At 63.2% G+C, this 43,128-nt stretch carries 46 protein-coding genes; 22 read left to right on the forward strand and 24 right to left on the reverse strand.

Features of this window, described 5'->3' with window-relative positions:
- Together CN311_RS03270 and CN311_RS03275 are read right to left on the reverse strand one after the other, a co-directional pair.
- Positions 1-1,820: helicase-related protein (locus tag CN311_RS03270; RefSeq protein ID WP_280954022.1), on the reverse strand; the 1,820-nt coding region annotated here is incomplete at its 3' end.
- 686 nt (positions 1,821-2,506) lie between these two features.
- Positions 2,507-3,091, reverse strand: coding sequence for a TetR/AcrR family transcriptional regulator (locus CN311_RS03275; protein WP_097571972.1), 585 nt, complete (start codon positions 3,089-3,091; stop codon positions 2,507-2,509).
- A 23-nt stretch (positions 3,092-3,114) separates the two neighbouring features.
- Between CN311_RS03275 and CN311_RS03280 the strand changes: the two genes are divergently transcribed.
- The gene (locus CN311_RS03280; protein WP_115504230.1) at positions 3,115-4,425 is read left to right on the forward strand and encodes an FAD-dependent monooxygenase; all 1,311 of its coding nucleotides are present in this window, start codon (positions 3,115-3,117) and stop codon (positions 4,423-4,425) included.
- A 51-nt stretch (positions 4,426-4,476) separates the two neighbouring features.
- On the opposite strand, the gene phbB is transcribed toward CN311_RS03280, so the two are convergent.
- A complete protein-coding gene (gene phbB / locus CN311_RS03285; protein ID WP_097571974.1) occupies positions 4,477-5,199 on the reverse strand; it encodes an acetoacetyl-CoA reductase in 723 nt (240 codons plus the stop codon).
- A 90-nt stretch (positions 5,200-5,289) separates the two neighbouring features.
- Positions 5,290-6,474 (reverse strand): acetyl-CoA C-acetyltransferase, encoded by a 1,185-nt coding sequence (locus tag CN311_RS03290; protein ID WP_097571975.1) that lies wholly within the window; start codon positions 6,472-6,474, stop codon positions 5,290-5,292.
- A 299-nt stretch (positions 6,475-6,773) separates the two neighbouring features.
- Here CN311_RS03290 and phaR point away from each other — a divergent pair, with 299 nt between their 5' ends.
- Entirely contained in the window at positions 6,774-7,385 is a 612-nt protein-coding gene (gene phaR, locus CN311_RS03295; RefSeq protein ID WP_097572005.1) for a polyhydroxyalkanoate synthesis repressor PhaR, read from the forward strand.
- Positions 7,386-7,405: 20 nt separating this feature from the next.
- On the opposite strand, the gene CN311_RS03300 is transcribed toward phaR, so the two are convergent.
- Complete coding sequence (locus CN311_RS03300) at positions 7,406-8,545, reverse strand: citrate synthase (RefSeq protein ID WP_097572006.1); 1,140 nt, start codon at positions 8,543-8,545, stop codon at positions 7,406-7,408.
- 91 nt (positions 8,546-8,636) lie between these two features.
- Between CN311_RS03300 and CN311_RS03305 the strand changes: the two genes are divergently transcribed.
- From CN311_RS03305 to CN311_RS03335, 7 genes are all read left to right on the forward strand, one after another.
- Entirely contained in the window at positions 8,637-9,725 is a 1,089-nt protein-coding gene (locus tag CN311_RS03305; protein ID WP_097572007.1) for a citrate synthase/methylcitrate synthase, read from the forward strand.
- Between the two features lie 154 nt (positions 9,726-9,879).
- Positions 9,880-10,662, forward strand: coding sequence for a 3-hydroxybutyrate dehydrogenase (locus CN311_RS03310; protein WP_097571976.1), 783 nt, complete (start codon positions 9,880-9,882; stop codon positions 10,660-10,662).
- Positions 10,663-10,709: 47 nt separating this feature from the next.
- The gene (locus CN311_RS03315) at positions 10,710-11,840 is read left to right on the forward strand and encodes a patatin-like phospholipase family protein (protein WP_097572008.1); all 1,131 of its coding nucleotides are present in this window, start codon (positions 10,710-10,712) and stop codon (positions 11,838-11,840) included.
- 91 nt (positions 11,841-11,931) lie between these two features.
- Positions 11,932-13,353, forward strand: coding sequence for a coniferyl aldehyde dehydrogenase (locus tag CN311_RS03320; RefSeq protein WP_097571977.1), 1,422 nt, complete (start codon positions 11,932-11,934; stop codon positions 13,351-13,353).
- A 302-nt stretch (positions 13,354-13,655) separates the two neighbouring features.
- Positions 13,656-14,843 (forward strand): efflux RND transporter periplasmic adaptor subunit, encoded by a 1,188-nt coding sequence (locus CN311_RS03325; RefSeq protein ID WP_097571978.1) that lies wholly within the window; start codon positions 13,656-13,658, stop codon positions 14,841-14,843.
- Positions 14,844-14,845: 2 nt separating this feature from the next.
- Positions 14,846-18,025, forward strand: coding sequence for an efflux RND transporter permease subunit (locus CN311_RS03330; protein WP_097571979.1), 3,180 nt, complete (start codon positions 14,846-14,848; stop codon positions 18,023-18,025).
- Positions 18,026-18,123: 98 nt separating this feature from the next.
- Positions 18,124-18,282 (forward strand): DUF3309 family protein, encoded by a 159-nt coding sequence (locus tag CN311_RS03335; RefSeq protein WP_097571980.1) that lies wholly within the window; start codon positions 18,124-18,126, stop codon positions 18,280-18,282.
- 66 nt (positions 18,283-18,348) lie between these two features.
- Here the strand turns inward: CN311_RS03335 and CN311_RS03340 are convergent, their stop codons facing one another.
- Positions 18,349-19,314, reverse strand: coding sequence for an NAD-dependent epimerase/dehydratase family protein (locus CN311_RS03340; protein ID WP_097571981.1), 966 nt, complete (start codon positions 19,312-19,314; stop codon positions 18,349-18,351).
- A gap of 96 nt (positions 19,315-19,410) precedes the next feature.
- Here CN311_RS03340 and CN311_RS03345 point away from each other — a divergent pair, with 96 nt between their 5' ends.
- Positions 19,411-20,316 (forward strand): LysR family transcriptional regulator, encoded by a 906-nt coding sequence (locus tag CN311_RS03345; RefSeq protein ID WP_097571982.1) that lies wholly within the window; start codon positions 19,411-19,413, stop codon positions 20,314-20,316.
- On the opposite strand, the gene CN311_RS03350 is transcribed toward CN311_RS03345, so the two are convergent.
- Positions 20,280-21,455: an MFS transporter gene (locus tag CN311_RS03350; RefSeq protein WP_097571983.1), complete on the reverse strand. Its 1,176-nt coding sequence runs from the start codon at positions 21,453-21,455 to the stop codon at positions 20,280-20,282. The genes CN311_RS03345 and CN311_RS03350 overlap by 37 nt on opposite strands.
- A 314-nt stretch (positions 21,456-21,769) precedes the next feature.
- On the opposite strand from CN311_RS03350, the gene CN311_RS03360 reads away from it, so the two are divergent.
- Complete coding sequence (locus CN311_RS03360) at positions 21,770-22,618, forward strand: dienelactone hydrolase family protein (RefSeq protein ID WP_245440711.1); 849 nt, start codon at positions 21,770-21,772, stop codon at positions 22,616-22,618.
- A gap of 21 nt (positions 22,619-22,639) precedes the next feature.
- On the opposite strand, the gene CN311_RS03365 is transcribed toward CN311_RS03360, so the two are convergent.
- Together CN311_RS03365 and CN311_RS03370 are read right to left on the reverse strand one after the other, a co-directional pair.
- A complete protein-coding gene (locus CN311_RS03365) occupies positions 22,640-22,948 on the reverse strand; it encodes a DUF1244 domain-containing protein (protein WP_097571985.1) in 309 nt (102 codons plus the stop codon).
- Between the two features lie 26 nt (positions 22,949-22,974).
- Complete coding sequence (locus CN311_RS03370; RefSeq protein WP_097571986.1) at positions 22,975-23,772, reverse strand: N-formylglutamate amidohydrolase; 798 nt, start codon at positions 23,770-23,772, stop codon at positions 22,975-22,977.
- A gap of 287 nt (positions 23,773-24,059) precedes the next feature.
- Between CN311_RS03370 and CN311_RS03375 the strand changes: the two genes are divergently transcribed.
- Both CN311_RS03375 and pyk read left to right on the forward strand, forming a co-directional pair.
- The gene (locus CN311_RS03375; RefSeq protein WP_245440713.1) at positions 24,060-24,506 is read left to right on the forward strand and encodes a DUF1036 domain-containing protein; all 447 of its coding nucleotides are present in this window, start codon (positions 24,060-24,062) and stop codon (positions 24,504-24,506) included.
- Complete coding sequence (pyk, locus tag CN311_RS03380; protein ID WP_097571988.1) at positions 24,503-25,939, forward strand: pyruvate kinase; 1,437 nt, start codon at positions 24,503-24,505, stop codon at positions 25,937-25,939. The genes CN311_RS03375 and pyk overlap by 4 nt, the downstream gene beginning before the upstream one ends.
- A gap of 215 nt (positions 25,940-26,154) precedes the next feature.
- Here pyk and CN311_RS03385 read toward each other — a convergent pair whose 3' ends face one another.
- The 11 genes from CN311_RS03385 to CN311_RS03435 form a co-directional block, all read right to left on the reverse strand.
- On the reverse strand, positions 26,155-26,358 hold the full coding sequence (locus tag CN311_RS03385) for a hypothetical protein (RefSeq protein WP_097571989.1): 204 nt from the start codon (positions 26,356-26,358) through the stop codon (positions 26,155-26,157).
- Positions 26,359-26,455: 97 nt separating this feature from the next.
- Positions 26,456-27,040 (reverse strand): tetratricopeptide repeat protein, encoded by a 585-nt coding sequence (locus CN311_RS03390; protein ID WP_097571990.1) that lies wholly within the window; start codon positions 27,038-27,040, stop codon positions 26,456-26,458.
- Between the two features lie 214 nt (positions 27,041-27,254).
- Positions 27,255-27,380 carry a type B 50S ribosomal protein L36 gene (gene ykgO / locus CN311_RS03395; RefSeq protein ID WP_006203764.1) on the reverse strand — a complete coding sequence of 42 codons (126 nt, stop codon included), beginning with the start codon at positions 27,378-27,380 and terminating at the stop codon, positions 27,255-27,257.
- Between the two features lie 177 nt (positions 27,381-27,557).
- Entirely contained in the window at positions 27,558-28,634 is a 1,077-nt protein-coding gene (locus CN311_RS03400; protein ID WP_097571991.1) for a 5-(carboxyamino)imidazole ribonucleotide synthase, read from the reverse strand.
- The gene (gene purE, locus CN311_RS03405; RefSeq protein ID WP_097571992.1) at positions 28,631-29,128 is read right to left on the reverse strand and encodes a 5-(carboxyamino)imidazole ribonucleotide mutase; all 498 of its coding nucleotides are present in this window, start codon (positions 29,126-29,128) and stop codon (positions 28,631-28,633) included. Before purE ends, CN311_RS03400 begins: the two co-directional genes overlap by 4 nt.
- A gap of 103 nt (positions 29,129-29,231) precedes the next feature.
- Complete coding sequence (locus CN311_RS03410; RefSeq protein WP_097572010.1) at positions 29,232-30,434, reverse strand: aminotransferase class V-fold PLP-dependent enzyme; 1,203 nt, start codon at positions 30,432-30,434, stop codon at positions 29,232-29,234.
- Positions 30,435-30,459: 25 nt separating this feature from the next.
- Positions 30,460-30,921 carry a RidA family protein gene (locus CN311_RS03415; protein WP_097571993.1) on the reverse strand — a complete coding sequence of 154 codons (462 nt, stop codon included), beginning with the start codon at positions 30,919-30,921 and terminating at the stop codon, positions 30,460-30,462.
- 35 nt (positions 30,922-30,956) lie between these two features.
- Positions 30,957-31,745 carry an amino acid ABC transporter ATP-binding protein gene (locus CN311_RS03420; protein ID WP_097571994.1) on the reverse strand — a complete coding sequence of 263 codons (789 nt, stop codon included), beginning with the start codon at positions 31,743-31,745 and terminating at the stop codon, positions 30,957-30,959.
- 4 nt (positions 31,746-31,749) lie between these two features.
- Positions 31,750-32,400 (reverse strand): amino acid ABC transporter permease, encoded by a 651-nt coding sequence (locus CN311_RS03425; protein WP_097571995.1) that lies wholly within the window; start codon positions 32,398-32,400, stop codon positions 31,750-31,752.
- The gene (locus CN311_RS03430) at positions 32,401-33,066 is read right to left on the reverse strand and encodes an amino acid ABC transporter permease (RefSeq protein WP_097571996.1); all 666 of its coding nucleotides are present in this window, start codon (positions 33,064-33,066) and stop codon (positions 32,401-32,403) included. It abuts the gene before it with no gap.
- A gap of 77 nt (positions 33,067-33,143) precedes the next feature.
- Positions 33,144-33,983, reverse strand: coding sequence for a transporter substrate-binding protein (locus CN311_RS03435; protein ID WP_208866422.1), 840 nt, complete (start codon positions 33,981-33,983; stop codon positions 33,144-33,146).
- A gap of 162 nt (positions 33,984-34,145) precedes the next feature.
- Here CN311_RS03435 and CN311_RS03440 point away from each other — a divergent pair, with 162 nt between their 5' ends.
- Positions 34,146-34,946, forward strand: a complete 801-nt coding sequence (locus CN311_RS03440) for an IclR family transcriptional regulator (RefSeq protein ID WP_097571998.1) — start codon at positions 34,146-34,148, stop codon at positions 34,944-34,946.
- A gap of 35 nt (positions 34,947-34,981) precedes the next feature.
- Here CN311_RS03440 and CN311_RS03445 read toward each other — a convergent pair whose 3' ends face one another.
- On the reverse strand, positions 34,982-35,185 hold the full coding sequence (locus tag CN311_RS03445) for a YdcH family protein (protein WP_006327868.1): 204 nt from the start codon (positions 35,183-35,185) through the stop codon (positions 34,982-34,984).
- A 239-nt stretch (positions 35,186-35,424) separates the two neighbouring features.
- Between CN311_RS03445 and CN311_RS03450 the strand changes: the two genes are divergently transcribed.
- The 5 genes from CN311_RS03450 (at position 35,425) to CN311_RS03470 (ending at position 39,426) form a co-directional block, all read left to right on the forward strand.
- On the forward strand, positions 35,425-35,604 hold the full coding sequence (locus CN311_RS03450; protein WP_097571999.1) for a YdcH family protein: 180 nt from the start codon (positions 35,425-35,427) through the stop codon (positions 35,602-35,604).
- A 346-nt stretch (positions 35,605-35,950) separates the two neighbouring features.
- Positions 35,951-37,204, forward strand: a complete 1,254-nt coding sequence (ispG, locus tag CN311_RS03455; protein ID WP_097572000.1) for a flavodoxin-dependent (E)-4-hydroxy-3-methylbut-2-enyl-diphosphate synthase — start codon at positions 35,951-35,953, stop codon at positions 37,202-37,204.
- Between the two features lie 4 nt (positions 37,205-37,208).
- Complete coding sequence (locus tag CN311_RS03460) at positions 37,209-38,060, forward strand: lytic transglycosylase domain-containing protein (RefSeq protein ID WP_097572001.1); 852 nt, start codon at positions 37,209-37,211, stop codon at positions 38,058-38,060.
- 43 nt (positions 38,061-38,103) lie between these two features.
- Entirely contained in the window at positions 38,104-38,637 is a 534-nt protein-coding gene (locus CN311_RS03465) for a chloramphenicol phosphotransferase CPT family protein (RefSeq protein ID WP_245440712.1), read from the forward strand.
- A 12-nt stretch (positions 38,638-38,649) separates the two neighbouring features.
- A complete protein-coding gene (locus tag CN311_RS03470) occupies positions 38,650-39,426 on the forward strand; it encodes a class I SAM-dependent methyltransferase (RefSeq protein ID WP_097572002.1) in 777 nt (258 codons plus the stop codon).
- 270 nt (positions 39,427-39,696) lie between these two features.
- Here CN311_RS03470 and CN311_RS03475 read toward each other — a convergent pair whose 3' ends face one another.
- A complete protein-coding gene (locus CN311_RS03475; RefSeq protein WP_097572003.1) occupies positions 39,697-40,614 on the reverse strand; it encodes a polyprenyl synthetase family protein in 918 nt (305 codons plus the stop codon).
- A 78-nt stretch (positions 40,615-40,692) separates the two neighbouring features.
- Between CN311_RS03475 and CN311_RS03480 the strand changes: the two genes are divergently transcribed.
- The 3 genes from CN311_RS03480 to CN311_RS03490 all read left to right on the forward strand — a co-directional run bounded on the left by CN311_RS03480 (position 40,693) and on the right by CN311_RS03490 (position 42,442).
- The gene (locus tag CN311_RS03480) at positions 40,693-41,454 is read left to right on the forward strand and encodes a biosynthetic peptidoglycan transglycosylase (protein WP_097572004.1); all 762 of its coding nucleotides are present in this window, start codon (positions 40,693-40,695) and stop codon (positions 41,452-41,454) included.
- A gap of 140 nt (positions 41,455-41,594) precedes the next feature.
- Complete coding sequence (rpmF, locus tag CN311_RS03485) at positions 41,595-41,777, forward strand: 50S ribosomal protein L32 (RefSeq protein ID WP_008834724.1); 183 nt, start codon at positions 41,595-41,597, stop codon at positions 41,775-41,777.
- A gap of 263 nt (positions 41,778-42,040) precedes the next feature.
- Positions 42,041-42,442 carry a hypothetical protein gene (locus tag CN311_RS03490; RefSeq protein ID WP_097572012.1) on the forward strand — a complete coding sequence of 134 codons (402 nt, stop codon included), beginning with the start codon at positions 42,041-42,043 and terminating at the stop codon, positions 42,440-42,442.
- Between the two features lie 2 nt (positions 42,443-42,444).
- Here CN311_RS03490 and CN311_RS03495 read toward each other — a convergent pair whose 3' ends face one another.
- Entirely contained in the window at positions 42,445-42,876 is a 432-nt protein-coding gene (locus CN311_RS03495; protein ID WP_097572013.1) for a GlcG/HbpS family heme-binding protein, read from the reverse strand.
- 26 nt (positions 42,877-42,902) lie between these two features.
- Positions 42,903-43,128: hypothetical protein (locus CN311_RS32865; RefSeq protein ID WP_208866420.1), on the reverse strand; the 226-nt coding region annotated here is incomplete at its 5' end.

The raw sequence follows: 43,128 nt of genomic DNA on the forward strand, positions 1-43,128 counted from the left end.
GCGACCTTGTCGCGGGCGGGACCGGTGAGCTGCTCGTCGGCCAGCAGCACCAGCCGCGGTTTCAATGCCTCGTCGCCTGCCACCAACGTGCCGATCGGCGCACCGATCCAGCGCAGCGTGCCGTCGGAGCCGAGCGCGATATCGCCGTTGGCGCAGGCGCCGAACCGTTCGGCCCGTGCCTCGAATTCGGCTGCAAGCGCCTTCTGCGCTGCCGTGCGCACCGCCTTTGCATCCTCGCCGCCGGCGCTCTGGTCGGCGGTGAAGCGGAACCCCTGCAATTCGCCGACATGATGGCCTTCGACGAGGACGGTTCCGGTTGGGCTGATTTCGGCTTCAGGCATGGTATTTTCTCTAAGGCGCCGCATGAGGACGGAAGTCCTGCGGTCTACGAAGCGTTTCGTCAACCGCTCATGCAGCGCATCCGACAATCTGTCTTCGATTTCGCGCGTCTTTTCCTGCCAGTGTGCCTGATCGGCCAGCCAGCCGGGCCGGTTGGAAACGAAAGTCCAGGTGCGGATCTGGGCAATGCGGTGCGACAGCGTGTCGATGTCGCCCTCTGTCGTGTCGGCCCGGCGCACTTGCTCGGCCATGTAATTCTCATCGACATGGCCATGCCTGGCAAGGTCCATGTAGATCGAGGCGATCAGGTCGGCATGCTGGGCCGGGGCGATCTTCCTGTAGTCGGGAAGCGCGCAGGCTTCCCACAGCAGCGCCACGCGCTTGGGATCGGTGGCGAGCGTCCTTATTTCCTCGTCGCGCGAGAGGTGCTCCAGCGCCTGCGCGTCCACCGCCGGCAACGCGCGCGTCAGGCCCTCGACCGGCGCGTTGGTCTCGATCGAGCGTTTGAGCGCATCAATGCTGGCGAAATCGAAATGCGCGGTGCGCCATTGCAGCACCTTCACCGGGTCGAACTCATGCCCTTCGATCTTCTTGATCAGATCTTCGTCCAGCGGATCGACCTGGCCGGTGACGCCGAAGGTGCCGTCGCGCAGGTGCCGGCCGGCGCGGCCGGCAATCTGGCCAAGTTCGGCCGCGGTCAGGTTGCGGTACTGGTAGCCATCGAATTTGCGGTTCTGGGCGAAGGCGACATGGTCGAGATCGAGGTTGAGCCCCATGCCAATGGCGTCGGTGGCGACGAGGTAGTCGACATCGCCCGCCTGGAACAGCGCCACCTGGGCGTTGCGGGTGCGGGGCGACAGCGCGCCAAGCACGACGGCGGCCCCGCCCTGCTGGCGGCGGATCAGTTCGGCGATGGCATAGACCTCGTCGGCGGAGAAGGCGACGATCGCCGTGCGCCTGGGCAGACGGGTCAGCTTCTTCGACCCGGCATAGGCCAGATGCGACAGCCGTGGCCGGGTCACCACCGAGACGCCTTTCAGCAGGCGCTGGAGGATGCCGTGCATGGTGGCCGCCCCCAGCAGCAGCGTCTCCTGGCGGCCGCGCAGATGCAGGATGCGGTCGGTGAAGATGTGGCCGCGTTCGAGATCGCCGGCAAGCTGGACCTCGTCGATGGCGACGAAGGCGGCGTCGGTCTCGCGCGGCATGGCTTCCACCGTGCAGACCGAGTATTTCGCGCCCGCCGGCTGGATCTTCTCCTCGCCGGTGATGAGCGCCACCTTGTGGGCGCCGACCTTCTCGCAGACGCGTGTATAGACCTCGCGGGCGAGCAGCCTGAGCGGCAGGCCGATGATGCCGCTGTCATGGGCCACCATGCGCTCGATGGCGAGATGGGTCTTGCCGGTGTTGGTCGGGCCGAGCACGGCGGTCACGTCGCGGCCCGACAGGATCAGCGGCTCAGTGTGTTTCGGCTGGATGTTCATCGGCTCGGAAATAACGCTTCTGCCGCTCATTGCCGGGGAGCACGCCAGTGGTGGCGCGTGTGACAGGGCACACATAGGGATTTCACGCACGAAGCGAAAGCGGAATGTTCCAACGGCGGGCCGAACGCTCCATTCGGACGCGCCATTCTGTTCCCGAATTAACAGGTGGAACGAGTCTGGAACGAATCGGCGACGAATCACTGACTCACGCCGATTCAGGGTTTGTTCACGGCTACATCTGGATTTCTTGGCGACGTTACGCACCACATGCTGAATCGGTGGATTGGCCCGATTCATGCAGGGAGAACGCGCTCGTTAACCTTTGCCGAGGAACGATCCTGGCGGGGCGATCCGGTTCTTCCAAGCTTATGAAATTATTGATGTTTCTTAATGCGCCTTAACTTTTCCGGCTGTGGTTTCGGGCTTCGTCGTTAACGTTCCGGTCAAAGCCGGAACGAAACGGCGACGAATCGGAGATAGGCCTAGATTCCTGTTTTGTTCGCCCCAACATGTTGTGTTGTGAACAGGTTTTCCACCGAGAATCCACAGGTTGTGAAACCGGTTTTGCACACGCGGCCGAGCCGCCCTTAACCTTTGCGTGTCGCTTCGGCACATATAGGCGTGCGCCCATCGCAGGGCGCAGTGGCGGTATGGCGACCAGAACCCGGCCAGCAATGCCGGATGGTTCAAGGCGCATCTGTTCCCGTGACATAACGCTGCAACGTAGGCCCGACGTTCCGAATGATTTCGTCATGGGACAGGGCGACGACGGGCGGAAGCCGCAACAAATAGCGGCACATTGCCAAGCCCAGCAACTGGCTCGAAACAAGCCCGGCCCGTCGACCTGCATCGGTGGGGTCGCCGACCGCCGCAACCACCGGTCTCACCTGATTGGCAAACACCTCGCGCAACTTTTCGGCTGCAAATTCGTGCGATGTCGACGAGCGTAGCAAGATCGCCATGCCAGGACCGCTGGCCGAACCTTCCCAGATTTCGAGAAAACGCCTGATCAACGTTTCGCCGACGGTAGTTCGGTCGATCACTTGCAGTGCCGGCAATTGCAGGTCGACGACCGCAGCCCTCGCGAACAGCTCGTCCTTGTTGCGGAAATAGCGGATCACCATGGCCGGATCGATCGAGGCTTGCGCGGCGACGTCGCGTATGGAGGCGCCGTCATAGCCGTGCTCGCCGAACAGGTGGCGAGCGGCCTCGAGGATGTGGGCCCGCGTGCGGTCCGACTTGCTGGTTTTCTTCGGTTGATTCTCGGTCATGAAAATTCATATGCCAACGACTGTTGACAAATGCAACAGCGTCCGCTAGAAAGTCAACATGTGTTGATAAATGGAGAAAGAAAATGTTGCCTGAGACAACGAAAGTCCTGATCATTGGCGCGGGCCCGACCGGCATGGCACTGTCCATCGCGCTGCATCAAGCCGGCGTCGATCATGTGTTGATCGACAGACTGGCGCACGGCCTTCAGAGTTCGCGTGCTGGCGTCATTCACGCCCAGACGCTGGAATCGCTCGAACCTCTCGGCGTCACAGGACGGCTGACTGAACTTGCCCTGAAGTTGGAAAACTTCGCCATCCGCGACCGCAACCGGGCGCTGCTCAAGCTCGATTTCGGTAAGCTTCCGACAAAACATCCCTATCTGTTGATGCTACCTCAGAACCTGACCGAACAGGTGTTCGCCGAACGGATCGCGGCCCTGGGCGGCGTCATTCATCGCTCGGTCGAGGCCAGGACGGTTGTCCAGGACGTTGACGGTGCACATGTGACCGTGGTCGAGAACGGCCGCGAGAAACTCATATCGGCACGTTACGTCGTTGGCGCCGACGGCATGAACAGCCTGGCGCGCAAGTCGGCCGGCATAGAGTTCGACGGTGCAGCCTATGATGCTTCTTTCGTGCTTGCCGATGTTCGTCTCGACTGGCCTGTCGGGGCGACCGAAGTGTCGTTGCTCTTTGCCTCTGCCGGGCTGGTGGTGGTGGCACCGCTTCCGGACGGATCGTACCGTGTCGTTGCGACAGTGGATGACGCGCCGGAAAAGCCGGATGTCGCCGACATCCAGGCGCTGCTCGACAGCCGTGGTCCGACCAAGGAAAGGACCAGGGTTATCGACCTGATGTGGAGCTCGCGCTTTCGCGTGCATCACCGGCTGGTCCGGGCATATCGCAAGGACCGGTTGTTCCTGATGGGCGACGCCGCGCATGTCCACAGCCCCGCTGGCGGGCAAGGCATGAACACCGGCATCATCGATGCGGTGATGCTGGGCCAGTTGCTTGGCGACGTGGTGAACGGCGTTCGCCCGGAAGCGGAACTCGATCTCTATGAGAAATTGCGGCGTCCCGCGGCACAGGAAGTGCTCGAACTGGCCGGCAGGATGACCGAGATGGCGCTTGCCCGCAGTCCGGTGAAGCGCTTCCTTCGCAACCTGGCGCTTTCGGTGCTTAACCTCAATCCATTCCTGAAGCGTCGCCTCGCCTTGAAGCTGTCGGGCCTCAGCAGGGCGCCACTTGCCCGGCTGCCAGTGCCTTCGCGTCAGCCGGTTCCAGTCACGCGAACCGGGCCTGTTGCCAAGCAAGGCATGAAACTTGCCGCCTGACGGCATCTGCCAGTGCCGGCCGTTGGGCCGGTCTTAGGTGATTCCGAAGCCTCAGGTAATGTACTGGCCGCCATTGGCGGTGAGGGTCGAGCCGGTGATGAAGCCGGCGTCCTCGGAGGCGAGGAAGACGACGCAGCGCGCGATCTCTTCCGGCTCGCCGAGACGGCCCGCGGGGATTTGCGCGATGATCGCTTCCCGCACCTTTTCAGGTACGGCCATGACCATGTCGGTGGCGATGTAGCCGGGGCAGATGACATTGACGGTGATACCGGCCCGTGCCCCTTCCTGGGCGAGCGCCTTGGTGAAGCCGATGTCGCCAGCCTTCGAGGCCGAATAGTTGACTTGGCCAGTCTGGCCCTTCTGGCCGTTGATCGAGGAGATGGTGATGACGCGGCCGAATTTGCGGTCGCGCATGCCGCCCCACAGCGGATGCGTCATGTTGAAGACGCCCGACAGGTTGGTGTCGAGGACTTCTTTCCACTGCTCGCGCGTCATCTTGTGGAACATGGCGTCGCGGGTGATGCCGGCATTGTTGACCAGCACGGAAACCGGGCCGAGATCGGCCTCGACCCGGCCGATGCCGGCAGCGCAGGCATCGTAGTCGGCGACCGACCATTTGTAGACGGGGATGCCGGTCTCCGCCTTGAATTTCTGCGCCGCTTCGTCATTGCCGGCGTAGTTCGCGGCAACCGAATAGCCGGCATTCTTCAACGCGATCGATATGGCCGCGCCGATGCCGCGCGACCCGCCTGTGACGATTGCAACCTTGCTCATGCGTTTCCCCTTTTTGATACGCCCGTTTTTCGGGCTTTTTATGCACTGAAGAAAGAGCGGGCGACTCGCGCCGCCCGGTCATCAATATCGTTACAGCGCTTCCACGCACATGGCGACGCCCATGCCGCCGCCGATGCACAGCGTGGCCAGGCCCTTCTTCGCACTTCTGCGCTGCATCTCGTAGACCAGTGTGTTGAAGATGCGGGCGCCGGACGCCCCGACCGGGTGGCCGATGGCGATGGCGCCGCCATTGACGTTGACGATCGAGGGATCCCAGCCCATGTCCTTGTTAACGGCGCAGGCTTGCGCGGCGAAAGCCTCGTTGGCCTCGACCAGGTCGAGGTCGCCGACCGACCAGCCGGCCTTGGCCAGCGCCTTGCGCGAGGCGGGAATGGGTCCGGTGCCCATGATCTGCGGATCGACGCCGGCGGTGGCCCAGGAAACGATGCGCACCAGCGGCGTGATGCCGCGCTTTGCGGCTTCCGCTTCGGTCATCAGCACCACGGCGGCGGCGCCATCATTGATGCCGGAGGCATTGCCGGCGGTGACCGTGCCTTCCTTGTCGAAGGCGGGTCTCAGCTTGGTCATGGCTTCGAGGGTCGAGCCGTGGCGGATGTATTCGTCCTGGTCGACAATCGTGTCGCCCTTCTTGCCCTTGATGGTGACGGCGACGATCTCGTCCTTGAACCTGCCGGCCTTTTGCGCTGCCTCGGCCTTGTTCTGCGAGCCGACGGCGAACTTGTCCTGGTCGTCGCGGGTCAGTTGCCATTGGCGGGCGACGTTCTCGGCGGTGTTGCCCATGTGGTAGCCGTAGAAGGCATCGGTCAGGCCGTCCTTGATCATGGTGTCGATCAGCTTGAAGTCGCCCATCTTGACGCCGCTGCGCAGATGCTGCGCGTGCGGGGCCATCGACATCGATTCCTGGCCGCCGGCGACGATGATCTTTGCATCTCCCATGGCGATCTGCTGCATGCCGAGCGCGATGGCGCGCAGGCCCGAGCCGCAGAGCTGGTTGAGGCCCCACGAGGTCGCTTCCTGCGGCACGCCGGCCGCCATCGCCGCCTGGCGCGCCGGATTCTGGCCTTGCGCTGCGGTCAGGATCTGGCCGAGGATCACCTCGTCGACCTCCTTGCCGTCGACGCCGGCGCGAGCGAGCGCTTCCTTGACGGCGACGGCGCCCAATTCATGGGCCGGCGTGTTGGCGAAGGCGCCGTTGAAGGAACCGACGGGCGTGCGCGCCGCGCTGGCGACGACGATGGTGTTGGAAGCGGACATGTTCTTCTCCAGACTTCAGGGGCGTGTTTTGGGTATCGTTAGGGACTTTTCTTGCCCGTTCCATGACCCAAGTCAAACCGGAAATGGGCACGACGGCCATGCGCTGCAAGCGGTTTGCACGCGCCCATGGGAATAAGGTCGTCGTTGCTGCGCAGCATATTCAGCCCGCCATGCAGCATTAATTCATCTCGCACTGCACAAACCGCTTGGAATTGTGACGCTTTTGCGCATATCCTTGAAAAGGCGCAATCGTTATCGGCCGCTTACTCAAGTGCGCCGGTGTCCGGGGAGGGATGCAGATGGCCGCGAAAGACGAACCAATCATTATCAAGAAATATGCCAATCGCCGCCTCTACAACACGGGCACCAGCACTTATGTGACGCTCGAGGACCTCGCCGACATGGTCAAGAAGGGCGAGGAGTTCACCGTCCAGGACGCCAAGACCGGCGACGACATAACGCATCCGGTGCTGACCCAGATCATCTTCGAGCTGGAGAACAAGGACGGGCAGAACATGCTGCCGATCCCGTTCCTGCGGCAACTGATCGCCTTCTACGGCGACCAGATGCAGATGATCGTGCCGAGTTTCCTCGAACAGTCGATGATCGCTTTCGCCAAGGAACAGGAACGCTTCCGCGAGCAGATGAAGGGCGCGCTTGGCAAGTCACCGCTGGACATGATGAAGATCGCCACGCCGATCAAGGCGCTGGAAGAGCAGACGCGCCGCAACATGGAGATGTTCCAGGACGCCATGCGCCTGTTCACGCCATTCCCGCCCGCCGGCACGAACGGCCCCGGCACTGCGCCGGCCGAACCAGCCAGGAAGGATGCGCCGGAAAAACCCGACGACCTTCAGGAGCTGAAGGAGCAGATCGCCGCCATGCAGCGCAAGCTCGACACCATGTCGTGATTGCATAGCGCCCTGGCGATTTACCGCAGCGGCCCCTCGTAGCGTCCGCGCGGCCTGATGCTGCTGCCGCTCGCTATCTGTTCGACCATATGTGCGGTCGTGCCGACGCTGCGTCCAAGCGCAAACAGCTGGAATGGCGCATCGCGTGGCAAGCCAAAACTGCGCGTCAGCGCGGCCAGGGCAAAGTCGATGTTCGGGTGCGTGCCGGTTACGGCAATGGCAGCTTTTTCCAGTTGTTGCAGTGTCTCGTCGACGGGAATGGCCGTCAAAAGTGCTGTGGCGCGGGGATCGCCCTCGGGATAGAGCGGATGGCCGAACGCCGGCAACGGCCGGTCATGGCCGAGCCAGCGCCGGATCGCCGCATCGGCGCCGTGCAGCGCCGCGTCGTCGGCGAGTTGCATTACCGCTTCGCCGGCGCCTCCGTGGCGCGGGCCGGACAGGGTTGCCAGGCCGGCCAGCAGGCACGCAGCAGGTGAGGCTCCGGTCGAGGCCGCGACGCGGGCAGCGAAGGTCGATGCGTTGAGTTCATGATCGGCAAGCAGGACAAGGGCGCAGCGTATCGCTTCCGCGCCGCCACCATCCACCGACCAGCCCTGCGCCAATCGTAGGTGGACAGGGTTTGTGCCGGCCACAGCGCCCAGCGACTGAGCCAGCGCTCCAACTGTGTGCGCGGCCTCAGCGCACAGTGAGGCAGCGCTGCGTCCTAGTGAAGGCCTTCCCTGGCTGGCCAGCATGGCAAGCTGCGTAAAGGCCGAGGCGCGGCCGACTGGATGAGGTGCCTCAGACGACGGTGCGTTGAAAGCCATCGGTTCAGCCAGGGTCCAGAGCACGGCGGCGGTTTCCTCCAGCGTGGCCCATTTCGACAGCGCAATGGCATCCTGACCCCGGTAAATGAGGCGACCGTGCACAACGGTCGAAATCGCTGTAGCGATCGATGGCTCGCCCCAGGCAATCGCACTTTCGGCGATGGCCGAGGGACTGCGTCCGCGTGCCCGGCGTGTGGCAAGTGCGCCGATGTCGTCGGCGCGGTATTGGCTGCGGCGCGGGTCTGTCTCATCCGGCCGCATGCCGATGCGGCCGCGGCTGACATAGGCGTAGAGCGTTTGTGGCCGCACCTTGAGCCTTTCCAACGCCTCTTCTCGCGACAGCCATTCGGACATTTCGAGCCTGATATTGATTATATTGATCAAGATTGATTAATGCATGGCCCAACCCTTATCTTTTATGGAGAAACGCTGCAAGGAGACTGACATGGCAAACGGGCTCGATGACGTGGTCGCGGCGGAAACAGTGCTCTCTGATGTCGACGGTCTTGGGGGCCGTCTCACCATCCGAGGCCATTCGCTGCCGGAACTGGCTGGCCGCTGGTCCTATTCCCAGGTGGTTCGTCTGTTGCTCGATGGCTTCTTCGACGACCTTCATGATGACGGACAATTGGCTGATGCACTCGGGCAGGCTCGCGTCGAGGTGTTCGAGCGGATCGAACCCGTGCTGCCCTATCTCGCCTCGCTCGACATCTACAGCGGCATGCGGGCCGGCGTCGCGCTGATGCCGGACGGCGACAGGCTGATCGATGCGCTCCGGCTGATCGCCGCGCCCGCGGTGCTGACACCGGCCTTGCTGCGCCTGCGTCGCGGCGAAAGCCCGATCGCACCGGAGGGGAAGGCCGATCATGCCGCTGACATGCTGCGGATGCTGACCGGCATTCCAGCGTCGCCGATACTGGCCAGAGCCGTCGATGCTTATCTGGTCACGGTCTGCGACCACGGCCTCAATGCATCGACCTTCGCGACCCGGGTGGTGGCGTCGACGCAGGCCGGCCTGACGTCTTCGGTATTGGCCGGGCTCGGCGCGCTCAAGGGCCCGCTGCATGGCGGCGCGCCCGGTCCGGTGATCGAGATGCTGGACGCGATCGAGGCAAGCGGCAATGCTGCCGGCTGGCTGCGCGACGAAATCGCGCGCGGCGAGCGCATTATGGGGTTTGGCCACCGCATCTACCGCGTGCGCGATCCGCGCGCCGACGTGCTGAAGGCCGTGGTTCGGCAACTCGGCAGCGAGGACGGAGCCGCTCGTCGTCTGGCATTCGCCGAAAAAGTGGAGCGGGCAGCGCTCGAGGTGCTTCGGGTCGCCAAACCGTCACGCTCGCTCCAGACCAATGTCGAATTCTATACCGCGTTGCTGCTGGAGGCGGCAGGCTTCCCGAAAGAGGCGTTCACCAACGTCTTTGCCGCCGGGCGAGTGGCCGGCTGGATAGCCCATGCGCGCGAGCAGCAGACAACCGGGCGCCTCATCCGCCCGCAGTCACGCTATATCGGGCCGGTGCCGAAACTGGTCGCTTGAGGTTCAACCCTCGGCCCATGCATGGGCCGAGCCCGCTCTTTCGTGACAGAAATTTCATGTCATCGCGTCGAATGTGCTGCTGTTTTCACGCCGCACAAGACATATATGCTGCACTGCAATATACTCCTGTCAGCGCAGCATTGAGGATTCCGCCTTGCCCAGCAGAAAAACCGCCATCCTCACCGGATCCACTTCGGGTATCGGCCTGGCCATTGCCCATGCGCTTGCGGCGCAAGGCTGCAACATCGTCGTCAATTCCTTTTCCGATACGGCGGACGACCATGCGATTGCCGATGCGATCGCCAAACACCACAAGGTGAAGACGGTCTATATCAAGGCGGACATGTCGAAGCCGGCCGAATGCCGGGCCCTGGTCGAGAAGGCAGCCGAGACATTCGGCTCGGTCGATATTCTGGTCAACAATGCGGGCATCCAGCATGTCGCGCCGGTGGAGGAATTCCCGGTCGAGAAGTGGGATGCGATCATCGCCATCAATTTGTCGTCGGCCTTCCACACCATTGCCGCCGCCATTCCGCTGATGAAACAGGTCGGCGGCGGCCGGATCGTCAACGTCGCCTCGGCGCACGGGCTGGTCGCCTCGCCGTTCAAATCGGCCTATGTCGCGGCCAAGCACGGCATCATGGGGCTGACCAAGACGGTGGCGCTCGAACTTGCGCGTGAAAAGATCACCTGCAACGCCATCTGCCCCGGCTATGTGCTGACGCCGCTGGTCGAAGCGCAGATACCCGACCAGATGAAGGCCAACAATATGGATCGCGAGACCGTCATCCGCGAAGTCATGCTGGAAAAGCAGCCGACCAAGGAGTTCGTCACGGTCGAGCAGGTCGCCGCAGCCGCGGTATTCCTGTGTTCCGATGCGGCGGCGCAGATCAACGGCACGCATATCTCAGTCGACGGCGGCTGGACCGCCCAGTGAGTTCGGGTGCGCGTGATAAATCCGGCCGCCACATCAAGGACGACGCCATGACGACAAACGGCAAGGCGGAGGAGAAAAAGAAGATCAATGTCGCGCTGCAGGGCGGCGGCTCGCACGGGGCCTTTTCCTGGGGCGTGCTCGACCGGCTGCTGGAGGACGGACGGCTCGATATAGCAGCGGTTTCGGGCACCAGCGCCGGCGCCATGAACGCGGTGGCACTGGCCGACGGTTTCGTGCGCGGCGGCGTCGATGGCGCGCGGCGCAAGCTCGACGATTTCTGGCGCGCGGTGGCGCGGAAGGGCCGCTTCAGCCCGGTGCAGCGCATGCCGTGGGACGTCGCCTGGGGCAATTGGTCGATCGAGAACACGCCGGGCTATCTGTTCTTCGACACGATGTCGCGGGTGTTTTCGCCCTATGTCGCCAATCCGCTCGGCCTCAACCCGCTGCGCGATGTGATCGAGCAGGAGATCGATTTCGACAATGTGCGCGCCTGCAAGTCGATGGAGCTTTTCATCTCGGCGACCAATGTCGAGACCGGTCAGTTGCGCGTCTTCTCCGATGGCGAGATCGACCTCGACACGGTGATGGCGTCAGCCTGCCTGCCGCAATTGTTTCGCGCCGTCGAGATCAAGGGCGTGCCCTACTGGGACGGCGGCTATGGCGGCAATCCGGCGCTGTTCCCGTTCTTCAAGTCGGCCGTCACCGAGGATGTGCTTTTGGTGCAGATCAATCCGGTGGTGCGTGAAGGCACGCCGAAGAGCGCCAACGAAATCCAGAACCGCATCGATGAGATCACCTTCAACTCCGGGCTGCTGCGTGAATTCCGTTCGATCGCCTTCGTCAAGGAACTGATCGCCGCCGGCCGGCTTCCGCATGGCGAATATCGCGACATCCGCATGCACCGCATCGACGCAGACGAGGCGTTCAAGGACCTGTCGGCCTCGTCCAAGGTCAATGCCGAATGGGCCTTCCTCACCTATCTGCGCGACCTTGGCCGCACCGCCGCCAGCGACTGGCTGGAGGAGCATTACGACGCCGTGGGCAAACGGCCAACGCTCGATCTCTCCGGCGAGCTCGATGACGGCTTCAAGCCGGTGCGCGGCCCGGCGCCCGGCCGGCGGGTCAAGGAATTCCTGGCGGCGCGCAAGAAGCCCGAGCAAGCAAGCCGTCAGGCGTAGTCCTTGCTGTGGGGCGGCTTACTCCGGGAGGTGCTGGATTAAATCCCATCGTGCGATGTAACGTGACCCCTCACGCAAACGGGAGGGTGCGATGTTGCAGGCCAGACGGGATGCTCTCGATGCGGGGTTCCGACTGCAGCGTGCGGCATTTGAGGGACAACCCTTTCCAGGCCTCGATGTGCGGAAGGATCGGCTGAAGCGTCTGCTGGCGCTCACCGAAAGCCACGAGGCCGAGATATGCGCCGCCATCGACGCCGATTTCGGCGGCCGGTCGGCGCAGGAGACGCGCCTCGCCGAACTGTTTGTTGTCCGCGCGGGTATAAGGCATGCGCTTGCGCATCTGCGGGGTTGGATGCGCGAACGCCGTGTCGCCACCAGCCTGCCGTTCTTGCCGGGGCGCAACCGTCTTCTTCCGCAACCGATCGGTGTCGTTGGCGTCGTGTCGCCCTGGAATTACCCCTTCCAGCTCGCCATCGCCCCGGCGACGGCGGCGTTGGCCGCTGGCAATCGCGTTCTGCTTAAACCCTCTGAATTGACACCGAGGTTTTCCGCGCTGCTCGATTGGCTGGTCGGGGAGCATTTCGCTCCCGACGAGATGAGTGTCGTGAATGGCGACGCCGAGGTTGGAAAGGCATTCGTATCGATGCCTTTCGATCATCTGCTGTTCACGGGCTCGACTGCCGTTGGCCGCCAGGTCGCGATGGAAGCGGCCGCCAATCTGACGCCGGTGACGCTCGAGCTTGGCGGCAAGTCGCCCGCCATCTTCGACTCGTCGTGCGATCTCGATGCGTCCGTGTCCAGCGTCGCCTACGGCAAACTGCTGAACGCTGGCCAGACCTGCATCGCACCCGACTATCTGATGGTTCCGCTCGGGCAGGCCGCGACGGTTGCCGCAAAGCTTGCCGCTGCGATGGCACGGCTCTATCCGACCTTGCGCGACAATCCCGATTATACCGCCATCATCAGCGAGCGGCACCATCGGCGTCTCGGCGACATGATCGCCGAGGCGCGCGAGAATGGCGCCGATGTCATCGAGGTCGATCCGGCCGGCGAAAAACTCGGCGTTACGGATCGCAAGATGGCGCCCACGTTGGTCATGAGTGCGAGCAACGACCTGCGGCTGATGCGCGAAGAGATTTTCGGGCCGGTGCTGCCGATCATCGAATACGCCAGGATCGATGACGCCATCGACCATGTCAATCGGGCGGAGCGTCCGCTGGCGCTCTACTGGTTTGGGCGCGATCGCGGCAATCGCCAACGGATAATGCGGGAAACAATCGCCGGCGGCGTTACAATCAACGACTGCATGCTGCACCTCGTACAGGAGCGCCAGCCATTCGGCGGCGTTGGCGCCAGCGGCATGGGCGTCTACCATGGCGAATGGGGTTTTCGCACCTTCAGCAAGGAAAAGCCGATCTTCATTCAATCCAGGCTGAGCGCGGGCGGCCTTCTGCGTCCGCCCTATGGCAAGACATTCGAGCGGGCTTTCAGGCTGCTGGGGTTGGTGACCTAACGGAAGTCTTCACCATGCTGACGCCTGCTGCCATTTCTTTTTCGACTGCGCCTTTCGGCAAAAAGCGACCTGTAAAGCGGTAGAAAACCGGTTGGCCGCGGCCGCATCTAGCGCGGCGGCGCGATAATCCATCAACTTTTCTGACTATATTGCGGTGCAACTTTGATGTAGAAGCGCGCTTCGCCGATCACGGCGATTTGAACACGGCCTTGCGCGCACCCATATCGGCAGCGCGTCCGAGTTAGAAGACGCGGTAGTGTTAAAACACGGTCTGGCCGAACCCCGCGCACTGGAAAACGACGATGCTGAAAATCAGGTTTCACAAGCTTGCAGCGATTGTTGTGCTTATCGGTTTCGCCGCCTGGATGGCGACCGGACAGTTCTCGTCCGTCGGCAGCGCCGTCGCCGACAGCAAGCCCAAGGCAGGCGAAGTCGAGCAGCCCAAGGCCGACGCGAGCAAGCCCCAGACTCCAGGCACAGCCGAAGCCGAACAGCCTAAGGCGTCCTTGCGCACCGTTGCGGTGGTGACGCCGCCACGGCGTACCTATGCGCGCGCCATCCGCATTTCCGGACTGACCGAGGCAGACAAGCGCGCGGTGCTGGCGACCCGGGTCGACGGCATCATCGACAAGCTGCCGGTCAAGCAAGGCCAGCACGTCAAGACGGGCGACCTTGTGCTGATGCTTGCCTCCGAGGAAAAACTTTCGGCGCTCAACAATGCCAAGCAGCTTGTCGCGCAGCGTCAGGCCGAACTCGATGCGGCCTCGCGGCTGGCGAAAACCGGCAATCTGCCCAAGCTGCAGCTCGACAACGCCCGCTCCACCCTGACCTTAGCGCAATCGATGCTGGAAGCCATGCAAGCCCAGCTTGATCGCAATGAGGTGAGGGCTCCGTTCGATGGTGTTGTCGACAGAGTGCCGGTGGAGCTTGGCAGCTCGGTGATGCAGGGCGGCGAGGTGGCGACCATCCTGAAGCTCGATCCGGTGATCGCCCGCGGCGAAGTCAGCGAACGTGATCTCGGCTATCTCAAGATCGGCGACGAAGCCAATGTGCGTCTGGTCAGCGGCCGGACGGTCAAGGGCACCCTGCGCTACATCAGCCGGGATGCGTCTTCGGCAACCCGAACCTTCCGGGTCGAGGTCGCCATCCCCAATGGCGATGGCTCCGTGCCGGCCGGCATGACGGCCGAGATCGCGCTCAGCGCCCAGCCGACCGACGCCGTGATGCTGCCGCGCTCGGTGGTGACGCTCGGCGACAAGGGCGATCTCGGCATTCGCGCCGTCGACAAGGACAACAAGGTCGTGTTCTTCCCGATCGACCTGGTCGACGACACACCGGCCGGCCTGGTGCTTGGTGGCATCCCCTCCGATGCGCGTGTCATCGTCGCCGGCCAGGAGCTGGTGAAGGAAGGCGAAGTGGTCAAGCCGGTCGAGGCCGATCAGGCGACCATCCAGAAGCTCTTGGGCGAAGTGGCGGCCGGGACGCAATAACCATGGATATCGTCAAGCTTGCAATCAACAATGCCCGCCTGACCATCTCGGTCCTGGTCTTCCTTCTGCTTGCCGGCTGGGTCGCCTATCAGTCGACGCCGAAGGAAGCCGAACCCGATGTTCCGATTCCGATGATGTATGTCAGCCTGATCTATCAGGGCATATCGCCCGAGGATTCGGAACGCCTGCTGCTGCGGCCGATGGAAGCCAAGCTGAAAAGCCTCAAAGGTCTGAAGGAGATGCGCTCCGCCGCCTTCCAGGGTGGCGGTTATGTGCTGGTCGAATTCCAGCCGCAGACGGATCTGGCGACGGCGCTGCAGGATACGCGCAGCAAGGTGCAGGACGGCAAGGCCGACCTGCCGCAGGCAGCCGAAGAGCCTGTGGTCACCGAAGTCAACGTCTCCGAGTTCCCCGTCCTGGTGGTGACGCTGTCGGGCGAGGTGCCCGAGCGCGTGCTGACGGCGGCGGCGCGCGAGCTGCGCGACCGTATCGAGGAGGTGCCCGGCGTGCTGGAAGGCGCGCTGCAGGGTGCGCGCGACGATCTCGTCGAAGTCGTCATCGATCCGATGAAACTGTCGTCCTACGGGCTGCAGCTCGATCAGCTGATCGGCGCGGTCGGCGCTTCCAACAGTCTTGTCGCAGCCGGCAACATCGAAGGCTCCGAGGGCAAATACGCCGTCAAGGTGCCGTCGCTGATCGAGACGCCGGAGGATGTGGCGGCACTTCCGGTCGTCGCCGGTCCCAATGCCGTGGTGCAGGCCAAGGACATCGCTACCGTCCGTTCCACCTTCAAGGACGCCGAAACGGTAACCCGCCTCGACGGCAAGCCGGCGATCGCGATCGAGGTGAAGAAGCGCATCGGCTCCAATCTGATCGACACGATCGCCCAGGTGCGGGCGGTGTCCGACGGCTTCGTCAAAAGCATGCCGGAGGGCATGCACGTCACCTACACGCAGGACAAATCGGTCTTCGTCAACCAACTGCTCGGCGATCTGCAGAACCACGTCATGATCGCCGTGATCCTGGTGTTCATCGTCATTCTCTATGCGCTGTCGGGCCGCGCATCGGTGCTGATTGGACTGGCGATTCCGTCGTCCTTCCTGATCGGTATCCTGCTCTTGGCCATGATGGGCTACACGATCAACATGATCGTGCTGTTCAGCCTCATCCTGGCGGTCGGCATGCTGGTCGACGACGCCATCATCGTCACCGAATTCGCCGAGCGGCGCATGAGCGAAGGCATGCCGAAGGAAGAAGCCTTCGCGCTTGCCGCCAAGCGCATGGCCGGCCCGGTCATCGCCGCGACGATGACGCGTATCGCCGCCTTCTCGCCGCTGTTGTTCTGGCCGGGCATCATCGGCGACTTCATGAAATACATGCCGATCACGCTGATCGTCACGCTGTCGGCGTCGATGCTCTATGCGCTGGTTTTCGCGCCGACGCTCGGCGCCCTGTTCGCCAAGGCGCCGCCGCATCACGAGGATGACAATCGCGACGGCTGGTACATGGCCGTGGTCAAGCAGGCGGTGCGCTTTCCCGTCACCGTGCTTGTGCTCACCGTCGCGCTTTTGTTCGGCGTCGGCTTTGCCTATTCGAAATATGGCGCCGGCGTCGAGTTCTTCCCGAATGTCGAGCCCGACTACGGCCTGCTCTATGTGCATGCCCGCGGCAATCTCTCGCTCGCCGAAATGGATGCCGCCACCAAGACCGCGGAGAACCGGCTGCTCGGTTGGCCCGGCGTGAAATCGGTCTACACTCGTGTCGGCAAGACGCAAGGCGGTGGCCAGGATATTCCCGAAGACGTGGTCGGCGTCATCCAGTACGAATTCGTCGACTGGCGCGAGCGGAAATCCGCGAACGCTATCCTCGATGAACTGCGCGGCGTCATGGCCGGCATTCCCGGTGTCGATGTCGAGGTTCGCGTGCCCGAAGCCGGTCCGCCCACCGGCAAGCCGATCCAGATCAGGCTCTCGGCCGTCGACCCGAAAGGGCTCGATGACAAGGCCCGTGCGGTCGCCGCGCGCATTGCCAAGGTGCCCGGCGTCATCGACATTTCCGACGGCCTGCCGCCGCCCGGCGTCGACTGGGCGCTTGAGGTCGATCGCGCCAAGGCGGCGCAATACGGCATCAGCCCGACTTCGGTCGGGACGGTGGTGCAACTGGTGACGAACGGGCTGAAGCTCTCCGAGTACCGGCCCGCCGGCGCGGACGACGCCGTCGACATCAGGCTGCGCCTGCCCGAGGACCGGCGCACGCTGTCGACGCTCGACGAACTCAGGGTGCAGACTTCGCAAGGATCGGTGCCGATCTCGAACTTCGTCGTGCGCAAGCCCGAGCCGACGGTCGGTATCCTCAACCGCATCGACGGCGCGCGCACGGTTGTCGTCCAGGCCAATGTCGCCGCCGGCGCCCAGGTTGCGAACGTCCAGCAACAGGTCACCCAGGCTGTCACCGATATGGATCTGGGCAGCGGCATACGCTGGAAGCTCGCCGGCTCGAACGAGGACAGTGCGGAGGCCAGCGCCTTCCTCAGCAAGGCCTTCGGCGCCGCGATCTTCCTGATCTTCCTGGTGCTTCTGGCGCAGTTCAACAAGTTCACCAGCGTCTGGCTGGTGCTGTCCTGCGTGGTCATGGCGACGATCGGCGTGTTCCTGGGCCTACTTTTGACAGGAGAAGCATTCGGCATCGTCATGTCGGGGATCGGCGTCATCGCGCTGGCCGGCGTGGTGGTGAACAACAACATCGTGTTGATCGACACTTATGACCGGCTGCGCGAGGAGGGTTGGGACAAGGTCGAAGCGGTGCTGCAAACCTGCCGCGAACGTGCCCGTCCGGTGGTGCTGACGGCGGTTTCGGCGATCCTCGGCGTGCTGCCGATCGCCTTCGGACTCGGCCTCGAAATCTTCCATCACGAGACGACGATCAACGCGCCGTCGACGCAATGGTGGATTTCGCTGTCCTCGGCGATCGTCTTCGGCCTGTCCTTCGCCACCGTGCTGACGCTGGTGGTAACGCCGTCGATGCTGATGGTGTTCACCCGCGCCAAGGTCAAGCCCGGTGCACGGCGCGGCTGGTTCAGCCGGCTGTTTCGGCGCGGCAAGAGCGAAGCTTCGACGGATGCCGCACCTGGACAAGATCTGGACACGGAACCGGCGATCGGCTTCCCGAAAGCCGCCGAATAGCTCACACTTGATCAGCCAGATAAAAGGCCGCCCGGGAACCACCGGGCGGCCTTTTGCATTGTCCCTTTACATCTGCATATCAAGGCGAGGGACTTCTCATGCCGATCACCACCATTCTCATCATCATCCTGATCCTCATCCTGATCGGAGCGGTGCCGGCATGGCCCCATTCGCGCGCCTGGGGCTATGGGCCGTCCGGTATCGTCGGCGTCATCCTGGTGGTGCTTCTGATCCTGCTGCTGATGGGCAGGATCTGAGCCGAAGCGCAGGCCCGGCAACGCGCGTCCTATTGGAGGAGGTCCGGCGCCTTCGTCGGTATCCCGTCAGGCAGCCTTTTGTTCGCCTGCGTCCGCTATGGGCAAAATGCCGATATCGAAAAGCGCTTCGGCGACGGCCTTGTCCAATGGCGTGTGCGGGACCTTGCCGATGATGCCTTCGAGCCGGGTGGAAACAAGCCGGTGCGGTTCGAAGCGCAGATAGGACATCGAGACGATCTCGCGCCACATCGCCACGAAAGGGCTGCCGGCGCGCAGCACCCACCACGGCATCGAAGTCAGCTTCAGCGTGCGTCCCAACGCCCTTTCCGACGCCGCCCTGATCTCCAGATCGGTTACGGCATGGCCCGGAAAGTTCAGCGCCTCGTAGGAGCCGAGCTTGTCCAGATTCCGCGCCAGCCCGACGAATGCCCGGGCCAGGTCAGGCAGGTAGGCCCATTCATGCACAAGGTCGACTGGCCCGGGCGCTGTGTAGACACCCTTGTTCATCTTGGCGGCGACGATCAGGTCGAACCACGATCCGGTGCCGGTGCCGCCGAAGAAATCACCGGCCCTTAGAAGAATGGTGCGCACCCGGCCGGCCTCGGCCTCGCGGCGAAAGAGGTCTTCCATGGCCACGCGGATGCGGCCCTTTTCGGTTGTCGGATGGAACGGCGTGTCTTCGCCGATCGCCGCCGGCATCGGCGATCCGTAATTGTAGACATTGCCTGGAGCGAGGTGCAGGGCGCCGTTCGCCCGGCAGGCGGCCATGACATTCTCGGCCATCGGCAGGCACTTGCCCCATTCGGTGTAGATCGGGTTGAGGCCGTTGAAGATGATGTCGACGCCTTCGGTGGCGCGGATCACCGATTCGCGGTCGAGCCCATCGCCGGCGACGGCCGTGGCGCTCTTGAGTTCGGCCGGCACCTTGCCGCTGCGGGTAGCAGTGCGCACGTCGTAGCCGGCGTCGATGAAGGCCCTGGCCACCACGCGGCCGAGCCGGCCATTGGCGCCGAGGATCGCGATCTTGGTCATTGTTCGTCTCCGTTGTTTGCGTTTAGGAGTCCAATGTGATGCCTTTCCGGATGAATGAAAATTGACTGAGATTGGCGATCTGATATTCATTATTGAATGGATATCGACTGGAACCTGATCAAGAGCTTCGTCACCGTGGCGGAAACCGGCAGCCTGTCGGCTGCCGCGCGAAAGCTCTCGGCAAGTCAGCCGACGCTTGGCCGTCACATCAGCGAGCTCGAACAGGCCCTGGGCGTCACGCTGTTCCGTCGTGGGCGGCGCGGCTATGAACTGACGGAAGCCGGCAGCACGCTGTTCGAACGCGGCAAGGCGGTCAGCGAGCAGGCAACCGCCTTCTCACTGCTGGCGCTGGGTTCGGTCGAGGCCATCGAAGGGACGGTGCGCATTGCCGCCAGCGAGGTGGTGGCGGCCTATGTGCTGCCCGAGATGACGATGCGACTGGGGATCGAGGAGCCCGGCATCGAGGTCGAGATCGTTGCTTCCAACCAGGTCGAAAACCTGCTGCGTCGGGATGCCGACATCGCCATCCGCATGGTCAAGCCGGCGCAGAATGAGCTGATGGCGCGCAAGGTCTGCGATATTCCACTCTGCGCCTGCGCGGCCGGATCGTATCTCGACAGGCGCGGCCGCCCGCTGAAGACCACCGACCTTGTCGATCACGATTTGGTCGGGTTCGATCGCAGCGACGACATCATCAGAGGCTTCACCCAGTATGGCATCCCGGTCACCCGGAGCAGTTTCCGCTTCAGGACGGACAACCAGATCGTTTTGTGGGAGGCGGTTCGGGCGGGAAACGGCATCGGTCTCGGCCAGGAGCCGCTGGTCGACGGTGACCCAGCGGTGGTGAAATTGCTGCCCGACCTGCCCCTGCCGGTGCTGCCGGTGTGGCTGGCGATGCACCGCGACGTGCGTACCAGCGTTCGCATCCGCCGCGTCGCGGATTTTCTCTACGAGGAGCTGAAACGCTATTCGGCTGGGGCTGGCGCGAATTCGGCGCGGTGAGCGAGGCCTGCCATCAACAGGACGACGATCAAGAGCCCCGACAGCGCGACGAAGATCGGGCCGAAACTCGAATGCTCGGCGACGAAGCCGATCGCCGATGGCGCCACCAGAATGCCTGAGTAACCCATTGTGGTGACGACGCTCATGCCGGTGCCCGACGACATGCCTTCCTGGTTGCCGCCGGCCGAAAACAGGATCGGCACCATGTTGGCGATGCCGAGGCCGCAAAAGGCAAAAGCCGCGATGGCGATGAAGGGCGAGGGCGCCAATCCGGCCACCAGCATGCCGGCAGCGGCGGCAAGCGCCGAGATGCGCAGCGTCATCACCGCGCCGAATCGGTTGCGCACGCCGTCACCAAAGAAACGCATGACGGCCATGATGCCGGAAAAGGCGGCGTAAGCCAGGCCGGCGATGGCAAGGTCGGCGCCGAGTTCCTGTTGGAGATAGAGCGCCGCCCAGTCCAGCACCGCGCCCTCGGATATCATTGTCAGCAGCGCCATCAGTCCGATCAGATAGACCAGCGGATTTCCAGGCAGCGCGAATTTGCGATGCTCGGCAGCCTGCGGCCTGTCCTCGGCGATCAGGTAGCGGATCGCCACCGCGATCGCTGCAAAGGCCAGCGCCGTCACTACGCTTGCGTGGGCGAGATGGCCATAGTTCTGGATGGCGAACCCACCGAGGGCGCCGCCGGCGAAACCGCCAAGGCTCCAGAAGCCGTGCGACGACGACATGATGGCGCGTGACAGACGCCGCTCCACCACCACCGCATCGGCATTCATGGCGACGTCCATGCCGCCGATCGAGCCGCCGAAGATGAACATGGCGATGGCCGCCAAAGGCACATTGGGGGCCAGCGCCACTGCCAGCAGGCCGAAGCTGCCGCACAGGCCGAACCAGCGCAGCACGGTGCGCGAACCATGCCTTGAGATCAAGTGTCCGCACCAGCTCATCGCAGCGACGGCGCCGGCGCCGAACAAGAGGATCAGCAGGCCGAGCGTGAACTTCGAAATGTCGAGCCGGGTCAGGAACACCGGAATCTGCGGCGCCCAGCTTCCGGTCAGGAAGCCGTTGGCGAGGAAGATGGCCGCCACGGCCCACCGCCCGCGAATGGCGGTCTGCATGATTTCTTGCGCGTGCATCGCGTGGAATCCGGTCTGAAAATGGCCTCGCGGCGCAAATTAGATCGATTCAATTTGCAGTCAAGCGCTACCAACCGAAAGGAGCTGGGCCAGGCCGCGCCACGAGGCGCCGTCATGGAGCTTTGCTGGCAAAAGCGCAGCATGCGTCGAGAGCGAAGCTGAACCCAATCGGATCTGCTTGAAGGCCACGAGATCTCTGAAGGAGATCACAATAGGATCACGATCACGCAAGTTGTGGATTATGAGAACGAAACAGCCCATCATTCGAAAAGGTGACGGTCATTCCCTGAGCCGCGCAGTGGCGGAGAAAACCTTTGGGACTGCTCAAGAAAGCTATTTGGTTCACCTACCTTGGCACTGCTGCCTGTCTCTATACTGCGCATGCAGGCGCTGACCAGCTGGTACAATTTGAAAGCGCAGCTGTGAAGCCAACGCCGTTTCAGGAGCGCAATGCGCAACGAAACGGGCAAGTGCTCAAAGCTTCTCCCGGCACAATGCTGAAGGGGTATCTAACGCGACCTCAGGGCAACGGGCCGTTTCCTGCCATAGTAGTCCTCCACGGGTGCGCGGGGATACTCCCGAGTGTAAAGGAAACCTGGCCCGAGCGGCTGTCTTCCTGGGGCTACGCTGTACTCGTTGTCGACAGCTTCAGCACGCGCGGCATTCACGATACCTGCCATGGCCTCTTCGTTGATCGCGTATATGACGCCTATGGCGCTCTGGAGTTCCTGTCGAAATACAGTTTTGTCGACCCGCAGCGCATAGCGCTGATGGGGTTCTCCGCTGGCGGGATCGCAACGCTCGAGGCCGTGCAACTTGGTGGCGCCGAGCAGCTTATGGAGCGCCAGTTCAAGGCTGCGATTGCCTACTATCCGATTTGTTCGGCAGCGAATGGCGACATGGCTGTCCCGACCTTAATCCTTGCCGGTGAGCTTGACGATTGGAGCCCCGCCCAAAAATGCCGGAAGATGATGACGCAACGCAGCGGCAAGGGAAGCCCCGTGCAACTCGACGTCTACTCCGGTGCTCGCCATGCATTCGACACCCCGGAATTCAAGACCGGCATCGAGGCCTACGGCCACCGGCTGGAGTACAATGCGGCTGCGGCCGATCAATCCATAAGCGACGTCCGCGTCTTTTTACGAAGAGTCTTCGGGGACTAAGTCAGTGCGTCGTCCGCTGACCTAATGATCCCGGGGGCGTCTTGCCTCGAATTCCGCCTTCTTGGCGTCGGAGGCGACGGTTTGGTTGAGCGCCTGCCATTCGGCGTAGGGCATGCCGTAGATGATCTCGCGCGACTGCTCCTTGCCGAGGTCGACGCCCTCGGCTTGCGCCGCCTCGCGATACCAGTTCGACAGGCAGTTGCGGCAGAAGCCGGCGAGATTCATCAGATCGATGTTCTGAACGTCGCCGCGCTCGCGCAGATGCGCGACCAGCCGGCGGAAGGCGGCGGCCTCGAAATCACGTCTCTGCTCGTCGCTGAGTTCGGTCATGGCTTGTCGGCCTCCTTGGGCTTCCGTCACAGCGGCCCGGTGCGCGAGCCGAACATTTTCACCTGATGTATATCGGGACGGCGGTCGATTGCGTCAACGATCGGCGCCAGCCGTTCGGCCCATGCCAGCGAGCCCTTGCGGTCGGCGATCAGGTCCTGGCGGATCTCGATCAGCGCATGGGCAAAGCCGTTGACGATCGCATGCCTGAACATGGTGTCGCCGCGAAGCGCGCCGTCATAGGGTTCGTTGTCGCCGACGACGAGGCCCTTGTCGGCCGCCAGCATGTCGATCAGCGGCCGGGCCACCCGGTCGTCGCGATCCCACAGGATGCCGACATGCCATGGGCGCACAAAGCCCTGCATGGCCGGGGTGAAGGAATGCACCGAGAAGATGAAAGGCGCATGTGTGGAAGCCTGCGCCACCGAAGCGATCATAGCGCCGACCGCGTCGTGATAGGGCCGGTAGAAGCGGTCGAGCCGCTTCTCGCGCTCTTCCCGGGCAATGGGATAGTTTCCCGGCACGACGGTGCCGTCATAGAGCTGGCGGATCAGCGTCGGGTCGTCCTCGCCACGATTGGGATCGATCAGCAGCCGCGAAAAATTGGCGAGCACCGCCGGCGCGCCGAGCAGGGCCGCCAGTTCGCGCGTCACCATCTCGACACCGATGTCATAGGCGATATGGCGGTCGAACTCCGCCGCCGGCAGGCCGAGGCTGCCATACTCTTGCGGCAGGTCGCGGCGGGCATGGTCGGCCAAGAGCACGATGCCTCGCTTGCGGTCGCCCTCGACAATATCGAACGGCGCGAAAACTGTGGATCGGGTCATTGGCGGGAAATGGTCTGTTCGCTGGCTTCCGGGGAGGATGGTATCGTCATTTCACGAAGAGGACGCCCGCGCAATGCCGTTGTTTGGCCAAGGTTTCCCCGGAAATCTGGCAGAGGGTGGCAGACGCTGCGCCGGGGCGTTTCTAAATCGATTGGAATTGGGCAAAAGGGCGCGTTGACATGCGCCCGGACTTTTCCGAAAAGGGGCGTTGAGAGATGCAAATGTGGTTCTTGAGGGGTTTCAGGATGGGTTCCGCCGGCAGGCCGCGCGTGCGCTGCGCCTTCGCCATGCCGCTCCTGAGCCTTGCAATCGGCCTGTTGGCGCTGGTTGCCGCCTCGCCGGCGCGCGCCGATTTCCGCGTCTGCAACGCCACGCAGAACCTGGTCGGCGTCGGCATCGGCTACCGCGCCAAGGCCGGCTGGATCACCGAGGGCTGGTGGCACATCGAAGGGTCGAGTTGCAAGACGCTGATCGAAGGGCCGCTGTCATCAAGGTTTTACTATCTTTATGCAGAAGACGCCGAGCGCGGCGGACGCTGGGATGGCCCGATCAACATGTGCGTGGCCGAAAAAGAGTTCAAGATCGCCGGCGTTACCGATTGCGTCGCCCGGGGCTTTCAGCGCGCCGGATTCCAGGAATACGATACGGGTGAACAGGCAAGCTGGATGGTCCAGCTTACCGATGATCCCGCAACGGGAGGCGCTCCAGCCACCCCGGGAACAAACAGTCAATGAGACGCAGCCGCAAGGTCAAGATCCTCGCCACCATCGGTCCGGCCTCCTCTTCTGAGGAAATGCTGAAGAAGCTCTTCGAAGCTGGCGCCGATGTGTTCCGCATCAATATGAGCCATACCGATCATGAATTGATGCGGACACTTGTCGGCCGCATCCGCAACGTCGAGAAAGCGGTCGGCCGGCCGATCGGCATCCTCGCCGACCTGCAAGGGCCGAAGCTGCGCGTCGGCAAATTCGCCAATGGCAAGGAGGTGCTGAAGCCTGGCCAGACCTTCACGCTCGACGACAATCCCGAGTCCGGCACCTCGACAAGGGTCTATCTGCCGCATCCCGAAATCCTAAGCTCGGTCGAAGCCGGTCACCGTCTTTTGATCGATGACGGCAAGCTCGAATTGAAGGCGGTGAAGAGCAACGGCAAGGCGATCGTCTGCACCGTTGTTGCCGGCACCACCATTTCCGACAAGAAGGGCGTCAGCCTGCCCGACACCGACCTGCCGGTCGGGGCGCTGACCGAAAAGGACCGCAAGGACCTCGATGCCGTGCTGACCACCGGCGTCGACTGGATCGCGCTGTCGTTCGTGCAGCGGCCGGAGGATCTGGCGGAGGCGCGCAAGATCGCCCGTGGCCGGGCGCTGATCATGGCCAAGATCGAAAAGCCGCAAGCCGTCGCCCGGCTGGCCGAGATCATCGACCTTTCGGATGCGCTGATGGTCGCCCGCGGCGATCTCGGCGTCGAGATGCCGCTTGAGGCGGTGCCCGGCATCCAGAAGCAGATCACGCGCGCCGCGCGCCGCGCCGGCAAGCCGGTGGTGGTCGCCACGCAGATGCTGGAATCGATGATCACCGCGCCGGTGCCGACCCGCGCCGAAGTGTCCGACGTCTCGATCGCTGTGTTCGAAGGCGCCGACGCCATCATGCTGTCGGCCGAGTCCGCCGCTGGCGCCTATCCGGTCGAGGCGGTGGCGATGATGAATCGGATCGCCACCAAGGTCGAAACCGATCCGACCTATGCCGGCATCATCAATGCGCAGCGCTCGCAGCCGGAAGCGACCGGCGCCGATGCCATCTCGCTCGCCGCCCGCGAAATCGCCGAGACGCTCAAACTGTCAGCGATCATCACCTACACGGCGTCCGGCACGACCGGTCTGCGCGCCGCGCGCGAGCGGCCGCAGGTGCCAATCGTAGCACTGTCGCCGATCGTCAATACGGCGCGGCGGCTATCGCTGTTGTGGGGCACGCATTGCGTTGTCTCGCCCGATGCCATCGACCTCGACGACATGGTCGACCGCGCCTGCCGTATCGCTCTGGACGAAGGGTTCGGCAAGCCGGGCGATCGCGTCATCGTCACCGCCGGCGTGCCGTTGCGAACGCCGGGTTCCACCAACATGCTGCGCATCGCCTATATCGGGTCGGAGGCGCAGGCCAGCCGCTAGAGCGGTTCATCGTTTCACGGAAACGCCGAACCGCTCTATCTCTTTGTTTGTGCGCAATTCCCTAGGGAAAGCGCTATGCGCTTTTCCCGGGAAAACCGTCTCACACTTTTCCTGGAATTGCGTTAGCCATGCACGCCGCCGCCCAAGCGCGCAGCGATTTTGGGCAACGATGTGCGCAAGCGACGAAGTGAGCAGGCGCCCCGCCTGCGGCCGCGTCAGGCAGGCGAAGCGACGGCGAGCACGATCGAGATTATCAGCAAGAGCGGTCCCATCCATTTGAAATGACCGGGAAGGCGTGCCAGCCAAGTCTGTTGGCTGGCCTGGGGCTGGTTCGGCATCCGGAGGAATCTATAGCCTACGCCGGACATCCACAGGCCGGCGCAGAACATTATGAACTCGTCGATGTAGGCTGCAATCATGGTTGCCTCGGTCTGGGTATTTTGCAGTCGGTGGAATCGTCTGGCGTCGCAGAAATGCGGCCAGGATAACCGATAAAGCGGCGCTGTCCCACCGGCATCAAATGCCTTCGCCGGCAAGCTCCTCCGAAAGCGTGGCGACCTGATCCTGGGCGCTGCGCATCATCGGATAGATGGTGAGCACGCGCTGCCAGGCTTCCAGCGCGGACTGCTTGTGGCCGGTCGCGGCCATGATCTGCGCCAGGCCGGAGAGCGCGCCGAAATGGCGTGGCTCGAGCCGCAGCGTATGGTCGATGTCCGACATCGATTTCCCAAAATTCTTCATCATGAAGTGCGCGGTGGCGCGCCGGTTCCAGCCTTCGGCATAGGTCGGCTGCAAGGTCACCACCTGATCGAGGAAATCGAGCGCCACGTCGAACTTCTGGTTTTCGATGGCCTTTTGCGACCATTGCATCATCAGGTCGATGGAGGCGCTGCCGGACTGGGACCATTCGCTCCAGATGCGGCCGGCAATGCGCTCGGCGGCTTTTTCGTTGCGCTCGCGCTTCAGGTCGACAAACAGTTGGTCGAGCCTTGCCTCTTTGGTCGTGACAACTGGAGGAGTGGCCGGGCCTTCCGCTTGAGCCGGAAGCGAGATCGAACCGAAAACAAAAAGGGCCGCGAGAAATGCAAAACGAATCCGCATCGCCGAAATCTAACCCCGGACGGCGGATCGTCAAACTGAATTTAGCGTGAAAGGGCCGGCATGCCGGCATTAGAGCGCCACGCGTCCTTTTGGACGCGTAAAGGACGCTCTAACACTTTAAATTCTCCCCATCGTACTTTCCGAAAATCGATTCCGATTTTCGGGTCGATGCGGTAACATCATATGCGCGCGGCGCGAGGCCGCGCTACTAGGCTCAGCCCTGGCGCGCCTTGTAGCGCGGAGCGGTCTTGTTGATGATGTAGATGCGGCCCTTGCGGCGAACCAGCTGGTTGTCGCGATGACGCGCCTTCAGCGCCTTGAGCGAATTCTTGATCTTCATGGTCTTGCCCGTTGGTGTAGGCCCGGTCCCGGGCCGAATTATAAAGGCGCGCCAGAAGACGCGCCTCAAGACTTGTGCGTGGCTCATAGACGAGGAGCCTTGCCCATGTCAACCGCAAGCATGCTTCATAGATGAAGCCGGTGTGGCGGGTATTGCAGCGACGACGTTCGGCAATATTCAGCCGCGGCGGCTGGTCCGCGTGAAATGGCCCATCTTGCGGCCCGGCCGCGCCTCGGCCTTGCCATAGAGATGCAACATCAGATCGGGCTCGGCGAGCAGGGCCGGAACGCGCAAGACATCGTCGCCGATCAAATTCTCCATCACGCAGTCGAAATGGCGGCCCGGATTTCCGAGCGGCAGGCCGGCTACGGCGCGAATATGCTGCTCGAATTGCGAGACGATGCAGGCGGCTTCCGTCCAGTGGCCGGAATTGTGGACGCGTGGCGCGATCTCGTTGGCCAGCAATGAACCGTCGGCAAGGACAAAGAACTCGACGCCGATGACGCCGACATAGTCCAGCGACGCCAGTATCCTTGCCGCCGCCGCCTGTGCCGCCGCAGCGGTTTCGGAGGTGATCGCGGCCGGCAGGGTGGACGTATGCAGGATGCCGTCGCGATGGACGTTCTCGGCCGGATCGTAGGCGGTGAGCGAACCGTCCAGCCCACGCGCGGCGATCACCGAGATTTCGCGCTCGAAGGCGACGAAGGACTCCAGGATCAGCGGCACATTGCCCATCGCCTCGCAGGTGCCGGCGAAGCCGCCCGTTTCCATGTTGCGGAAGACGCGCTGGCCCTTGCCGTCATAGCCCATGCGCCGCGTCTTCAAAATGCCGCTGCCGTCGAATTTTTTCAGTGCCGCCGTCAGTTCCTCGTCCGTGTCGACGGGGCTGAAATCGGCGGTCTGGATGCCGATGCCCTTGAGGAATTGCTTTTCCGCCACCCGATCCTGCGCCACTTCCAGGGCGCGCGCCGGTGGATAGACCGGCACCGTTGCGGCAAGTGCCTTGGCGGCCACGACCGGCACGTTCTCGAACTCATAGGTGACGACGGCGCTGGCTGCCGCCAGTTCGGCTAGTGCTGCCGTATCGTCATAGGCGGCAACGATCTGCCGGTTGGCGAGTTGGGCGGCCGGGCAATTCGCTTGCGGCTCCAGCACCACAGTGCGGTAGCCGAGGCGGGCCGCGGCCATGGCCAGCATGCGGCCGAGCTGGCCGCCGCCGATGATGCCGATGGTCGATCCCGCGGGCAGGCTCACGGCGCGTCCGTGGGCTCGGCTGCGACCTTGGCGGTCTGGGCGGCGCGCCAGCTATCCAGCCGGTCAGCCAGTTTTTCGTCGTTCAGCGCCAGCACGGCTGCGGCGAGAAGGGCGGCATTGGTGGCGCCCGCCTTGCCGATGGCCAGCGTGCCGACCGGAATGCCGGCCGGCATCTGCACGATTGAAAGCAGCGAGTCCTGTCCGGACAGCGCCTTCGATTCCACCGGCACGCCGAAAACCGGCAGCGGCGTCATCGCCGCCGTCATGCCGGGCAGATGCGCCGCACCGCCGGCGCCGGCGATGATCACCCGAAAACCGGCCGCCTTGGCGCCCTTGGCGAAATCATAGAGCCGATCGGGGGTGCGATGGGCCGAGACAATCAGCCGCTTGTGCGGAATGCGCAGCGCCTCGAGTGTTTCGGCGGCGTGGCGCATCGTCGCCCAGTCGGACTGGCTGCCCATGATGATGGCGACGTCGGCGCGTTGATCGTTCAAGCCTCTGCTCCCCGGCGACAAAGGCGCGCATTAGCGGAATTCGGGATCGACGGCAAGGATGCGTGCCTCCGCGCAGCATTCGGCCGCACGGTGCCACCGTTCTCTAATCCGGCCAGCGCAAGGCGCCGGACGACACCTTGCGAGGCTGTTTCATGGCCTCGGCGGGACGCTCGGCGCTGAGCACCGCCCGCATGCGCTCGGCGACGATCTCCGCTTCGCCCGGATGAAGGTTGCAGGGGTCGAGGAAGAAGTGGCCGCGTTCGACCTCGTGGTTGCGCACGATGACGGGCGGCGAGCCGGCGGCCAGCGCCGAGGCGAGGCCGGCGGCGCTGAAGCCGCTTTCCGGCTGGACGAAGACCTGCAGGCGATCGAGCGGGTTGGCGGTCGGATCGGGGATGATCTCGGCGCCAATTCCGGCAATGCCTTGCAAGGCGTCCTTCCACAGGTTGAGCGCCGCTTCCTCCCGCTGCCGGATGCCGGCATGGTCGCGCTTTTCCCAGGCTTCGAGCGCGGCCATGGTGCCTGCGATGCTTTCCTTGCCGACCTTCATGGCCCGCGCAACGCCACGGTTCTGGAGATAGGCGGCGCGCACCAGATCCTTGCGCCCGGTGACGATACCGCTGGTCGGGCCTGAGAGGAATTTGTGGCCGCTGTAGATGACGATATCGGCGCCGCGCGCGAGGAAGCCGCGCAGATCATACTCCGAGGCGGCGTCGACGATCACCGGAACATTCCTGGCGTGGCAGATCTCGCAGAATTCCTCCAACGACAGCATGCCGTATTGCACGGTGTGATGCGCGACGACGTAAAGTGCCGCCGCGGTGCGGTCGTTGATCGCCTCGCGCACGTGATAGTCCTGGGTGACGCTGACCGTGCCGGCCGGAACGACTTTCGCCCCAGCCACTCGGACCGACTGGTCGATCGGCGCGCCGTAGTTGACGATATGGCCGAGCTGGATGACGACCTCCGACTTTAGCCCTTCCGTGTCGTCCGGCAGCCGCTCGATCGCCAGCAGGTTGGTGCCGGTCATGGCGCCGGCAATCGCCATGGTGATGCCGCTGGCGCAGCAAGCGGTTATGAAGCCGGCCTCGCCGCCGGTGAGCCGCGCGACCACCGTGCTTGCGGCACGTTGCAGGTCGTCCATCTCCACCCATTGCGAGGCGATTTCCGCCATCGCGCTGATCGCTTCCGGAACGATGATCGAGGCGCCGAGCGACGTCATCGTACCGGACACATTGATGATCGGGCGAAGGCCGAGCCGTTCGCGGATTGTCGTGTTGGAGCCGTTTGCGGAATAGGTTTTCATCGTTTGCGTATCCATGGGTGAAAATTCAGGCGGCGATCTCGACGACCGCTTCGATTTCGACTGTGATGTTGCCCGGCAAGGAGCCGACGCCGATCGCCGAACGGGCATGCCCGCCGATGCTATCGAAGACGTCGGCGAAAAGATCGGAGCAGCCGTTCACCACTTTCGGGTGGTCGCTGAAGGTCGGGATCGCATTGACGAAACCAAGCAGCTTGACGATGCGCACGATGCGGCCGAGGTCACCAGCCGCAGCGTGCATGACGGCGAGCAGGTTCAGGCCGGTGAGACGGGCATGCGCATAGGCCTCCTCCACGGTGACGTCGTCACCCACCTTGCCGGTAAAAAGCGTGCCATCGGCGCGCAACGGACCCTGGCCGGAAAGGAAGATCAGCCGTCCGCTCTCGGCATGGGTGACGAAGTTGGCGATGGGTGTCGGCGGCTCGGGCAGCGTCAGGCCCAGCTCGGCGAGCCGGATGTAAGGCGTCATAAAAAGCTCCTTGCGACAGCTTTCGCTGCCCGGTGTCAGAAATGCGAGGCGCGGAACCGTGCCAGGAAGTTGCGAAGGCGTTCGTTCTCGATCTCCGCCCCCAGAATCTCGGCGGGCGGCCCGGCAGCGCTGACGCTGCCATCCGCCATGAAGACGATGCGGCTTGAGGCATCGCGCGCAAAGGCCATTTCATGCGTGACCATCAGCATCGTCATGCCGTCCTCGGCCAAGCTGCGCACCACCGCGAGCACCTCGCCGACGAGCTCGGGATCGAGCGCGGAGGTTATCTCGTCGAGAAGCAGGATCTTCGGTTCCATCGCCACGGCGCGGGCAATGCCGACGCGCTGCTGCTGGCCGCCGGAAAGCTCAGCCGGCAGGCTGTCGGCCTTGTGGGCGAGGCCGACCCGGCCAAGCCAGTGCTCGGCGATCTGGCGGGCCTCGGCGTCGCTCTTGCCACGCACCTTGCGCAGGCCGAGCATGATGTTGCCGGCCGCCGTCAGATGCGGGAACAGGTTGAAGCTCTGGAACACCATGCCGGTCTCGGCGCGCATCGCCGCCAGGTCGCGCTCGCTGCGGCGCTGGCGTGCTCCGGCCTCGCGGTAGCCGACCTCCTTGCCGTCGATGCGGATGGAGCCGCTGTCATAGCTCTCGAGGAAATTGACGCAGCGCAGCAGCGTGGTCTTGCCGCTGCCGGATGGCCCGATGACCGACACCACCTCGCCGCGCTTCACCTCGAGGCTGACGGCACGCAGCACCTCGACGGTGCCGAAGGCCTTGGAGACATCGCGTACATCGAGCAGGGCGGCATTGGCGTTTGCGGACATCTTGCTATTCCCGGATGAAGGAGAAACGCCGCTCCAGCCGCCGGCTGGCAAGCGAAAGGGCGTAGTTGACCGCGAAGTAGACGAGCGCGCCGAATATGTAGAGCGGCATTGCCTCATAGGTGCGGCCGATGACCTGGTTGATGGCCTGCATCAGGTCGGTGATGCCGAGCAGCGAGACCAGCGCACTGCCCTTTACCGCATCGGTGACGCCATTGATCCATGGCGGCAGGAAGCGCCTGAACGCTTGCGGGAAGATGACATAGGCCAGGCGCTGGCGAAAGGTCAGGCCGATCGCCATCGCCGCTTCGGATTGCCCTTTCGGAATGGAGGCGACAGCGCCCCTGAGATACTCGACGACCTGCGCTGTCTTGAACAGAGTGAGCGCCAGCACGGCCGCCCAGAAGGACTGCAAATGGACGCCGACGGCAGGCAGGCCGTAATAGACGAAGAAGATGAGCACCAGGATCGGGATGCCGCGGATGGTGTCGCTGAAAATGCGCACCGCCCAGCGCAGCGGAGCCGGACCGTAGACAAGGCCGACGCCCATCAATACGCCGGCGATGAGAGACAGCACCACGACCAGCAGCGAGACCCAGAGCGTCAGGGCGAAACCCTGGGCCAGGAAAGGCAAGGCGTAGAGGATCTGGCCGAGCATCTAGCGTGCCGCCCTGAACCGGCGCTCGACGAGCCGCAGCCCGAAAAGCAGCGCGTAGCCCGTCAGCAGATACATGGCCGTCACCACGAGGTAGACCTCCACGATCCGGAACGTGTTGAAGTTGATCCACTGGGCGCCGTAGGTGAGTTCGGGAACCGAGATGACCGAGGCGACCGACGTGTCCTTGAACAGCGATATGAAGGTGTTGGAGAGCGCCGGCAGCGTGATGCGCAGCATCGTCGGCAGCCGCACGTGGATGAGCCTTTGCCAGGGCGTCAGGCCGATTGCCTTGCCGGCGTCGATCTGGCCGCGCGGAACGGCTTCGAGCCCCGAGCGAAACACCTCGACCAGATAGGCGCCGCTATAGAGCGACAGCGTGGCGATGAATGAGGTCTGCGCGGAGTAGGCGATGTCAACCACGGTCGGCAGGCCGTAGAAGACGAGATAGACAAGCAGGATCAGCGGCACGTTGCGGATGAACTCGACATAGGCGGCGATGACGGCCCGCACCACGCGCCCGGCCGAAACGTACCAGACCGCTAGAACCAGCCCGATGACGATGCCGATGGCGATCGAGATCACCGCGAGTTCGAGGCTGAGCAGCAGCCCGCCCCAGAGCTTGTCGAAATGCCGCCAGATCAGGTTGAAATTGAGGGCATAGCCCATGCGTCCTCCTCAGTGCCAAGGGCCATCGGGGAGAAAGCGGCGGAGGGGCGCCGATTGCCGCCCTTCCGCCGGCTGTATCAGATGACCGGGAAGCCGGGATGGCGCGCCGGTGGCTCCAACCCGAAATAGTCCTTGAACGCGGCGTCGTAGAGCGCCGTTTCATGACCGAACATTGCCGTTGCGAAGGCTGTATTGACGAAGGCCAGCCAGTCGGGATCGCCTTGCCGCAGTGCTGCACCGTATAGCATCGAGAACCAGCTCTTGCCGGCGTCGAAATATTTGTCCGGATTGCGCGAGGCGAGCCAGCGCACCGTCGACAGATCGACGGCGGCCGCATCGGCGCGCTTCGATTCCAGCGCCTGCAGCACGTTGGCCTGGGTGTCGATCTGCATCACCTGCGACTCCGGCAGGACGAGATGCACATTTTGCTCGGCATCGACATTCTGCAGGATGGAAATCCGTGTTGCCGAACCACCGGCGAGCAGCTTGTCGAAAGTCTTGTTCTCGGCGGTCGGCAGGGTCAGTAGCGCCACACCTTCAACGTAATAAGGTCTGGAGAAGTTGATGAGCTGCGAGCGCTGCGCGGTCATGGTCATGAACTGGATGGTGATGTCGACCTTGTTGGTGGTGACGTTGGGAATGCGCTGCGCCGGATCCTGCATGACGAACTCGACCTTGGTCGGATCGTCGAAGAGACCCTTGGCAAGAATGCGTCCCATGGTGATGTCCATGCCGACGAGTTCGCCGGCGTCGTTTTCGAAGTGCCAGGGCGCGTTGGTGCTGCCGGTGCCGACGATCAGTTTGCCGCGATCGAGAACGGTGCGCAGCAGACTGTCAGGCGCCGCCTGCGCGGCCGCCTTCTGGGCATCGACCGTTGCCGCCGCGCCTATGACGCCGGCCGTAGCCAGTCCCGCCATTCCCAGTTTCAGAAAATCACGTCTCTTGGATGTATCGTTCACGGCGACCTCCTTTTTCGTGTTGTGTTCCCCTTTGCAGGCACATGGGTCAGGTAAGAATTTGTCTCTTACAAAAGACACATGTATCCTGTACAAGACAGATACTAACATCGGGAATCGACAATGCAAGATGGCAATGCCTTGGCGGCTCGGCTGGATACTGGTCCGGACGGGGACAGGCTCTCCGGCTCTCGCGAGAAGGGTCTCAACCGGGTGCTCCATATCCTGGAGTTCCTGCACACGACCCAGCGCGCGGTCGGCATCGGCGACCTCGCCAAGGGCGTGAATGCGCCCCGTTCGACGACCTACACGCTGGTGCGCGAACTCGTCGATGCTGGCCTGCTGGAAATGGCCGGCGACGGCAACCGGGTCTATTTCGGCAAGAAGCTCTATCTCTACGGAATGGACTATGTCAGGGGCAACGACCTGCTCAGGAGAGGCCGCCAGGAGGTCGACAATCTGTCGCGCGAGACGGGCGAGACCTCGGAATTGTGCATGCTGCAAAGCGGCCGCTACACGATCGTCCACTCCAGTCCGGGCACCAGGCCGTTCCGCATCAGCTCGGCCACCGGCTTGCAGATCCCGCTTCCCTGGACCGCTTCGGGGCGTCTGCTGCTGGCCGGTTTCGAAAGGGCCGCGATCGAAGACATGGTGTCCGAAGACGACCTCGTTCTGCCGGACGGCCGCAGATTGCGGCTCGACGATTTCATAGCCGACATCGCCACCGCCAAGGCGACCGGCCATTGCATCACGTCGGGGCTGGTCGATGCCTACACGAAATGCCTGGCCGCACCGGTCTTCTCGGCGCCTGGCAAGGTGGAGGCGACGATGTGCCTGGTGGTGCCGATAGACACATCGGAAGCAAAGACCGGCGAGCTCATTGCCTTGCTGCGGCGGCGTGCGGCCAGCCTGTCGATCTCGTGATCCGGCTTCCATCGAGGCGCCGCCGGCGGCCTTGCTCACGCAATGATATCGGGGATGATCCGGTCTTCCAGCGCCATCAGCCTATCCTTCAGGAAGAGCTTCTTCTTCTTCATGCGCTGGATCTGCAGCGGGTCGCAACTCATGGCGATCATCGCGTTGATGGCGGCGTCGAAATCGGCGTGTTCCTGCTTCAGCCGAGAATATTCGAGGCGGATATCAGCCTGTTCCTGTTCGGACATTACCTACCGTCTGCACGTCTGCGACGCCCAAAATGGGCTTGATTTGGGCGGGGGCGGCATATTTTGCCACCGGCGCGCAGCCCTTACCACATTTCACATTGTCGTGGAATGCTACCACGTAGCATTCGACATCGATGCCCGATGGTGGCAGACTGTCATTGTGCCGTCACAGATGCGAGCCTGCGGTGGACGCGCCTTGGCGGCTGCAATCGAGGAAACCATGAAAGGGAGAACCAATCATGTCTCTTGCATCCCATCTTGATGAGTTGCAGCGGAAACACGGCGACATCGAGCGTGAACTCGACGATGCGATGAACCATCCATCGGTCGACGACCTCGAAATCGTGAATCTGAAGCGGCGCAAGTTGGCAATCAAGGACGAGATTGAAAAACTGAGGGCGAAACCGACGACGCACTGACGCTCTTCCAGGACTAGCTGCGCCGCTTTCGGCGCGCGACCATCCTTCCGGTGGCAGCCATGCTGCCGGGAGTGGTGTTCTGTTTTAACCTCTAAACATCATGGCTCCTGCCACTGGCGACATCGACGGTGTTTGCCGCCGCCTTCCGTTATGGATTTGCTAGGTCTGCCTGCCTGTCGCCATTGACAAGCCATCCTTGCTCCTCCACCTCATGCCCGGACCTTCGCATCGGCCCGAAAGCCGGACCCGGTTTTCGGAAAAGCACGTTGCGCAGATTAAAAGCGTTGGAGCGTACTTTGTGCGTCTAAGTGGACGCGCGTCGCCCCGGAAATAAAAGGCAGCCGGCATGACCGGATATTTTTCCTCTCCCTTTGCGCGCCGCACATCGGTCGGTGTCGATGTCGGCGGCGTGATGGTCGGCGGGAGCGCCCCTGTCGTCGTGCAGTCGATGACCAACACCGACACCGCCGATGTCGACCAGACGGTCGCCCAGGTTGCCGCGCTGCATCGCGCCGGCTCCGAGATCGTGCGCATCACCGTCGACCGTGACGAGAGCGCCGCCGCTGTGCCAGCCATTCGCGACCGGCTTGCCCGGCTCGGCATCAACGTGCCGCTGGTCGGCGATTTCCACTATATCGGCCACAAGCTGCTCGCCGACCATCCGGCCTGCGCGGAGGCTTTGGCGAAATACCGCATCAACCCCGGCAATGTCGGCTTCAAGGACAAGAAGGACCGGCAGTTCACTGACATCGTCGAGATGGCGATCAAATACGACAAGCCGGTGCGCATCGGCGTCAACTGGGGTTCGCTCGACCAGGAACTGCTGACCCGGCTGATGAACGACAACCAGGCCCAGGGCTTTCCGCTGACCGCGCAGGAAGTGACGCGCGAGGCGATCGTGCAGTCGGCCATTCTGTCGGCCGAGATGGCCGAGGAGATCGGCCTTGGCCGTGACAAGATCATCCTGTCGGCCAAGGTCAGCGGCGTGCAGGACCTGATCGCCGTCTATACCGAGCTCGCGACCCGCTCCAACCACGCACTTCATCTCGGTCTGACCGAGGCCGGCATGGGCTCGAAAGGCATCGTCGCCTCGTCCGCCGCGATGGGCATCCTTTTGCAGCAAGGCATTGGTGACACCATCCGCATCTCGCTGACGCCGGAACCGAATGGCGACCGCACCCGCGAGGTGCAGGTGTCGCAGGAACTGCTGCAGACCATGGGCTTCCGGCAGTTCGTGCCGATCGTCGCCGCCTGTCCCGGTTGTGGGCGCACCACTTCGACCGTGTTCCAGGAACTCGCCCAGAACATCCAGGCCGATCTCAGGAAGAACATGCCGGTGTGGCGGGAGAAATATCCCGGCGTCGAGAACCTGAAGGTCGCGGTGATGGGCTGCATCGTCAATGGCCCCGGCGAATCCAAGCATGCCGATATCGGCATTTCGCTGCCCGGCACGGGCGAGACGCCGACGGCGCCAGTATTCGTCGACGGCAGGAAAGCGGCAACGCTGCGCGGGCCGTCGATTGCCGCCGATTTCGAGAAGATGGTCGCCGACTATATCGAGCAGCGGTTCGGGCAACACGGCAAAGCCGCGGCGGAGTAGGCCGATGCATTTCCCCCGGGCGATGCTGGTCTTGCTTGCCGGGCTGGGCTGGGCAACTGCCGTCCACGCCGATCCGCCGCGCCCCGCCAAGCAGCGCCTGATCGACCGGGTCTGCAACCTGATCGAGGCCCATGCCAACCAGAACGGCCTGCCTGAGGATTTCTTTGCCCGGCTGATCTGGAAGGAAAGCCGCTTCGATCCCAATGCGGTCAGTCCGGTCGGCGCCGAAGGCATTGCCCAGTTCATGCCGGGCACCGCCAAGATGCGCGGTCTCGCCAATTCCTTCGATATCGAGCAGGCCATCCCGGCCTCGGCGAAATATCTCGCCGAACTGAAAACCGACTTCGGCAATCTGGGGCTCGCCGCCGCCGCCTACAATGCCGGCGAAACCCGGGTGTCGCGCTGGCTGAAATCCGGCGGCTTCCTGCCGATGGAAACCGAAAACTACGTCCTGGACGTCATGGGCGAGCCGGCCGACAGGTTCACCGACACCGCCTATGCCGGCATCGTCCGGCCGCTCGACAAGAAAGCGAACTTTGCGGTCGCCTGCCGCACGCTGCCGGTGATCATGTCCAGAACGGTGGCCATGGCCTCGATCAACGTCAAGCCTTGGGGTGTGCAGGTGGCCGGCAATTTCCGCCGCGGCGCGGCGCTCAGCCAATGGAGCAGTGTGAAGCGCCGGTTTCCGGCCTTGCTCGGCGGCAGCAATCCAGTGGTCAGCCGGGTGCGCACCCCGATCGGCCGGCGCGGCATCTATGCGGTGCGGATCGGCGCCGACACCAAAGCCAAGGCCGACAATATCTGCCAGAAACTGCAAAGCGTGGGCGGCGCGTGCGTTGTGGTGCGAAACCGGTAGGGGTACCGGCAAGAGGCGCTTGGACGTGACAGCCAAAATCGTTGTGCTCAATGGCGTCGGCAGCGCGGGCAAAAGCTCGATCGCCAAGTCTCTCCAAACGATGACCGCCGAGCCCTTTCTACATGTTCAGATGGATATATTCGTCGAGATGCTGCCGAAAGCCCTTCAGGACCATGCCGACGGCTTCTCTTATGAAACTGTAGGGAAGGACGACAAGCCGCAGGTCGTGATCAGCACCGGACCGATCGGTGCGCGAACCTTGCGTGGCATGCGGCACGCCATTGCCGCAATGGCGGAACAAGGCAACAACCTCATCGTCGACGATGTGCTTTGCCACGGCGAGATGCCGGAGTATCTAGAACTGCTGTCGAAGTTCGATCTTCACCTGGTCGGCGTCTTCGCTCCGCTCGATGTCCTCGAGGCCCGCGAGAGCCAGCGGGCCGACCGCTTGCCGGGACAGGCGCGCTGGCAGTATGACCGCGTGCACAAGGGTATCGACTACGATCTCGAAGTCGATACCAGCACGCTGACGCCGTTGGAGTGTGCCCGTCGCATCCAGGAAAAGTTCGAGCTCTAAACCAGGCCTACCGTGACCGACCGTCTGTACAGCGATCCCGACCTCGTCCAGTTCTACGATATCGAGAACGAAGGCGGCGTGGACTTCGACTATTGCATCAACTTTGCCAAGGATGCCGGCTCGGTTCTCGATCTCGGTTGTGGCACCGGACAACTGGCCACCGCGCTCGCCCGCCAGCGCAGCGTGACCGGTGTCGATCCGGCGCCGGCGATGCTCGATATCGCGCGCCGCAGAGCTGGTGGCGAGAGCGTCGACTGGGTCGAAGCCGATGCGCGCAAGGTCAGGCTCGGGCGGCGTTTCGACCTTGTCCTTTTGACCGGACACGCCTTCCAGGTGTTCCTCACATCGAAAGATCAGGAGGCGGTGCTCGGCACGATCGCCGCGCATCTTGCTCCCGGCGGCCGTTTTATCTTCGACACGCGAAATCCCGCGGCGGAGGAATGGCTTGAATGGACGCCGGAACGGTCCGAACGGGAACTGGAGCATCCCGGGCTGGGCACGACAAAAGCGTGGAACGATTTCCGGCGCGACCCCGCCAGCGGCATCGTCACCTACTCGACCTATTATGAAATCCCCGACGGCGGGCGGCGGATGCTGAGCGCCGAATCGAAAATAGCGTTTCCGACAAGGGAAAACCTTGAGGGGATGATGGAGCAGAGCGGACTGGTCGTCGAAGAGTGGCTTGGCAGCTGGCGGGGCGGGCCATTTGGCCCAGCCTCGCCGGAGATCATTCCGATCGGCCGGCTGCTCGAAGACGTTAGCAAACGCTTCGCCAGGCACCGCGCGTAGGACGTAAGATTCCAGCAAGTTTAAAGCGAGTCGCGTTTGAACGGATTTATGTGACGCGCTTCTGTTTTATGCATCTCGCGCAAAACCCCTGCGCAATTTTGCGCGAGATGCACAGGTTCCCGAAGGCGCCCCCCGCCGATCGGATGACGCGGAACCTATGTTTGCCTTCGAGGGAGGTCAATTCGACGGATGGATGTCCGGCTGACTATTATTGGGTGGAATTTTGCCAGCTGTTTTCAGATACCTTTGGAAAGACGCGACCTTCGAAACTCAGTTATTGCGAGTCGCCACGAATTTGGCCGCTTCCCTCAAAAGGCCGGCCTCTTCGCCATAGGGCTCAAGCAGCGCATGCGCCTGCTCGACCAGCCCGTTGAGCTGGCCCCGCGCCCAGTTGGCGCCGTGCAGCGCCACCAGCGTCGCCTTGCCGGCGGCGGCATCCTTGCCGGTGGCCTTGCCCATCTGGCTGGCGTCCGCCGTCAGGTCGAGCAGGTCGTCGGCGAGCTGAAAGGCCAGTCCGATCGCCGAACCGAACTCGGCCAGTCTTTCGCGGTCGGCCGGCGGCGCGCCGGCAATGATTGCACCCGCCTCGCAGGCGAAGCGGATCAGCGCACCGGTCTTCATCGCCTGCAGCCGGATGATGCCGGCTTCGTCCGGCCTGATATGCTCGGCTTCGAGGTCGAGCGTCTGGCCGCCAACCATGCCGCCGGCCCCGGCGGCGCGGGCCAGCGCCAGCACCAGAGCTGCCCTGCGCTCCGCCGGCAGCGCTGTCGCCTCATCGGCGATGATGTCGAAGGCAAGCGTCAGCAAGGCGTCGCCGGCGAGGATGGCGGTCGCCTCGTCGAAGGCCTTGTGCACGGTCGGCTGGCCACGGCGCAAATCGTCGTCATCCATGGCCGGCAGGTCGTCATGGATCAGCGAATAACAATGCACGCATTCGAGCGCCGCCGCCACCCGCAGCGCCGCCTCGCTGTCGGTGGAAAACAGCGCGGCACTTTCCAGGACCAGGAAGGGCCGCAGGCGCTTGCCGCCGTTCAACACGCCGTGGCGCATCGCCGCCATCAGCTGCTCAGGTCGCGCGATCTCGCCCGAAAACGGGCGTTCGTCGAGAAGCCGCCTGAGTAGCGCCTCGAGCGGGCCAGCGCGTGCGACAAGTACTGCCTCGAATGGCATTTGGTCGTCTTTCGTCATGGCCGGGACCGGTAGCCGACACTCAGACGTTGCGCAAGAAGCCAAGCGCCATTATGCCGGGGCAGGGAGTAGCGTGGGTTGGACGGCTTGGCGGAACCGATCGTCGATCTCGAAACCGAAGGGTTGGACATGGCGGGTAGACCGAAACGCGGCAACCGCATCGGTCTCAAACGCTGGGCCCGGCGCGGCATTGCCGTGGTCCTTGTGCTGGCGCTGATCCCGGCGGTGCTGACCTTCCTTTACCTGCCGTGGTTCGTGCATCCCGTGTCGACGCTGATGCTGAAGGATCTGGCGACGCTTTCCGGCTACGACCGGCGCTGGGTTTCGATCGACGATGTGGCGCCGGTGCTGGCGCATTCGGTCATCATGTCGGAGGACGGGCAGTTCTGTTTCCACCGCGGCATCGATCTTGGCGAATTGAGGGGCGTCGTCGACGATGCGCTGTCGGGTGAGATGACGCGGGGCGCCTCGACCATCACCATGCAGACGGTGAAGAACCTCTATCTCTGGTCGCGGCCGCTGGCCTCGGTGCGCAAGGTCGTCGAACTGCCGCTGGCCGTCTATTTCGACGCGGTGATGTCGAAACGGCGCATCATGGAGATCTACCTCAACATCGCCGAATGGGGCCCGGGCATCTATGGCATCGAGGCCGCCGCCCGGCATCATTTCGGCGTCTCGGCAAAACAATTGTCGCGACGACAGGCGGCGCTGCTTGCCGTCACCTTGCCGAACCCGATCGCGCGCAACCCGGCTAAACCCGGTCCGGGGCTGAGACGGCTGGCCTCGCTGATCGAACGGCGCGCGGGCCGGTCCGGCGCCTATGTCGGCTGCCTGCAGTAGCGACAAAAAAATTCGCTGCTGCGCTGGCCAAAACGGCATCAGGCGTGTATAGGCACCCGACTTTCTCAGATTCCGGCCCCTGACGCGGCCCTTTACACGAGGGCGGCCGGGGCTTTTTGATCATCTAGTGGAGCATATCCATGGCCGTTCCGAAACGAAAAACCTCTCCGTCGAAGCGCGGCATGCGCCGCTCGGCCGACGCCCTCAAGGCCCCGACCTATGTCGAGGACAAGAATTCCGGTGAGATGCGCCGGCCGCACCATATCGACCTGAAGACCGGCATGTATCGCGGCCGCCAGGTGTTGACGCCCAAGGAAAGCTGAAACCAGCTTCCCCGGGAAAGCTGAGAAGCGCTTTCCGCGGTTTCGTGACTACAAAAGGACCGGCCTCTGGCCGGTCCTTTTGCGTTTGCGCGCAGATAGCTGCCACCGAACGAATCCCAGGCATCCCAGCAGCCGTATCGATGACTTTCGGCTGACATGGTTATTTCGGACCGTCTTTGTCCGTGTTCGCGGCCGCATGCGAAAATTCTTGACGGCGGATGCCGGGCGCCTACTACAGAAGGCAGTCCAACCGGAGCCGCCAGATGTTCGGTGCCATTCCGCTGCTGATCGTGCCCTTCGTTCTCTACAATCTCGGGCTTCTGGGAATCTTCGGCGGCGGCGACGATCCGTGGGCGACAGAGATGTTCTCGGTCCGCATGATGTCGGGCGGTGTCTTCTCGATGACCCTTGGCGACCTGATGGTGCTGATCGGGCTGATCTTCTTCTTCGTCGAGATGGTGAAGGCGACACGCACGACGAACGCCTCGATCATGGACCATCTGTTGTCGACCTTCGTCTTCGTGGCGTTTCTGGTCGAGTTCCTGCTGGTGAAGGGCGCGGCGCATTCCGTCTTCTTCACGCTGACGATCATCGCGCTGATCGATGTGCTGGCCGGCTTCTCAGTGTCGATGCGGTCGGCGAGCCGCGACATCAACATGAATTGAGTTCAGCCCGGGTCGGCGGTGAAGCCGGCGGCCTCGATGCCGGCGATTGCGGCTGCCTCGTCATTGTCCGACGTATCGCCGGAAATGCCGACCGCGCCGACGATGGCGCCTGATTTGTCACGGATCAGCACCCCGCCGACGACGGGCAGGATGCGCCCGCCCGACACGTCGGAGACGCCGGCCATCAGATGCGGGCGTTCCTTGGCGAAGGCTTCCGCGCGGCGTGAGCCCATGCCGATGGCAAGCGCGCCATAGGCCTTGCCGGCCGACATTTGCGGACGCAGGAACGAGGCGCCATCCTGGCGCTGGAAGGCGACCAGATGGGCGCCGGCATCAAGGACGGAAACGCCGAGCGGCTTGAGCTTGAGTTCGGCGCCTTTGGCAAAGGCGGCCTCGATGATCTTGATGGCGGTGTCGAGCGTCAGCGCGGTCATGGCATTCTCCTGTTGAAACGCCTCAATCATTGACCGGGAGCAGGAGATGCAAAATCCCGGTTCCGGTTGAAATTGCTTTGCGTGAGAAAGCGAAATGGAAGGCAGTGGTATTCTGGAGCGGGTCGATGGCTCGCGCAAGCCGAATAGGCGCAGCCTTCCACCGCTTCCAGACTTGCGCCGGAGTTCAGACGAGTGAGGCTATTTCTTCTTGGCGCGCGCCGGTTTCTTTGCCGGCGCAGCCGGCGCATTGGC

Source organism: Mesorhizobium sanjuanii (assembly GCF_002529485.1).
Classification (GTDB): Bacteria; Pseudomonadota; Alphaproteobacteria; order Rhizobiales; family Rhizobiaceae; genus Mesorhizobium; species Mesorhizobium sanjuanii.

Excerpts from the sequence above, each read along its gene's own strand:
- CN311_RS03325 (WP_097571978.1), top strand. The coding sequence starts at position 13,656 with ATGCTGAAAATCAGGTTTCACAAGCTTGCAGCGATTGTTGTGCTTATC.
- CN311_RS03445 (WP_006327868.1), bottom strand. The coding sequence starts at position 35,185 with ATGTCCGAACAGGAACAGGCTGATATCCGCCTCGAATATTCTCGGCTG.
- CN311_RS03415 (WP_097571993.1), bottom strand. The coding sequence starts at position 30,921 with ATGACGCCTTACATCCGGCTCGCCGAGCTGGGCCTGACGCTGCCCGAG.
- CN311_RS03425 (WP_097571995.1), bottom strand. The coding sequence starts at position 32,400 with ATGCTCGGCCAGATCCTCTACGCCTTGCCTTTCCTGGCCCAGGGTTTC.
- CN311_RS03490 (WP_097572012.1), top strand. The coding sequence starts at position 42,041 with ATGTTCGGTGCCATTCCGCTGCTGATCGTGCCCTTCGTTCTCTACAAT.
- CN311_RS03330 (WP_097571979.1), top strand. The coding sequence starts at position 14,846 with ATGGATATCGTCAAGCTTGCAATCAACAATGCCCGCCTGACCATCTCG.
- CN311_RS03290 (WP_097571975.1), bottom strand. The coding sequence starts at position 6,474 with ATGTCCGCTTCCAACACCATCGTCGTCGCCAGCGCGGCGCGCACGCCC.
- CN311_RS03305 (WP_097572007.1), top strand. The coding sequence starts at position 8,637 with ATGGCAAACGGGCTCGATGACGTGGTCGCGGCGGAAACAGTGCTCTCT.
- CN311_RS03450 (WP_097571999.1), top strand. The coding sequence starts at position 35,425 with ATGTCTCTTGCATCCCATCTTGATGAGTTGCAGCGGAAACACGGCGAC.
- phaR (WP_097572005.1), top strand. The coding sequence starts at position 6,774 with ATGGCCGCGAAAGACGAACCAATCATTATCAAGAAATATGCCAATCGC.
- CN311_RS03420 (WP_097571994.1), bottom strand. The coding sequence starts at position 31,745 with ATGTCCGCAAACGCCAATGCCGCCCTGCTCGATGTACGCGATGTCTCC.
- CN311_RS03365 (WP_097571985.1), bottom strand. The coding sequence starts at position 22,948 with ATGACCGAACTCAGCGACGAGCAGAGACGTGATTTCGAGGCCGCCGCC.
- CN311_RS03435 (WP_208866422.1), bottom strand. The coding sequence starts at position 33,983 with ATGGCGGGACTGGCTACGGCCGGCGTCATAGGCGCGGCGGCAACGGTC.
- CN311_RS03440 (WP_097571998.1), top strand. The coding sequence starts at position 34,146 with ATGCAAGATGGCAATGCCTTGGCGGCTCGGCTGGATACTGGTCCGGAC.
- CN311_RS03335 (WP_097571980.1), top strand. The coding sequence starts at position 18,124 with ATGCCGATCACCACCATTCTCATCATCATCCTGATCCTCATCCTGATC.
- CN311_RS03460 (WP_097572001.1), top strand. The coding sequence starts at position 37,209 with ATGCATTTCCCCCGGGCGATGCTGGTCTTGCTTGCCGGGCTGGGCTGG.
- CN311_RS03370 (WP_097571986.1), bottom strand. The coding sequence starts at position 23,772 with ATGACCCGATCCACAGTTTTCGCGCCGTTCGATATTGTCGAGGGCGAC.
- CN311_RS03475 (WP_097572003.1), bottom strand. The coding sequence starts at position 40,614 with ATGACGAAAGACGACCAAATGCCATTCGAGGCAGTACTTGTCGCACGC.
- rpmF (WP_008834724.1), top strand. The coding sequence starts at position 41,595 with ATGGCCGTTCCGAAACGAAAAACCTCTCCGTCGAAGCGCGGCATGCGC.
- CN311_RS03430 (WP_097571996.1), bottom strand. The coding sequence starts at position 33,066 with ATGGGCTATGCCCTCAATTTCAACCTGATCTGGCGGCATTTCGACAAG.
- CN311_RS03315 (WP_097572008.1), top strand. The coding sequence starts at position 10,710 with ATGACGACAAACGGCAAGGCGGAGGAGAAAAAGAAGATCAATGTCGCG.
- CN311_RS03385 (WP_097571989.1), bottom strand. The coding sequence starts at position 26,358 with ATGATTGCAGCCTACATCGACGAGTTCATAATGTTCTGCGCCGGCCTG.
- CN311_RS03410 (WP_097572010.1), bottom strand. The coding sequence starts at position 30,434 with ATGAAAACCTATTCCGCAAACGGCTCCAACACGACAATCCGCGAACGG.
- CN311_RS03495 (WP_097572013.1), bottom strand. The coding sequence starts at position 42,876 with ATGACCGCGCTGACGCTCGACACCGCCATCAAGATCATCGAGGCCGCC.
- CN311_RS03300 (WP_097572006.1), bottom strand. The coding sequence starts at position 8,545 with ATGTCCGAATGGCTGTCGCGAGAAGAGGCGTTGGAAAGGCTCAAGGTG.
- ykgO (WP_006203764.1), bottom strand. The coding sequence starts at position 27,380 with ATGAAGATCAAGAATTCGCTCAAGGCGCTGAAGGCGCGTCATCGCGAC.
- CN311_RS03375 (WP_245440713.1), top strand. The coding sequence starts at position 24,060 with ATGCCGCTCCTGAGCCTTGCAATCGGCCTGTTGGCGCTGGTTGCCGCC.
- pyk (WP_097571988.1), top strand. The coding sequence starts at position 24,503 with ATGAGACGCAGCCGCAAGGTCAAGATCCTCGCCACCATCGGTCCGGCC.
- CN311_RS03275 (WP_097571972.1), bottom strand. The coding sequence starts at position 3,091 with ATGACCGAGAATCAACCGAAGAAAACCAGCAAGTCGGACCGCACGCGG.
- CN311_RS03350 (WP_097571983.1), bottom strand. The coding sequence starts at position 21,455 with ATGCACGCGCAAGAAATCATGCAGACCGCCATTCGCGGGCGGTGGGCC.
- CN311_RS03390 (WP_097571990.1), bottom strand. The coding sequence starts at position 27,040 with ATGCGGATTCGTTTTGCATTTCTCGCGGCCCTTTTTGTTTTCGGTTCG.
- CN311_RS03345 (WP_097571982.1), top strand. The coding sequence starts at position 19,411 with ATGGATATCGACTGGAACCTGATCAAGAGCTTCGTCACCGTGGCGGAA.
- CN311_RS03320 (WP_097571977.1), top strand. The coding sequence starts at position 11,932 with ATGTTGCAGGCCAGACGGGATGCTCTCGATGCGGGGTTCCGACTGCAG.
- phbB (WP_097571974.1), bottom strand. The coding sequence starts at position 5,199 with ATGAGCAAGGTTGCAATCGTCACAGGCGGGTCGCGCGGCATCGGCGCG.
- CN311_RS03340 (WP_097571981.1), bottom strand. The coding sequence starts at position 19,314 with ATGACCAAGATCGCGATCCTCGGCGCCAATGGCCGGCTCGGCCGCGTG.
- ispG (WP_097572000.1), top strand. The coding sequence starts at position 35,951 with ATGACCGGATATTTTTCCTCTCCCTTTGCGCGCCGCACATCGGTCGGT.